Genomic DNA, 56,574 nt, shown 5'->3' on the forward strand with positions numbered 1-56,574 from the left:
GCCGACACCAATCATGACGGCACGATCAGCCCCGACGAGCATAAGGCCGCGATGGAAAAGATGCGCGGGATGATGAAGGATATGAAGGACAAGCACGACTGAGCGGACATCCGCCCCGGGCCTGACCCGGGGCAGACGTGATCAGCGCGGCAATCCCGCCTCCGCCGCCGCCATATAGTCCCGGGTGATCGGGAGCGTATCGCGGCGGCGGATATACTGGATCTGATAGTTGCACAGATTGCCGTGGACGAACGCCGCGCGGGCGCCGGCCAGGTAGAAAGTCCACAGCCGGAAGAAGCGCTCGTCATAGAGTTCGACCAGCGCATCATGCGCGGCGACCGTGCGATCGTACCAGATATCGAGCGTCTTCGCGTAATGCAGCCGGAGCGTTTCAATATCGGCCGCGATCATCCTCGATTTCTCGCTGGCGGTGATGATTTCGGACAGCGCCGGATTATAGCCGCCCGGAAAGATATATTTGAGCGTGAAGGCGTCGGTGCGGCCCGGCACGCCCATCCGGCCGATCGTGTGGAGCAGCATCACGCCATCATCGGCGAGCAATTCGCGGCACCGCGCAAAGAAGGTCGCATAATGCGGCGGGCCGACATGTTCGAACATGCCGACCGAGACGATCCGGTCATAGACGCCGGTGACCGCGCGATAATCGATCAGTTCGAACGTCACGCGATCGGCGACGCCGGCCTCCTGCGCGCGCCGCCGCGCGACTTTCAGCTGTTCTTCGGACAAGGTGATGCCGAGCACGTCGACATCGGCGACCCGGTTCAGATAGAGCGCCATGCCGCCCCAGCCGCAGCCGATATCGAGCACGCGCTGCCCCGGCTTCAGATGGAGCTTGGCGGCGATATGCGCCTTCTTGTCGGCCTGCGCCTGCTCGAGCCCGACGTCAGGGCCGCTGAAATAGGCGCAGCTATATTGGCGATCGGTATCGAGGAAGAGATCGTAGAGCCGGTCGTTCAGATCATAATGATGGGCGACGTTGCGCTTCGACTGGCGCTCCCAGTTGAGGCTGCTGCCGGTCGAGCGGATCAGGTTCATCGCGTGATTGGCGAAGGTGCCGCGCAGCTTGGACGCACCATCCTCCCACCGCCCATTGGCCCGGATCAGGTTGATGACATCGCGTATATCGCCTTGTTCGATCAGCAGCCGGCCGTCGATATAGGCTTCGGCAGCGTGAAGGTGGGGATTGCGCGCGATGAAGTTCGGCGCGCTTTTGTCGGTGAAGCGGATCGCGACCGGGTTGATGGCGGGATCAGGCGTGCCGTAGGTCCGGGTCTGGCCATTGGCGTAGGTGATCGTCATCTCGCCGCGGCGCATCAACCGGCCGGCGAACTTATTGAATAACCACATTCTCATCCGCTCCGTTGTGAGAGCGCATAAGAATGGAAAAGGCTCCCACCGCAAGCAGAATGCGCCGGGGCCGAAATGGTTTCAGCCCAGCGCGGCCTGTTTTTCCTCGGCCAGCCGATCGAGTTCGGCGCGGCTTTTCTTCTCGGCCGCCGACTTGAGCTGGCCGCAGGCGGCCATGATGTCGCGGCCGCGCGGGGTGCGCACCGGCGCCGAGATGCCGGCCTTGAAGATGATATCCGAAAAGCGCGCGATCCGATCGGGATCGGACGTGTCGTAATCGGCGCCCGGCCACGGATTGAACGGGATCAAATTGACCTTGGCCGGCAATTTATACTTGCGGATCAGCCGGACGAGCTCGTGCGCCTGCTCATCGGTATCGTTCTTGTCCTTGAGCATCACATATTCGAAGGTGATGCGGCGGGCATTGTTGGCACCGGGATAATCGGCGCAGGCCTGCAGCAATTCCTCGATGCCATATTTGCGGTTGAGCGGGACGATCTCGTCGCGCACGTCCTTGGTCACCGCGTGGAGCGACACCGCGAGGTTGACGCCGATCTCCTCGCCCGCGCGCGCCATCATCGGCACCACGCCCGAGGTGCTGAGCGTGATCCGGCGCTTCGAGAGCGCAAGGCCGTCACCATCCATCACCAGCTTCAGCGCATCGCGGACATTGTCGAAATTGTAGAGCGGCTCGCCCATGCCCATCAGCACGATGTTGGTGAGCATCCGGCCTTCGGGCTGCGACGGCCATTCGCCGAGCGAATCGCGCGCCAGCATCACCTGGCCGACGATTTCCGCGGGCACGAGATTGCGCACCAGCCGCATCGTGCCGGTGTAACAGAAGCGGCAGTTGAGCGTGCAGCCGACCTGGCTCGATACGCACAGGGTTCCGCGATCGGCGTCCGGGATGAACACCATCTCATAATCCTGGCCGTCATCGGTGCGCAGCAGCCATTTGCGGGTGCCGTCGCTCGATACCTGCGCCTCGACGATCTCCGGCCGCGATACGACAAAGCGCTGGGCGAGCCAGAGCCGCATGTCCTTGGCGATATCGGTCATCAACGCGAAATCGGTCGCGCCGCGATTGTAGATCCAGTGAAACAGCTGCTTCGCGCGCAGCTTCGCCTGCTTCGGCTCGAGCTGCGCGGTCTCCAGCGCCATGCGCAGATCGTTCCGGGACAGGCCGAGCAGATCGATCCGGCCGTCGGCGCGCGGCACGAAGCTGCGCGGCACGGGCACAGGATCGATGTGGCCGGGAATCGGCATGGACATGGGCTGCGGATGATTCATCGCCGCCCCATAGCGATTGTTCGCCACTTTTTCTACTGCAGCGCGCCTTTGCGCTTTTCGATCTGGACGTTACGCCCCTTCTGCCGCCAATATCCGGCCGATGCGCCCGATCGACCTCCTGCGAAGTTATGGATCACACCCCGAGCCGACGACCGCCGCGTGCAACCGCATCGCGTTGCTGGTGGCCGGCAATCAGCCGCTTTATCCACTCTATCTGTGGTGGATCGTGGGCGGGGACTGGCCGGTTTCGTGCTGGACTTTCCTCTCCACGCCGTTGTTCGCGGGCGTACCGGCGATGGCGCGGCGCCATAAGCTGGCCGGCCGGGCGCTGCTGCCGATCGCCGGGCTGTTCAACGGCATCGTCAGCGCAAAGGCGTTCGGCGAGGCCTCCGGCGTCGAACTGTTCCTGATCGTCTGCGCGCTGATCACCCTGCTCGCCTTCCGCGACGCCCCGCGCCTGATGATCGCGCTGCTGGGGGCGATCGCGCTGACGGCGTTGCTGCATGGCCATTATGGCGCGCCGCTGGGGGCGTTTACGCCGGAGCAATATGCACCGTTTCGGCGGCTGAACCTGTATAGCGTAGCCGCGCTGTCGGTGTTCGTGGTGTGGAGCTTGTTGCCGTTGTGGAGACGCATGGCGCGGCGGTGACCGCCGCCGGATGCGATGATCACCGCTCCCCCGAGCCATTCTCAACGAATGCGACCACCAGCACGCGATTGTAGCGGCATTCAAATGGCAAGCTGATCTTGCACGCGTCCGGCTGCAATCCGCAGTCGGACATCGGATGGGTTGCAACGCGGAAAGTAGTGCGAAATATAATCGATAATGAACAAGAATATCATTCTCGTACATGGCGCGTTCCACACGGGCGACTGCTGGTTCATGCTCAAGCCCCTGTTGGAGGAGCGCGGCTTCACGGTCCGCACGCCCACGCTGCGTGGACAGCAGGGCAATCCCTGCCACCCGCTTCTCGTGACCATGGGCGGTTATGCCCGCGATATCGTCGCCTGCGCGCGCGAAATGGACGGGCCTTCGCTACTGCTTGGCCATTCGCTCGCGGGATTCGCCATATCACTGGCGGCAGAGAAGCAGCAGACACTTTTTACCCGACTAATCTATCTGACCGCGGCGGTACCAAAGCTCGGCAGCTCGTCTCTGCGGGATGCGGCGCCGCCCGACAAAAGCCCTTCGGACATGAAGATTCGCCTTACTGCATCGATCCCGCCGGAGGTCGCCAAAGCCGAGTTCTATAATTGCTGCACGAAGGATGTTCAGGAAGAGGCCGCGGCAATGCTTTCGCCGCAACCAATCCTGCCGCTACTGGGCAAGGTGAGATCTACCGCCGCGAACCTCGGCACCGTCGAGAAACATTCGATCCTGTGCAGCCAAGACCGGATGATGCCAATCGACTACGCACTGGCGAACGCCAATCAAAAATTTCATTCCGTGCAGACGCTCGATACCGATCACTCGCCATTCCTGTCCCAACCGCCGGCGCTGGTGGAGGCCATCGAACGGATCGCGGCAGCCGGCTCGATTTGATAGACGGCGACGATCGGGATGATGACGACGCATTAGCGGGCTGAGCCGCCCGCGGGCACACGTTCGTCAGGAAAATCGCTCTGGCGCCTGGCGCCCGCCAAGATCGGATTGGTTCAACCTAGCCGGAGGCTCACAAGCGGTCCGAATTCGGAATCAGACTATTTGTGCCATGTCTTCGTTGTCTCAACGAGAGAAACGGCCGACCGGTATCCACTGCTCGGCAAGTGGCTCGAAATTTGATCTATTTTGGTTGCTTCTTCCTTAGATTCCTTGACGGCTGACGCGAGAACCGCTGTCCTCTCGCCGGGCATATATTCCGATGAAGAAAAGGGAGGGCTTCTGATGCGGCCAGGCAACGGCTTCGCTATGTTCGTGGTAGCGATCATATCTTCGGGCCCAGGGTTCGCGGCTTGCACGCCCCCTCGGTACGCCACCCAATTGGCAGAAGCTGCCGGGGAGTTGAGGCTCGAAGCACAATCCACCCTGTTGCGGGGCCTGGCCAATTCGCTACGCTCAGCACTGGGGGATGACAATTCGGTTGCCAAAGCCTCGATTGGCGGGCGCTATGCAATCGCCGCGGCGGGCGGGCTGGCGTCTTCCGCTTATTCTGAAACGCTCGATGACTATTTTTGCGTTCTGGGCGAAAAGCTGGGAGCGGATGCCACCAAAAAGGCTCTGCTCAACAAGGAGCGGCTGGCCATGCGAGCTACGTTGCTCAAATATTTCGATGCAGGCCGCTGGCAACCCGAAAACACCGAGGCACGCGACAAGATCACCGACGCCTTGATTGCGGAAACTTCCGCTCCGCCCCTGTTCAATATGGCTGAGATCGATGCGGCGCTGCCGGATTATAATTTCGATACGTTGAAAATCAGCGAGATTTTCGGCGGCGTGAAGGTCGGCGACCTTGTTGGCGTGGGTGCCTGCGGGGGGTTGGTCTATCGATCGATCCGCCAGATCGATCCCAGTGTTCTTGCCGACCTCCAGCTGGTCCCGGTCGTTATTTCCAAATGGCTCGCCGGCGATCGCGCCAGCGCCAAGCTCGACATGTGGACCTTCGTGAGTTCCCAAATGAGCAAGCAGCTTACCACCGCTTCAAATATCGAAAAGCTGACCATCGATAAACCTCTGATCAGTTGCATCGATAACGCGGCGCAGGCGGCCGAGCAAAAAATGGAGGAAAAAAAGGCCGACGGCTCCGCTCATGCGGTGCTCACGCTTCAGCCCTCGTCCGTCAAGTCGTGATGCGAACCGCGACGGCTGCTCTCGGCCTGATCTCGATCCTGCTGGCAGGCTGCACGACTGGCAGCAGGGTTGCTTCGACTGCCCCCGAGGCGGAAAAACGTCTGCGCAAGCGGCAATGCGACACGCTGGAAGCTTCGTTTAGACCCAGCCGCGACCGGGAAGGGCATATCGACCTGTTCGGCGTCTCGATCGGCGGACGGTCCGCGACCGAAAACCGCAACAGCGCTACCGATGACTATCTCTTCGCACTGAATCGTATGCTGCTTTCTTGCAGGGAATGGCAGCGTTACCAGGTCTCGCCGCAGGAATTTCGGGCCGCGCAGGCCGAGTTGGCGCGCGCGGCGCAAGGCCCGCTGAAAGATGCCGCCGCACAACAATTGCTGCGCGATATCGCCAACGCATTCGAGGAAGCGAAACAAGGGCGCGATGCCAGCCAGGACGAGGTCACAAAACGCTTGACCGAAATTCGCAGCGCGCTCGACCGGCCACCGGTTGATCCCTCGAACTGGACCGACACATTCCAGGCGTTCGATGCGCGGTTCGACCGGGTCGACGAACGTGTCGCAAATGTGGAGAAGCTTCTGGCCGCCAACGCGCCGGGAGATCGTTGTCGTGCCCACAAGCGATGGACCCTGCTGTTCGACAAGGGATCGCCTGTCGCCAATCCGGACCGTTTAGCTGCGGTCACGAGCGAGGTTAGGACAGCGCTGTCTTTATCTCCTCAGGCTCGGATCGCGATCGTCGGCTTTGCTGACGGAAGCGGAAATGAAGCTGCCAATCTGATACTGGCCCGCAATCGCGCGGCCCAAGTCGGCCGGGGGCTGCTGGCGGCCGGCATCGCCGTGGACATCGAGGCGGCCGAGGGCGTGACCCGGCGGCTCGGCGCCAATCCCGCGAGCAACCGGGCCGTGATAGTCTCGCTTTCCTGCTGAAACGCGTTCTCTTACCTTGGCGCCTCTTCAAGCCTTGGCGAATCTTGGCGCTTCGGCGTTGATGGTCGGCAGCGGGGCAATAACCTTGCGCAGGGTCCGCTCGGGGCCATCGCGTTCAACATTGCCGCGGGCATGCTGCATCGTGAGGTTGTCGAAAACCAGAAGGTCGCCCTTCTGCCACCGATGTTCGTAAACCATCTCCGGCGCGTAGAGGTGATCGAATAGCCTGAGCAGAAGCGCCTCGCTTTGATCGTCAGGCAGTTCGACGATGTTGTGGGTCATTTGCTCGCTGACGTAGAGCAGGGGCTTTCCCGTGCGCGGGTGGATTTTCGGGATCGGCGTGATCGTCGACTGTTCGACCGAGCGCTGCGGCCTGAGCAGATCGTCGCCGCCCCGATGATAGACCTGGCCTGTCTGGTGGCGCGCATGCTTGCCCTCGACCTGTCGGCGCAGATCGTCCGGGAGCACCCGCCAGCCATATTCGCTGCTCGTCAGCGATGTCGTGGCCGATCCCGGCGCGACATCGAGCGCATAGAGCGACAGCACCTGGAACGGCTGTTCGAACCACATCATGTCGGCATGGAACATCAGCCGGCCGCTGGGCGCGAGTCCATCTTCCTCCTTGTTCGAGATATGCCGTTCCTTGCGGTTTTCGGTCGCGCCCGGGCTGCCATCGCCGATCAGCATCCGGCAGATGCGATCCTGCCGGGCGAAATCGAGATCGAGGCCCCGGAAAAGCAGGGCCCCGCGTTCGTCAAAGGCCTTTCTGAGGGCAAGGCGATCGTCCCCGCTCCAATCGGCCGAAGGATCGAAATCGCCGATCTCCGCACCGAAAGGCCCGGGGAGGTTTCGTATCTCAACCGTCCTGGGCGCAATTTTCAACGACATGCATCTCTCCATCATGCACGCATCCTGCCATGGCAGTCCGGGCGCATCTTTGATGGAAATCAATGCGCGGGTGTTCTAATTTCCGGATGCCTGCCGAACTTGCGCCAGATCAATGCTTCGCGGCCGCGATCGGCAGGGAGTGTGGCCCGATCGAGAGGAAGGTTTATGAACATTCACGCAGTATCGAAAGGTGCCTGCCCCGCGCAAGCCGGGCGCGACGATCGCAAGACCGCCAAATCCATGGAGACGGGCCTGACGGTCTTTCCCGGAGCGAAAGTCTCCAACAGCTTCCAGTTCGGCCGTGAGGTGCTGCGTTCGCCGGAGATGCGACAGGCATCCAGCAGTTCCGACGAACAGGATATGAGCAATCCTTCCGAAATCTCGTTCTTCTTCCTGCATGGGGAGGAGCATAAGAAAAGACGCGCCTCGGTGGCCGGCTATTTCGCGCCCAAGGCGATCGTCAATCGATATCATCCGCTGATGCACGCCACGATGGATCGGATCATTGCCGATTTCCAGGCCAAGGGATCGGCCGTTCTCGACGAGATGAGCCTGCAACTGGCATCCGACGTCACGATGGAAATCGTAGGGCTGACCAACAGCGATCGCCAGGCGCTGACCCGGCGTATCAAGACGATCATGGGGGCCAATGACAGCTTCGACAAGCGCCGCTGGTACCGCTTCCTCCACGACAAGCTGCTGGGCTGGTATCACCATGCCGTCAGGGCGCGGCGGATGTTGGAACTGTACAACACGGACATCCTGCCGGCCGCCGAAGCCCGTCGCGCGCATCCGGGCGACGATGTCATGTCCTACATGGTCCAGAACAATTATTCGCGAAAGGGCATGCTCGTCGAAGTGATGACCTATGCCGGCGCGGGCGTTTCGACCACGCGGGAGTTCATGGTGCTGGCGACGTGGCAGCTGTGCGATCACCCGGAGTTGAAGGAACGCTTCCTGGCCGGCACCGAGGAAGAGCAGTTCGCGATCATCGAGGAAATCCTGCGGCTCGATCCCATCGCCGGATATCTGTACCGCCGCCCGGTGAGCGACATCCCCGAAAGCGCGGAAGGCCCGATCCCGAAAGGACAGTTGCTGGCGGTCGATATCCGCGGGGTCAATTCCGATGAAAGCGTGGTCGGCGAATGTCCGTACCAGATCGACCCCGACCGCGCGAAGCGCAGCAAGGTTGCGGGTTCGTGGCTGAGCTTTGGGGATGGGCCGCATCGCTGCCCCGGTTCGCAGGTCGCGCTGCATGAAAGCCGGATCTTCCTCGATCGGCTGCTGCGCGTGCCCGGCTTCAAGCTGGCAAGGCCGCCGAAGATCGGCTGGAGCATGTCGACCCAGGGATATGAATTGCGCGACGCGATCGTGACCTGCGATCGCGCGTGACGACGTATCGGAAGGCCAACTGGCGGCGGCGATCGTCGGCGCCGGTTGGCCTTTGCCGATTGATATCGTATTGGGCGCAAGGCCTTAATGCCGCCGCGATCGCCGGCTGACAGATAAGGCAATCGGGAATTCGGAAAGAATGCAGGTGCCCGCCAGGCGCCATGCGCAGCCGTGCGAGCAGCGGACAGTGAGGGGTATCCGATCCGCCCCAGCGCATGGGCTCGATTCATTCCGTTAATGAGAATCATTTGCATTAGCAAAGAGGCTGTGTAATTCGGCTCCAAACCCATGGAGTCACCATTGATGCTTGAATTGCCCCTGCTTCTGCTTGCCCTCACCGCCACCGACAGCGAGGCCGCCGATAGTACGGCGCGCGACGAAATCGTCGTCACCGGCACCGTGGACGATAGTAGCGCGCCGGGCGACTATGCCGCGCGCGCCAGCCGCGCGGCGACGCGGCTGGCGCTCAGCCCGCGCGAGACCCCCCAATCGGTGAGCATCGTCACCCGCGCGCAGATCGACGATTTCGCGTTGCGCGACGTCAATGCCGTGCTGGCCACGGCGACCGGGATCAACGTCCAGCAGGTGGAGACCGATCGTACTTATTATTCGGCGCGCGGCTTCGACATCACCAATTTCCAGATCGACGGCATCGGCCAGCCTTTCGTCTATGGCTTGCAGAACGGATCGCTCGACACCGCGACCTATGAGCGGGTGGAGGTGCTGCGCGGCGCCAACGGGCTGCTTTCGGCAACCGGCAACCCATCCGCCACGATCAATTTCGTGCGCAAGCGGCCGGGCAAGCAACTCGCCGCATCGGCCAGCCTGCTCTACGGTTCGTTCGATCAGGTAAGGCTCGATGGCGACGTCTCGGCACCGCTGACCCGGAACGGTTCGGTGCGGGCGCGGGTCGTCGGCGCCTATCAGGACAGCGATTCCTACCTCGATCGCTATCATGGCCGCCGCGGCATCCTGTACGGCATCGTCGAGGCGGATATCGGCCCCGCCACGACGGTTTCGGCCGGCTATCAATATCAGAAGCACCTGACGACCGGCGGGCTATGGGGTGCGCTGCCGCTCTATGACGCGAACGGCAATCCGACCCATTATGCGCGATCGACGAGCACGTCGGCAGCGTGGAGCCGCTGGGCCATCGAGGACCAGCAGATCTTCGGCGATCTGAGCCATGATTTCGGCGGCGGCTGGAGCGGCAAGGCAAGCGTGCTGCGCCACATGATCGACGAGCAGGACCGGCTGTTCTACGTCTATGGCAATCCCGATCCCGCAACCGGGGACGGCCTGTTCAGCTACCCGGGCGCCTTTCGCGGCCCGACCCGCGAGCTGACGCTCGATGCTTATGTATCGGGCCCGGTCTCGCTGTTCGGCCGCACCCACGAACTGGTGTTCGGGCTCAACCGCGGCACCTCCCACCTCAAGCAATATTCGAGCTATCCGGCCGGGATCGGCACGCCGCTGCCCGGCACCAGCGCGTTCGACGGCAATTACGCCTTTCCCGCCTTCCCCGATTTCACGCTCAGCGCCGATTTCCGGACGCGCCAGGATTCGGCCTATGGCCTCGCCCGCATCAATCCGGCGGATGGGATCAAGCTGATGGTCGGCGCCAACGTCACCCATGTGAAAGGCGAAGGCATATCGTACGGCGTCGCCCGGGATTATGCGCTGACCCGCGCGCTGCCGTTCGTCGGCGTCACCGCCGATCTGGGCCCGACGATCAGCGCCTATGCGAGCTTCGCGACCATCTTCAATCCGCAATCCGAAATCGACGCCAGCCTGAAGGTGCTGCCGCCGATCGAGGGCGATTCGATCGAAGGTGGGCTGAAGGGCGAATGGTTCGGCGGGCGGCTCAACGCCAGCGCCGCCATCTTCCGCGTCCGCCAGCGCAACACCGCCGAAGCCGCCGGCTTCGACCTCTCCGCCGGGAAAACGATCTACACGACCGTCGATGCGACATCGAAAGGCATCGAATTCGACATCGCCGGCACGATCGCGCCGGGACTTCAGCTCAGCGGCGGCTACACCTTGTTGCGGATCGAGGGGCCGGACGGCGAGAAGGTGCGCACCTATGTGCCCCGTAATACGGCGCGGCTGAACGCGACCTACAGCCCGGCGGCGATCCCGAAGCTGAAGCTTGGCGCGGCCGTGCAATATCAAAGCGGTATCCGCCGCGTGCAGAACAGCGGCGCGACGGTGATCAGCCGCCAGCCGGCTTATGCGCTCGTCGACCTGATGGCGTCCTACCAGCTCGCGCGGGCATGGTCGGTCGCGCTCAACCTGCGCAACGTGACGAACCATACATATCTGACCAGCCTCTATTGGGATCAGGCCTATTATGGCCCGCCCCGCGCCGCGACGGTCACGCTGGGCTGGCGTTACTGATGATGATGGCTGCAGGGCTGTTACCGCCGATCGGCGTGATGCTGCTGCGCCTCGGCTGGGGCGGGCGTCGTGCGATCATCGGCGCCGGCTGGATCGCGATCCTGGCCGGGATCGGTCTGCTCGGGCGTGCGAACGGCGCCTGGGGCATCGCGATCGGATCGGTGCTCGCGATGGCCGCCGCGGCGGCGTTGCTGGGCTGGGCCGCGTGGACGACACCGGTCCGGCCGGCGCGGACGGAGCGAGCGTCCCGGATGGTTGTGGTCGGCCCGAGGCGGCGGTTCGCCGGCCGCCTCGCCACCTTCGTCATCGTCGGGCCGGCCGGTTTCGCCGCGGCGCAGATCCTCGCGCTCGGGCTCCACGCAGCCGCCCGCGGCGCGGGCCAGGCCGAAGCCGACGCGACCGCGCTGGCGCTGCTGCTCCAGCCGGCCATATGGGCGGTGCTGATGACCGTGCAATTGCTGTGCGCGCGGCGCCGCACGATGATCACAGTCGCAGCGGTGACGGCGGCAGCGGGCGGCCTTTTATGGGGGCTCGCATGAAAGTGGGCATGATCGAAGCGCCGCACACGATCGTCCGGCGCGCGCTGGGCGGCCATGCCGCGATCGGCCTGATTGCCGGCGGGCTGCTCTATCTCGTCTCGCTGTCCGGCGCCTTGCTCGTCGTCCGCGACCATTGGACGCGCTGGGAGCAGCCCGATGTCGCGGAAATGCAGGCGATCGCGCCCGACGCCGTACAGCGCGCGATCGGCGCCGTGATGGCGCGCGATGCCGGCCGGCCACCGACATCGCATCTCAGCGTGCGCCTGCCCGGCGCCACCTTCCCGCGCACGATCGTCGCCACCGATCATGGCGAGGTCTATATCGGCCCTGACGGCCGGATCATCGCGCCGGCCGCACATCGCTGGACCGATTTCGTCGCCAATCTCCACATCTATCTGCACCTGCCCTCGACGATCGGGTTGGTGCTGGTCGGCATGCTGGGCGCGATGCTCGCCAGCCTGCTGGTCAGCGGCGTGATCGCGCATCCGCGAATCCTCCGCGATGCCTTCCGACTCCGCGCCCGCGCCGGCCGTCAGCTTGCCCGGGCCGACTGGCATAACCGGCTCGGCGTCTGGACCTTGCCGTTCGGGGTCGCGATCGCGCTGACCGGGGCGTTCATCGGCCTCGCGACGGTCGGCGCCGGCCTGATCGCGAGGAGCGCCTATGGCGGTGACGTGGCGCGGGTCTATGCGCCGATTTTCGGCAGAGAGACGCCGCCCGACAAAAGGGCCGCGCCGCTGCCCGATGTCGCCGCCGCGCTCCGGACCCTGGCAGCCGCCTTCCCCGATCGTACGCCCACCTATGTGCTGCTCCATGATCCGGGCACCGCCGGCCAGCGCATACAAATCCTGGCGCGGCCGGAGCGGCGGCTGATCTATGGCGAGAATCACGATTTCGACGCGCGCGGACGGCTGACCGGCGTGGTCGGGCTGTCCGACGGCAAGGCGGGCCAGCAAATGGCGGCGTCGGTCTATGGCATTCATTTCGGCGATTATGGCGGCATCCCGATCCGCCTGGCTTATATCGCGGGCGGGCTGGCGCTGTGCGCGATCACCGGGACCGGGATCGCGCTCTGGCTGGAAAAGCGCCGCAACCGCGGGCGGCCCGGCCCGCGCCTCGAAGCGATGTGGACGATGCTGTTGTGGGGGGCGCCAATGCTGACCGTCGCTATGGCATGGGCGGGCGGCGCGGGGCTGCCGCCCGCGATGATGGCCGGCACCTTCTGGACGGGCCTGGCGATCGCCATGATCGCCGCGGCGGCCTTTCCGGGCCGGTTCGCGTCCCATGCCCTGCGGCGGTGGCTGGCGATCATGCTGTTCGCGGCCGCGCTGCTGCATGTCGTCCGCCATATCGACGCGCCGCCGGCGCTGACCGTGATCGACGCCATCCTCGCCGGCATCGCATTCGTCCTGCTGGCGATCGACGCCCCGGCTGGCGTCGTTACCGCCGCGCGCAGCCGAGCGCGGCCGCGTCGATCGCCGTAGCCGCACCCTTCAGCAGATAGCCGTCCGATCGATCGCGGCCGTCCGCCGACACCCAGGCGACGCGGAACGACGCCCCGCCGCGCATCGCGGCGATGATCGCGGCGTCAGCCTGCGGGTTGGGCGCCCAGGCATCGACGCTGGCGGCCGCTAGCGGAAAGCTGCGATCGCCGAAGATCAGCCGGATCGGCGTGTTGCGGGTTCTCGGTTCGCGCAGGCGGAAATGGACCTGGCCGTTGATATGCTGCGCGGGCCAGATGGCGATCGCGGCGAAACTCTGCCAGCGGCTGCCGCGCCGGCCGCCTTCGGGGGTGGTGATCGCATAACAATGGAGCGGGGCGGGATCGCGAAACGCGCCCCAATCGGAAAAAATTCCGAGACTGACGCGATCGGCCGGGGCCGCCGCAATGAGGGCGAACGCGCAAAGCGACCAGCAAATATGGGGTCTTCCAGCCATGCCCCCCGATGCCCTTACCGTGGCAAAAATACAACAATTTCCTCTGTTTATGTGAGGTTCATGCAAGTGATCCGCTTATCGGGCACTAGGCCTTTCCCGTCTCCACCCCCCCATGTTTTCGGGAGACGATATCATGATGGAGTATATTTATGCGTAGCATCGTTGTCGCCGCCTTGTTGGCAGCTACCGCAGCGTCCCCGGCCCTCGCGCAAGACAAGGCACCGTTCAGCGGCGCCCATGTCGAAGGCCTCGCCGGCTGGGATCGCGTCCAGGCGAACAACAGCCATGACGATGGCGTCAATTATGGCGTCGCCGGAGGTTACGACTTTGCCGGCAGCGGGAATACCCGCTTCGGCATCGAGGGCGAAGTCGCCGATTCGAACACCAGGGATTGCGTCGGATCGACCACCGTCGCCAATCCGCGCCTGTGCGTGAAGACCGACCGCGATCTATATATCGGTGGCCGGGTCGGCACCGTCGTCGGTGGCGGCAAGGCCATGCTCTATGCGAAGGCGGGCTATACCAATGCCCGCGCCAAGCTGACCGAGGATGCCGGGACGGGCCAGACCACGCTCGACCATAAGGATCTCAACGGAGCGCGCGTCGGCGTCGGCGCCGAATATGCGCTGGCATCGAACAGCTACATCAAGACCGAATATCGCTATTCCAATTATCAGGACGGCGTGAGCCGCAACCAGGTGGTCGCGGGCTTCGGTATGCGCTTCTAAAAGCCCAGTAATGCGCCTTTCGGCGCATCCGGTGCCGGCCCGCTCCCCCACCCGGCCACCCAACGGCAGTATCTTATGGGTGGTCTGGTGGGGGAGCGGGCCGGCACCGCCTGAAAATGCGCTCTTCCGCGCATTTTTCAAAAACTATCGCGAGAAGGGTCGGCCGCAACGCCGGCCCTTCTTTTATCCCCAGTCTTTTGCGCTTTGGTACTGGCGAGCCGATAAAGCCGCGCTATAACGCTTTACCATTTTTGGACGAGGGTTTCGGGGCACGCAATGAAGGCAACCATCGAACGGGCGACACTGCTGAAGAGCCTGAGCCACGTACAATCGGTGGTCGAGCGCCGGAACACGATACCGATTCTCTCGAATGTGCTCCTCGAAGCCACCGAGGACGGTACGCTGAAGCTGATGGCGACCGACCTCGATCTGCAGATCGTGGAAGTGGTGGCGGCCGCGATCGACCAGCCGGGCGCGATCACCGTGTCCGCGCACACATTGTTCGATATCGCCCGCAAATTGCCCGAGGGCAGCCAGGTCCAGTTGTCGGCCGCCGACGGCAAGATGCTGGTCGTAGCCGGGCGTGCCCGCTTCAACCTGCAGACCCTGCCGAAGGACGACTTCCCGATGATCGCCGAGGGCGATCTGCCGACGAAGTTCGAACTGCCGGCCGAAACGCTCAAGCAGATCATCGACAAAACGCGCTTCGCGATCTCGACCGAGGAAACGCGCTATTATCTGAATGGCATCTTCCTGCACGTGCAGGATGACGGCCAGCCGGTGCTGAAAGCCGCGGCCACCGACGGCCATCGCCTCGCGCGCGTCACCGTGGCGCGCCCGGACGGCGCCGAAGGCATGCCCGACATCATCATCCCGCGCAAATGCGTGGGCGAATTGCGCAAGCTGCTCGACGAGGTCGACGGCAGCGTGGAAGTCTCGCTTTCATCGACCAAGGTCCGCTTCGGGCTCGGCACCGCGATCCTGACATCGAAGCTGATCGACGGCACCTTCCCCGATTACAGCCGCGTGATCCCGACCGGCAACGACAAGCTGCTGAAGCTCGATCCGAAGGCGTTCATGCAAGGCGTCGACCGCGTCGCGACGATCGCATCCGAAAAGACCCGCGCGGTGAAGATGGCGCTCGAACGCGACAAGATCACCTTGTCGGTCACGAGCCCCGAAAACGGCACGGCCGCCGAAGAAGTCTCCGGTGAATATACGTCGCCGGGTTTCGAAATCGGCTTCAACGCCCGCTATCTGATGGACATTCTTGGCCAGATCGATGGCGACACGGTCGAGGTCCATCTCGCCGATGCGGCGGCACCGACGCTGATTCGCGAGAATGACAAGGCGGCCGCGCTTTACGTGCTGATGCCGATGCGGGTGTGATCGGAACCGCCCGTCACTTCGCATCTCGTCACTTCGTATAAGGTACGAATTTCCCCAGCCCGCACGCGCCGAATTCCATCGGCGTCGTCATATCGACGACGCGGACGATATCGAGATCGCACAATTGGTCGATCGAAAGGCGGGTCACCAGCGTCCGATCGGGCCGCAAGGCCGTGCATTGGCCATGATCGAGCCGGTTGACGTACCAGCGTTTGCTCGATTCCTTGTAGATGACCGCCGTCGCGTCGACGATCGTGCTCGACCGGATGTTGCCGAGCCGCAAACAGGAAACCGGCGCTCCGGCCGTACGGCCTTCAAGCGCCTTTTGCGCTTTGGCGGATAATGGTGTGTCCGCCTTGTCAGCGGCGCCCGCAGGAACCGCAGCAAGCGCCAACCCAATCGCGCAGAATCCGAGTCGCACGGCCGACATCCTCGCTCTCCCCGATTTCTTTATGAATGCGATCATACACGATCGCGACGCCCTGATCAGCCCCGGAACGAATCCTTGACCGCGCGGCGCGCGGCAAGTTCGGCGACATCGGTTGCGCGCATGAAGGGATTGGTCGCGCGTTCGAGCGCGATCGTGGTTGGCACCGTCGCCATGCCGGCCGCCCGTGCAGCGTCGACGTCGCGCATACGCGCGACAAGCGCATCGTTGCCGGGCTCGGCCACCAAAGCGTAACGGCCGTTGCTCTGGGTATATTCATGCGCGCAATAGACGCGGGTTTCGGGCGGAAGCTGTGCCAGCCGCCGCATATTATCGAACATCTGCGCCGCCGTCCCCTCGAACAACCGGCCGCAGCCCATCGCGAACAAGGTGTCGCCCACGAACACCACATCCTCGGACGGCAGATGAAAAGCGATATGGCCGGCGGTATGGGCCGGCACGTCGATCACGGTCGCCGCAACGCCGCCGATATGGACGACATCGCCCTCGCGCACCGTCCGGTCGAGCGTGGGGATCTTGCCCGCCTCGGCGGCCGGGCCGGTGATCGTGCAGCCGGTGGCCGCCTTGATCGCGGCATTGCCGCCGATATGATCGCCATGCCAATGGGTGTTCCAGATCTGGCTGATCGTCCAGCCTTTCGCATCCGCCGCGGCCAGCACCGGATCGGCCACCGCCGGATCGACAACCACCGTTTCACCCGATTCCGGATCGTGCATCAGCCACACATAATTGTCGCTGAGCACCGGCACCCGGAGGATTTCGACAGCCATTTACCAGACGCCCGTATTGGGCATCGAAACCCAGGGCTCGGCCGGATCAAGATGCCCCTCCTGCAGCAGCTCGATCGAGATATTGTCCGGAGTACGCACAAAGGCCATGTGGCCGTCGCGGGGCGGGCGATTGATCGTGACGCCGGCGTCCATCAGCCGCTGGCAGGTTTCGTAGATATTTTCGACCCGATAAGCGAGATGGCCGAAATTGCGGCCACCGTCATAGCCGGCCTCGCCCCAATTATGGGTAAGTTCGACCTGCGCATCCTCATCGCCCGGCGCCGCCAGGAAGATCAGGGTGTAACGACCCTTCTCATTGGTCTGCCGGCGCGTTTCGCGCAGGCCCAACAGCTCGAAGAAGCGGATGGTTGCCTCCGGATCGGAGACGCGGATCATCGTGTGCAGATATTTCATGATCGCCAATGTAGTGTGCCGCGGGTGGCAATAAAAGCGGTTCAGGGTTTGCCCGCTTCCTCCCCGCCCTTCAGCGCGAGCGCCGCCGCCCGCCCGGCATCCCCATCGGGATCGCTCTGCGCGGCGCGGGTCCAGGCAGCCTTCGCATCCGCCATCTGGCCGGTGGCCGCCGCGAGATTGCCAGCTTCATAAGCAACGGCGGGATCGTTCGGCGCGAGCCGGGTCGCCTCGCGAATCGCCGCGAAGGCCGCGGGCATATCCTTTTGCTTGCGCGCCAGATTGGCGGTCAGCAGCCACCCCAGCGGATCGCGGGGCACGAGTTTGGTCGCCGCGGTCAGATCGACGCGCGCGCCGGGCAGATCATTGGCGGCGACACCCGCGCGCGCGCGATCGAGATGCACCTCGCCCTGCATCTCCGTCGACAGTCCCGGAAGCGCCAGCGCGCGATCGAAGGCATTGCGCGCCCGAATCGGCTCGTCACCGGCGAGCGCGGCATTGCCGCCCTGCATCCACAATATCGGTGCGATCGTCAGCTTCTGCAGTTCGGCATCGCGCGCCGCCTGCTCGAATGCCTCGGTGGCCGGCGCCCATTTCGCCTGGCCTGCGAGCGCGAGGCCAAGGCACTGCCGCGCCAATACGCCGCCGCCGGCCGTCCGCCAGACATTGGCCTCGGCCTCGGCTTTGGCCGGATCGGTCTTGACGAGCTTTGCGCAGGTGGCCTCGTGATCCACGGCCATGTCGGGGACATAGGGTTTGCTGGTGCGGTGGGCGACGACATCGGCTTCGTGGCCCGCCGGGGTGGCATCGCTGAGCAGGGCCGCTAGGAGAATAAGCATCATGGCTCCAGCAATTGGCCGACCGTCGCGATCAGCAAGGCGATATCCGCGTCACGCGACAATCGATGATCGCCATCCTTGACAAGGATCGTCTGCACATCGGCTGAACGAAGCGCCCGCGACAGCCGCAGCGCAACCGAAACCGGCACCGTTTCGTCCAATTGCCCCTGCAGCAGCCGCACCGGGCAATCGAGCGCGATCTCGCCATCGAGCAGCAGATTGGCCTGCCCCGACAGCCAGAAGCCCAATGTCGTCACATAGGGATCGTCGCCATAGTCGGACGGCTCATCGATCCGGCCATTCGCTTTGAGAAAGTCGATGACGTCGTCCGAAAAGCCCCAGGACGTGAAATCAGGCGCCGCCGCGATCCCGAGGATCGCCTTCACCCGATCGCCGAGCCGGAGCGCCGCCAGAACGGCCAGCCACCCGCCCATCGACGAGCCGACGAGGATCAGCGGCCCCACGGGCACGAACGCATCGATCGCGTCGAGCACGTCATCCAGCCACATATCGATCGTGCCATCGTCGAACGCGCCCTCGCTGGCGCCGCAGCCGGTATAATCGAGCCGCAACATCGGCCGGCCCTCGCGCGCCGCCCACGCATCGAGCGCGGTCGCCTTGCCGCCGGTCATGTCCGAATTGTAGCCGGATAGGAAGACGATCGCCGGCCCACGGCCGGGACGGTATCGGTACGCGAGCGCGGGCTTGTCGGGGCGGGTGAGGAAGGCGGTCATAGGACGTGTGATAGCGCCGAAGCGGATGTGGACGGAAGGGGGCGATCGAGGATCGCGTCGCGTGGCTATACAATACTCTTGAGTGGCTAGCCCTCGCGTCCCTTTTCAGCTATATATCGCCGCGAGGAACGTCCCATGTCACGCACCATCTCGACCCAGTTCAACGTCCGATCCAGCTTTGCGCGGCAGCGCGCACACGAACTCGCACGCCAGACCGGAATGACCGCCACCCAGATCGTCGAGGAGGCGTTGCGAGCTTATGTTCCGCCGAAGACGGCGCCCGTAGGGCGGTTGGTACGACGGGGATCGATCCTCGTACTGCCAGGCAGTGGACGAACGATCACTCTCGAGGGGGCAAATGCAGCGCTGGAGGCGGTGCGGAACCGCGATGGCGAGGATTAACGCGCTGCTCGACAGCAACGTGCTGATCGCCATGCTCGTCGAGGACCATGCCCATCACGCTCCCTCGCTGGGCCTGTTGGAAATCGATGGACCGCCGCGCTTTGCCGTCGCAGCGCACAGTTGGGCAGAGACGTACAGTACCTTGACGCGCAAAGGCGGGCCGATGCCGTTCGGCTTCACGGCCGAGGAAGCGTGGGCAGCGATCGCCGGCGTCCGTGCGATGACCGAGCTCGCCGGCCTGACGCCGCAGCAGACTATCGAGACGATCCGCAGCTACGCCCGAGACAGCGGTATTGGCCCGCGGCTCTATGACCGGCTGATCGGCGAGGCTGCGGTAGCGCAGGGCTGCGACGTCATCGTCACCTGGAACGTTACGCATATGCGCGGGCTATTTCCGAACCTGCGCGTGGAGACGCCGGGCGAGTTCGCCATCAGATCAGCCTGACGGACCAAGGCAGGCGGGTGAATAAGGCAGCCCCTATGGCAGGCATTGCCTGCAAAAGGTCGCCTTCCCCGCGAAAGCCGGGACCCATAGGCCCTGTCCAGGAGGCTGAATGCTGAGCGGCGGGGATATATCCGTCTGCGTTGCGGCTATGGGTTCCGGCCTTCGCCGGGAAGACGAGGTGGGGAGCTATCGCATGCACTCACCCCGATTGCCCTGTTGAGCCGACCAATCTGGCTTGACTCGATCTGCCCACGCCACCAAGGCTCGCCACCCTCAATCCACCCGACAGAACAGGCTTTTCCCGTGTCCGACGCTGACCTTATCACGATCACGCTTCCCGATGGCTCGGTTCGCGATGTCGTGACGGGGACTACGCCCATGCAGATCGCCGCGGCGATCGGGCCGGGGCTGGCCAAGGCGGCGATCGCGGCGCGGGTCGATGGCGAGTTGCGCGATCTCGATCGGCCGATCGAGGCGAGTGCGCATCTCGCGCTGGTCACGGCGCGCGATGAGGCCGATGCGCTCGATCTCGCGCGGCACGATTTCGCGCACGTGCTGGCCGAGGCGGTGCAGAGCCTGTTTCCGGGGACGCAGATCACTTTTGGCCCGTCGACCGACGACGGCTTCTATTACGACTTCGCGCCGAAGGACCGCCCGTTCACCGAGGAGGATCTGCCCGCGATCGAGGCCGAGATGCGCCGGATCATCGCCGCCAACAAGCCGCTCACGCGCGAAGTGTGGGCGCGCGAGGATCTGATCGCGCGCTGGCGCGAGCAGGGCGAGACGTTCAAGGCCGAATGGGCCGCCGAACTGCCCGGCGACGAGGATCTTACGGTCTATCGTTCCGGCAATGACTGGTTCGATATGTGCCGCGGCCCGCATCTGCCGTCGACGGGCAAGCTCGATCCGCAGGCATTCAAGCTCACGCGCGTATCGGGCGCCTATTGGCGCGGCGACCAGAGCAAGGCGATGCTCAGCCGCATCTATGGCACCGGCTGGCTCAACAAGAAGCAGCTCGACGCGCATCTGACCCGGCTCGAGGAAGCCGCCAAGCGCGATCACCGCAAGATCGGCCAGGAGATGGACCTGTTCCACCTCCAGTCCGAAGCGCATGGTTCGGTGTTCTGGCATCCCAACGGCTACATGATCTGGCGCCAGCTCGAGGCCTATATGCGCCGCCAGATCGATCGCGGCGGCTATGTCGAGGTCAAGACGCCGCAGATCATGGACGCGAAGCAGTGGGAGGCATCGGGCCACTGGGGCAAATATCGCGAAAATATGTTCGTGGTGCCCGACGAGATCCCGAACACCGAGGATGAGGGCGCGGTGATCTCGGCCGATGCCGACATGATGGCGCTCAAGCCGATGAACTGCCCGGCGCATGTGCTGATCTTCCGCCAGGGCATCAAGAGCTATCGCGACCTGCCGATGCGCATGGCCGAAATGGGCTGCTGCCACCGCAACGAGCCGCACGGCGCGCTGCACGGCATCATGCGGGTGCGCCAGTTCACGCAGGACGACGGCCATATCTTCTGCCGCGAGGACCAGATCGTCGAGGAAGTGCGCATCTTCTGCGAATTGCTCGATACCGTGTACCGGCATCTCGGCTTCGAACATTATGCGATCAAACTCGCACTGCGCCCCGAGAAGCGGTTCGGCACCGACGAGATGTGGGACAAGGCCGAAGCCGACCTGCGCAACGCCGTGATTGCCACGGGCCGGGCGACCGCGGATTATGGCTGGGAGGAACTGCCCGGCGAAGGCGCCTTCTATTCGCCCAAGCTCGAATTCCATCTGACCGACGCGATCGGGCGGACGTGGCAGTGCGGGACGATCCAACTCGACTACGTCCTGCCCGAACGGCTCGACGCGAGCTATGTCGGCGAGGATGGCGAGCGGCACCGGCCGGTGATGCTCCACCGCGCGATCCTCGGCACATTCGAACGCTTCATCGGCATATTGATCGAGCATCATGCCGGCCGCTTCCCGCTCTGGCTCGCGCCGGTGCAGGCGGTGGTGGCGACGATCGTATCCGATGCCGACGATTACGCTGCGGACGTGGTCGCGAAGCTGGCGGCGGCCGGGCTGCGCGTCGAAAGCGACACCCGCAACGAGAAGATCAACTACAAGGTCCGCGAACATTCGCTGGCCAAGGTGCCGGCATTGCTGGTGGTCGGCAAGCGCGAGGCCGAGGAAGGCACTGTCGCGATCCGGCGGCTCGGCGAGCAGCAGCAGAAGGTGATGAGCATCGACGAGGCGATTGCGGCGCTGGTGGCCGAGGCCACGCCGCCGGATCTGATGTGAGGAAGCGCTTCTAATTCCCCCCCGAGCTTGCTCGGGGGGGAATTAAGCAGACTCGACCGCTTGAAAAACAGCCCTTCCCCTATCTTTCAAATTGATGCGTGAACGCTTATATCGCGCGCTGGAATAGAAACTACAGGAGCCACCGCTATACGTCCGCCCATGATCCGGCGTCCTCTGGGACAGCCGCCAATGCCACTCAATGGTCCCCGCTATAATGAGTTCATCGTTTCGCCCAAGGTTCGGGTGATCGATGAGAATGGCGAAAATCTGGGTGTGTTGTATACGCGCGAGGCGATGGAGCAGGCTGCTGCCGTCGGTCTCGACCTGGTCGAAGTGTCGCCGAATGCCGATCCGCCGGTCGCGAAGTTCCTCGACGTCGGCAAGTTCAAATATGAGGCCCAGAAAAAGGCCAACCTCGCCCGCAAGAGCCAGAAGACGCAGGAGATCAAGGAGATCAAGATGCGTCCGAACATCGACGATCATGATTATGATACGAAGATGAAGAAGATCAACGAGTTCATCGACGACGGCGACAAGGTGAAGGTCACCCTGCGTTTCCGCGGCCGCGAGCTCGCCCATGGCCAGCTCGGCATGCAGGTGCTCCAGCGCGTCCAGGCTGACATGGCCGAAACCGCCAAGGTCGAGCAGTTCCCGCGCATGGAAGGCCGCCAGATGCTGATGGTGCTGGCGCCGAAGTGACCTTCTAATTCCTCCCCGAGCTTGCTCGGGGAGGTGGCAGCGCGAAGCGCTGACGGAGGGGCATACCGAAGGGTTCCGCAAGCCCCACCACCACCCGCTGCGCGGGCGGTCCCCCTCCCCGTTCCGGGGAGGAATTTAGCCGACAGGCGGCTCCCACAGTTCGATGACGTTGCCCTCGGGATCCTGAATCCGCGCGAATCGGCCGGTTTCGGGCGCGTCCCATTCGGCGCGGGTTTCGACGGCGACCTCGGCTGCCTGCAAAGACGCGATCAGATCGTCGATGCTCGACACGCGCAAGTTGAGCATGAACTGGCGATCGGCCGGGAAATAATCGGTCGTGTGCTTGAACGGCGCGAACACCACCGGGCCGCCAAGCGTCTGCCACGACCATTCATCCGGCTCGCCCGCGCCCGCTGCGCTGCATCCCGCGCCGACGCCGAGCCGATCGCGATACCACGCGTTCAATGCTTCGGGATCTCGCGCCCGAAAGAACAGCCCACCGATTCCCAAAACGCCCATGATAACGACCTCCGGGGTCGCGTCAGGCGGCGACCTTCTTGGTAATTGTGCCAGCCGCGGCGTCCAGCAGCAAGCGTTCCAGCGTCTTGAGGCGCGACGGGCTGCTGATCTTATCGCCGGTCAGATCGGTGACATAGAAGACGTCGACAGCGCGCTCGCCATAGGTCGCGATATGCGCCGAATGGATCGTCACCCGCGCCTGGAACTGGGCATTGGCCAAAGCGTGCAGCAGCGCCGGCCGGTCGCGCGCGTTGACCTCCACCACCGTGTAGCGATTCGAGGCACGGTTATCGATCAGCACGTTCGGCTCGATCGTGAACGCATCGGCACGCGGGCGCGAGAGCGGTCGCGCCGCGAGCTTGTCCGCCATGCGCGATCGATTCGCCAGCGCATCCTCGATCGTGATCGCCAGCCGCCGCATCCGATCATCATCGTCGAACGGTTGGCCGAATGGATCCTGGATCAGCAGATTGTCGATCGCCATGCCGTCGCGGCTGGTGTGGATGCGCGCATCGATGATGCTGCCGCCGGCCAGATGGATCGCGCCGGCTATCCGGTAGAACAGGCCCGGATGATCGCCAGCATAGATGGTGATCAGCGTCGCCCCGCGATCGGCATCGGGCGCCGCGACGATCGACAGCGACTTCGATGCCTCGTCCGCCGATGCGATCAGCCGCGCATTCGCCTCAAGGATATCGATCCCTTCGGCCACCCAATAGCTTTCGGGCAGGCGCGCCGCATAGGCCGCGAAACGCGCCTCGTCCCAGCCCAACCGCTCCGCCAGCATCCGCTGCTTGACCGCGACCTTTTCGCGGCGGCCGGTCTGTTTGTGGCCCAGCCGCAAGACTTCCTCGGCCGATTCGTACAGGTTGATCAGCAACTGGCGCTTCCAGCTGTTCCACACGCCGGGGCCGACTGCGCGGATATCGACGATCGTCAGGCACAGCAGCAGGCGCAATCGTTCCGGGCTCTGCACCTTTTCGGCAAAATCGAGAACTGTCTTGAAATCGGAAAGGTCGCGCTTGAACGCCGTATCGGACATGACGAGATGGTACCGCACCAGCCATGCCACGGTTTCGGTTTCGGCCGGGGTCATCCCGAAGCGCGGGCACAGCTTCTCGGCCACCTCGGCGCCCAGCACGCTATGATCGCCGCCGCGCCCCTTGGCGATATCGTGCAGCAATATCGACACATAGAGCACGCGGCGCGACACCATCAGCGCCATCACCTGGGTGGCGACCGGATGATCGTCCCGGAGCTCGCCCCGTTCGATCCGCGACATCAGCCCGATCGCGCGGATCGAATGTTCATCCACCGTATAATGGTGGTACATATCGAACTGCATCTGCGCCACGACCCGGCCGAAATCGGGTACGAAACGGCCGAACACGCCCGCTTCGTTCATCCAGCGCAGCACCGTTTCGGGATTGTTGCGCGACGTCAGCACATCCATGAACAGCGTATTGGCACGCGGATCGCGCCGCACCTGATTGTCGATCAACTTCGCGTCGCGCCCCGCCGCGCGCATCGCCAGCGGATGGATTTCGAGCGCATACTTGTCGGCGAGCGCAAACATCTGGACCAGCCGCACCGGATCCTCGGCGAAGAAATTATCCGACGGGATCGCCAGACGCCCGCGATCGAGGATGAAACCATCGAGCTTGGTCGGCTTACGACGGCGCAGCGTGGGCAGGCCGAAGCGGCGGCCCTTGCTGGCAAACGTCTCGTCCAGATGGGCAAGGAAGATCGCGGTCAGATCGCCGACCTGTTTCGCGGTCAGGAAATAAAATTGCATGAAGCGCTCGACCGACGATCGGCCCGGCCGATCGGCATAGCGCATCCGGCGCGCAATCTCGGGCTGGACGTCGAAGGTCAGCCGCTCCTCGGCCCGGCCGGTGACGATATGCAGGTGGCAGCGCACGGCCCACAGGAAATTCTCGGCCTTCTGGAACTGCCGCAATTCGGCTTTGGTCAGCAGCCCCTTTTCGACCAGTTCGGCGACCGATCGCACCTGATAGGCATATTTGCCGATCCAGAAGAGCGTGTGGAGATCGCGCAAACCGCCCTTGCCCTCCTTCAGATTGGGCTCGACCACATAGCGGCTGTCGCCCATCTTCCGGTGGCGCTCGTTGCGCTCGGCGAGCTTTTCGGTGACGAAGGCGCGCGCCGTGCCCGAGACGACGTCGCGATCGAACTGCTTCGCTGCCTGATCGTAAAGCGCCTCGTCACCCCAGACGAAGCGGCCTTCGAGCAAAGCGGTGCGGATCGTCAGGTCGCTCTTCGCCATGCGCACCATCTCGTCGAGCGAGCGGCTCGAATGGCCGACCTTCAGCCCGAGATCCCACATCGAATAGAGCATCGATTCGATGACCTGCTCGCTCCAGCTCGTCTGCCGCCAGGGCGTGAGGAAGGCGATGTCGACATCGGAAAACAGCGCCATCTCGCCACGGCCATAGCCGCCGACGGCCATCACCGTCATCCGTTCGCCGGCACTGGGATTGCTGTTGCGATAGAGCCGCTCGACCGTGAAATCGAAGATCAGGCGGACGATCTGATCTGTCAGGAAGGCATAAGCCGCGGCCGTTTCATGCCCGCGCGATGGCGCCGCCTGAAGCCGCCGGGCGATCTCCGCCCGTCCTTCTTCGAGCGCCGCTTTGAGAATTAAGGTGGCAGCCTGGCGCAGCGGTGCCGCATCATAATTGCCGGGCATCAACGCCGCGAGCGCATCGGCGATCGCACGCCGATCAATGATCGCCCGACGCTGGGGCAGTGCTTCGAAACGGGTGGCCATGTGCGCGCCATAAGCGCGAATCGGTTAAAGAGCTAGGTAGAGGCATTACACGGCGGGTCGGGAGCCCTGACGCGGACGTCCTATTGCCAAATGACGACCGGGCGGAGCACCTTACCCCTTTGGGAGCCCGACCATGACGATTACGATCACAGCCTTTGAGAAATCCCCCGATCGCGGTCGGGGGCTCGCGCGCGACATGAGCGTCCGCTGGGCGCTTGAGGAAGCGGGGCTGGATTATGACGTTCGCCTGCTGTCTTTCGGCGCGATGAAGGAGCCTCCACATCTGGCGCACCAGCCTTTCGGGCAGATTCCGACATATGCGGAAGGCGATCTCGTGCTGTTCGAATCGGGGGCGATCGTCCTCCATATCGCCGAGCACCATGGCGGCCTGCTGCCTGACGATGCGAAAGCGCGTGCGCGTGCAATCACATGGATGTTCGCCGCGGTCAGCACGATGGAGCCGCCGATCGTCCATCGCGAAAGCGCGATATTGACCGAACGCGACGAGAGCTGGCACGAGCACCGCCTGCCTACACTCGAGAATCGCATCCGCGATCGGCTGGACCAGCTTTCGCATCGGCTTGGGGGTGCCGACTGGCTCGATGGCGCGTTCAGCGCTGGCGATCTGATGATGATATCGGTGCTGCGCAGGTTGAAAAGCTCGGCGTTGCTCGACGAATATCCGAACCTCTCATTATATGTCGCCCGCGGCGAAGCCCGGCCCGCTTTTCAGCGCGCGTTCGACGCGCAACTGGCGCTATTCACCGCCGCGTCGGCCGGCTGAATTCTGATCAGCGGGAGATCGCCAGCTTCGTCGCCAGAGCGACGAAGACCGTGCCGGTTACGCGATCCATCGTACGCACCACCGCCCGCCGCGTCAGGATCCGCCGCAGCGGCAGCGTCGCGCCGATCAGCAGGGCGAACCAGAGCAATCCCATGGCGACATGCAGGCCGGCCAGCGAGAGCATCGTCCCGGCAGCTGGATAAGCGGCCGGCACGAATTGCGGCAGGAAGCCAATATAGAATATGCCGATCTTCGGGTTGAGCAGATTGGTGGCCAGCCCGCGCCGCAACCATATGAGGCCCCCGGTCGACGCTCCTTGGGTATCGTCGATATCGAGGCGATTGCGCGGGCGCAGGATCAGACGGGCCCCGATCCATGCCAGATAAGCGGCCCCCATCCAGCGAACGACCGTGAACAGGGCTGGCGACGCGGCCATCAGCGCCCCGAGACCGAGCGCCACGCCTATGCCCCAGACCAGACAGCCCACCCCGATCCCGATCGCCGCCAGCATTGCCCGGCGCGGCCCCTCGACGGCCGCGGTGCGCAGCACCATCACCGTATCCGCACCCGGCGTGACCGTGAGCAATCCGGCTGCGATCAGGAAGGCGAGCAGGGATTGGGTTGCGGTCATCGGTCGATCTCCAAGAGTGAAGACATCACGATGCGCCCACCCCAATCGTCTTCCCGCGTAAGCGGGAACCCACGGTTACGGGCGGCGGGAGGCGAAAGGTGCCGCCGTCCATGGGTCCCCGCTTCCGCGGGGATGACGATGAGGAGAGCTGAACGCTAGGCCGACGCAGCCTATGATATGTCATCATATCGGGCTATCTCCGCTCTCCGCGGCCAGCCGCTTGAGTCGATAGACGATGTCCAGCGCTTCGCGCGGGCTCAGCGCATCGGCGTCGATGCCATCGAGTTCGCTGCGCAGCGCATCGACGGCCGCCTCCTGTGCTGCTGCTGCGGCTGCAGCAAAAAGCGGCAGGTCGTCGAGTCCCGCCGCGAGGCCACCCGTTGCCGCACGCCCCGCCTCGAGCCGCTTGAGCACGTCGCGCGCGCGCGCTAGCACGGGTGGCGGCAGGCCGGCGAGCTTGGCGACGGCGATACCATAGCTGCGATCGGCGGGGCCATCGGCAAGCTCGTGGAGCAGCACCAGCTCGCCCTTATATTCTCTCGCCCGCACATGGTGGAGCGAGAGCGCGTCGAGCCGTTCGGCGAGCCGGGTCAGCTCATGATAATGGGTCGCGAACAGGCAGCGGCAGCGGTTCATGTCGTGGACCGCCTCGACCACCGCCCAGGCGATGGCGAGGCCATCATAGGTCGACGTGCCGCGTCCGACCTCGTCGAGGATCACGAAGCTGCGCTCGGTGGCCTGCGCAAGGATCGCGGCGGTTTCGACCATTTCGACCATGAAGGTCGATCGCCCGCGCGCGAGATTGTCGGAAGCGCCGACCCGGCTGAACAGCCGATCGACGATGCCGAGCCGGGCGCTCTCGGCGGGCACCGGGCTGCCGGCCTGCGCGAGGATCGCGATCGCCGCGTTCTGTCGCAGGAAGGTCGACTTGCCGCCCATATTGGGGCCCGTCACGAGCCACAGCCGGCGATCCTCCGACAGGCAGCAGTCATTGGCGACGAAGCGCCCACCCTGCATGGCGACAGCCGACTCGACCACCGGATGACGGCCGCCGCGCACGTCGAAGCAATTGTGGCTTTCGAAGTGCGGACGGGTCCAGCCACCCTCGGCCGCGCGCTCGGCCAAAGCGGAGGCGACATCGAGCCGGGCCAGCGCATCCGCGGTCGCTGCAATCTGGGCAGTCCGCGCGAGGGCCGCGGCGATCAATTCCTCGAGATGCGCGGATTCGGCTGCCAGCGCATGCGCGCCCGACTGGCCGACCATCATCGCCTGTTCGTGCAGATCGGGCGCGTTGAAGCGGACAACACCAGCCAAGGTCTGGCGATGGGTGAAGCCCGAATCGACCGCCATCAGCGGATCGGCATGTTTCGCCTGCACCTCGATGTGATAGCCGAGCACGCCATTGTGGCGGATGCGCAGCGAGGCGATGCCGGTCTGCGCACGATAGCGCGCCTCGAGCGCGGCGATAGCACGCCGGCCTTCGCCTCCTTGCCCGCGCAATTCGTCGAGCGCCGCATCATAGCCCTCGGCGATATAGCCGCCCTGCGCGGTATCGATCGGCGGTGCCGCGACGATCGCTCGCCTGAGCAGATCGACGAGCGGCTCATGGCCGAGAAAGTCAGGGAGCAAGGATTGCAGCAAGGTAGGCGCAGGATCGATCCGCTGCAGCACATCGCGCAGCATCTGCGCCTGTGCCAGCCCGTCGCGCAATTGGCCGAGATCGCGCGGGCTGCCGCGGCCGGCCACCAGCCGCCCGAGCGCGCGGCCGATGTCCGGCAAAGCCCGGAGCGTGCCTCGCAGGCGATCGCGCAGGGCACCGTCCTCCGCGAACAGGCCGACCAGATCGAGCCGCCGCTCGATGCCCGTGCGATCGGTGAGCGGCGCCGAAAGATCCGCCGCCAGCAGGCGCGCGCCCGCGCCCGTCACCGTGCGATCGACCGAATCGAGCAGGCTGCCCTTGCGGCCGCCCGCCTGCGCCTGGGTGATCTCGAGGCTTTCGCGGGTCGCTGCATCGATCATCATATGATCGCTGACCTCGCGGCGACGCGGCGGCTGCAGGAAGGGCAGGCTGCCCTGCCCGGCGCGATCGAGATAAGCGATCAGCGCGCCCGCCGCGGCCAGCTCGGCCCGGCCGAAATGGCCGAAGCCGTCGAGCGTCGAGACGCCGAACAACGCTTTCAGCCGCATCTCACCCGCGATGCTGTCGAAATGCGCGCGCGGCCAGGGCTGGGCGCCAGCCGGTGCCTCGTCGAGATCCTCCGCACAGACCAGTTCGGCCGGATCGAGCCGGGCGATCTCGGCGTCGAACGCGGAGGGCGCCAGCGCGACGATCTCGAACCGGCCGGTGGAGATGTCGGCTGCGGCGAGGCCGAGCCGGCGATCGACGCCCTGCCCCGTCGCGCCGACCGCCACCAGCCAGTTGGCCGCCCGCGCATCGAGCAGAGCCTCCTCGGTCAGCGTGCCCGCGGTCACGACCCGCACGATCGCGCGGCCGACCAAAGCCTTCGACCCCATCCGCTTGCGCGCCTCGGCAGGGCTTTCGGTCTGTTCGGCGATCGCGACCCTGTGGCCCGCCTTGATCAGCCGGGCGAGATAAGCCTCGGCCGAGTGCACCGGCACGCCGCACATCGGAATCGGCGCACCATCATGTTCGCCCCGCGCCGTGAGCGCGATATCTAGCGACGCCGAGGCGATCTTCGCATCGTCGAAGAACATCTCGAAAAAGTCGCCCATGCGGTAGAAAAGCAGGCAATCCTCCGCCGCAGCCTTCAGCGCTAGATATTGCGCCATCATCGGCGTGGGGGCAGCCTCTTTCGCAGCCGTATCGTTTTTTGCGCTTCGAACCATAATGGGCTGATAGCGGCTTGTCGCGGCCTCAGCCATGCCCCAAAAGACACCGAGTCACATCACGTATTGACGCGCCGCACACGGCGTCTCGGGGGAGAGCACAATGAGCGACAATAAGGTGCAGTTTTCCGATCGGGAGGCGTTGTTCTTCCACTCCACCGGGCGCCCCGGCAAGATCGAGATCATCGCTTCGAAGCCGATGGCGACCCAGCGCGACCTGAGCCTGGCTTATTCGCCGGGTGTCGCCGTGCCGGTGCGCGCGATCGCCGAAGATCCCGAAACCGCTTATGATTATACCGCCAAGGGCAATCTCGTCGCCGTCATCACCAACGGCACCGCGATCCTCGGCCTCGGCAACCTCGGCGCGCTGGCCGCGAAGCCGGTGATGGAGGGCAAGGCCGTCCTGTTCAAGCGGTTCGCCGACGTCGATTCGATCGACATCGAACTCGACACCGAGGATCCCGATGCCTTCATCGCCGCGGTCAAGCTGATGGAGCCGAGCTTCGGCGGCATCAATCTGGAGGATATCAAGGCCCCCGAATGCTTCATCATCGAGCAGGCGCTCAAGGAAGTGATGAAGATTCCGGTGATGCATGACGATCAGCACGGCACCGCGATCATCGCCGCCGCCGGCCTGATCAATGCCGCCTTTCTCACCAATCGCGACCTGAAGGACATGTCGGTCGTGGTGAACGGCGCCGGCGCGGCCGCGATTGCCTGCACCGAATTGATCAAGGCGGTTGGCGTGCCGCACGACAATGTGCTGCTGTGCGATTCCAAGGGCGTGGTCTATCAGGGCCGCACCGCGGGCATGAACCAGTGGAAGTCGGCGCATGCCGCCAAAACCGATAGACGGACGCTGGCCGATGCGATGAAGGGTGCCGACGTGTTCCTCGGCCTCTCGGTCAAAGGCGCGCTGACGCCGGAGATGGTCAAGACGATGGCCCCGCATCCGATCATCTTCGCGATGGCCAATCCCGATCCCGAGATCACCCCGCCCGAAGCCAAGGCCGTGCGCCCCGACGCGATCGTCGCGACCGGCCGTTCAGACTATCCGAACCAGGTCAACAATGTGCTCGGCTTCCCGTTCATCTTCCGCGGTGCGCTCGACGTGCGCGCGACCGGCATCAACCAGGAGATGAAGATCGCCGCCGCCCGTGCGCTGGCCGAACTCGCCCGCGAGCAGGTTCCCGAGGAAGTCGCCGCCGCTTATGGCGGTGAGGCACCGCGTTTCGGGCGCGATTATATCATCCCGGCACCGTTCGATCCGCGGCTGATGGAAATCGTGCCCGCCGCCGTCGCGCAGGCGGCGATGGACAGCGGCGTCGCCCGCAAGCCTCTGCTCGACATGGGCGCCTATCGCGACAGCCTGAAGGCCCGCCTCAATCCGACGACGTCGGTGCTGACGATGGCCTATGAAACGGCGCGCGCGCATCCCAAACGCGTTGTGTTCGCCGAGGCCGAGGAAGAGGTAGTGCTGCGCGCGGCCATCCAGTTCAAGAATGGCGGCTATGGTACGCCGCTACTGGTTGGCCGCGATGACGTGCCCGACAAATTGCGCGAACTGGGTGTCGATGATCCCGAGACATATGAGCTGCACAACAGCCGCGTCTCGCCGCTGGTGCCGAAGATGGTCGACTATCTCTACGAGCGGCTCCGCCGCCGCGGCTATCTGCGCCGCGAAGTCGAGGTAATGGTCAACCAGGATCGCAACATCTTCGGCGCGCTGCTGCTCGCGCTGGGCGAGGCCGACGTGATGGTGACCGGCGTCACCCGCACCTACAGCCACACCTTCCGCCAGATCCGCCGCGTGATCGATCCGGTCGAGGGGCATCGCCCGTGCGGCATCCACCTGTTCGTCGGCCAGAGCCACACGACGTTCATCGCCGACACCACCGTCACCGAACGCCCAAGCGCCGAGGAACTGGCCGACATTGCCGAGCAGACCGCGGCCGTCGCCCGCCGCATGGGGCATGAACCACGCGTCGCGTTCATGTCCTATTCGACGTTCGGCAACCCCCCGGGCAGTTATCTCGAACTGGTCCGCGCGGCCGTCGCGATTCTCGACAAGCGCGGCGCCAGCTTCGAATATGAAGGCGAAATGGCGCCCGATGCCGCGCTCAACCCGTCGGTCATGGCAATGTACCCGTTCTGCCGCCTTTCCGGCCCGGCCAATGTGCTGATCATGCCCGGCCTGCAATCGGCCAACATCTCGGCCAAGCTGCTGCGTGAGCTCGGCCGCGGCACGATGATCGGACCGATGCTGGTCGGCCTCGAAAAGCCGATTCAGATTGCCACGATGTCGGCGACCGCATCCGAACTGCTGACGCTGGCGGTTCTTTCGGCGAGCGGCATCGCCAAGTAATGGCGAGGGGGCCGGACCGGCCCCCTCGACCGCCCGCGCGGAGAAATCGTGGACAGCACCATATGGTCATGTTATATGACCAGTCATTAAATATGACCATATGGTGCCCCATGCGTATCGAAATCTACGGCGCGACCGAATTCAAGACGAACTGCCTCAGCATCCTCGATCGGCTCGCGCATAACGATGTCGACAAGGTGACCATCACCAAGCGCGGGAAGGTCGTCGCAATCCTGACGCCGCCGCCCTGCGACGCGCAGGCTGTCAACGATATCCATGGATTCATGCGGACTTCGGTCTCGATACCGGACGACCTCGATCTGACCGCGCCTGTCCTTGACGAACCCGTTCTGGCTGAGCGCGGCATCCTCCACCAATGACGGCAGGCACCGCCGTCGATGGCGCACGGGCCGTCCTGCTCGACACATGCGCGCTGATATGGCTCGCCAATGGCGACGCCCTGCAGCCGCAAGCCTTGTCGGCCATCATCTCGGCGGGCTCGGCCGACGGCATCTTCGTGTCACCCGCCTCGGCGTGGGAAATCGGCATGCTCAGCCGGCCGCGGCAAGGCCGGTCCGGTGCCGTATCATTCCTGCCCGATCCGCAAAGCTGGTTCGCGCGCTTCGTTGCCGGCCCGGGCATCAGAATCGCCCCGCTGTTGCCGGAGATCATGATCGCCGCGTCGTTCCTGCCCGAACCGATTCATGGGGATCCGGGTGACCGGCTGATTCTCGCCACGGCGCGTCATCATCAGATGCCGGTGGTTACGCGCGACCGGAAGATAATCGACTATGCTTCGGCCGGCCACGCGCGCGTTATCGCCTGCTGAGTCCTTCAGTCCGCAATCGAGACATGGATCCACGGCAGCCGCATCTCTTCATGCTCATGGGCTTGTGGCCGGAATCGCCCCGGATCGTCGAAAACGCCGATATGCAGATGGATCATGCCGGGCAGATTGGCGCCCTGATAGGACATCGTCGATCCGCACACGCCGCAGAAGCCGCGCCAGACACCCGGCGATGATGCGTAACGGGTGAAGGCTTCGCCGCTGATCGCGACCCGATCGGCCCGATAGTCGGCGAACACCGTGCACGGCGCGCCGCTATGCCTGCGGCAGCTCGCACAATGGCAGGCCGCGACGCCCTCCGGCTCTCCCGAAGCGACAAGCCGCACACCACCGCACAGGCAGGCTCCCGTGAATTGCGTCATCCTGATCCTTTCAGCGATGCGCATTTTCCGCAATATCGGCCTTCATCGCCGCCACCAGCGCATCGACGGTCGCGGGTTCGGCCGGCAGCGCCAGCCGGCCCGGCGCGACAGCGAATATATCGACATGATCGAGCCGGAACCGGCCGCCGACATCGATCGGCGTGCCCAGCGCGAAGATTTCCCGCGTCTCGCCGATCAGCTCGGGGATGGCCGGCCCCATCATCACCGCGGCCGGCACAAGTGCGGCATTCATGAATTGTTCGAGCACCCGCCCCACCGGCACCAGCGCGGCATCCTTGCTTATCACATAATCGGCGGCCTTGTCGGGGTCGGCGCTATCGAGCCCGCGGACATGGTAAAGGCGCCCCGCATAGCCGCCCACATTCTGCTCGGCCCCGGCCTCGATACGCAGGTGCGCGGGCAATGCCGATGCCGCCACAGGGTTTTTGAGCAGATCGTGAAAGATCGGCGGAACCACGCGATCGACCGCCGCGCCGACATCCTCGATCCGTGCCACCATCGGCACGCCCTGCTGCCCGCCGACGATGTAGAAATGGCCGCCGAGCAACAGCCCGTAATCGCTGCTATCGGCCTCGCCGATCCGCGCATCACCATTGTCGGCGACCTCGATCACGAGCTGGCCCGATTTCGCCGCATCGAAATAGACCGCGCGCAAGCCGGCCTCCGCTTGCCCGGCGAAAGCCAGAACGGCCAGCGCCCCCAATCCGATCTTGATCATCCTGCGCATCGATCGCCTCTCCTGCCGACAGCGCGCCTGTGGAGCACGGCCGGTCCTTTCCCTCAACCGGAAAATCCCCCAAGGAAACGGCCATGGCCATCACCCGCCTCTCGCTCACCGATTTTCGGTGCTACGCCTCAGCGCTGATCGCGCCCGGGCCGGGCTTCGTAGTGCTGACAGGCGAGAATGGCGCGGGCAAGACCAACGTGCTCGAGGCAATCTCGCTGCTCAGCGCGGGGCGGGGCCTGCGCCGCGCGGCATTGACGGAGATGGCGCGCAGTGACGGACCGGGCGGCTTTTCGATTGCGGCCCGGCTAGCCGCCGCGGGTGGGGACGTCGACCTGGGCACCGGCACCACCCCCGGCGCACCCGAGCGCCGCATCGTGCGGATCAACGGCACGGGTAGCGGCGCATCGGCGCTGGGCGAATGGCTGTCGCTATTATGGCTGACGCCGGCGATGGACCGGCTATTCGTCGAGGGGACCGAAGGGCGCCGGGCGTTTCTCGACAGGCTCGTGCTGGCAATCGACCCGGCGCATGCCGTCCATGCCGGCCGCTACGAGGCGGCCATGCGCGCGCGCAACAAATTGCTGCGCGAGGACGAAAGGCCCGATCCGGCCTGGCTCGCCGCGATCGAGGCGCGGATGGCCGAGCATGGCCCGGCCATGGCCGCCGCGCGGGCCGACGTGGTCGACGCGCTCAATGCACGCATCGCGGGCCAGAGCGACGGGCCGTTCGCACGCGCCGCCATGGCGATCGAGGGTTGGGCCGCCACCGATTCGGCGATCTTTGCCGCCGCCCTGCGCCAGTCGCGCCCGCGCGATGCAGCGGCGGGCCGGACGCTGGCCGGCCCCCATCGGCAGGATCTCGTGGTAACCCATATAGCCAAACAGCAACCCGCCGCCCGCGCATCGACCGGCGAACAGAAGGCGCTGCTGGTCGGGATCGTGCTCGCGCATGCCGACCTGGTCGCGGCACGCAGCGGACGGCGGCCGATCCTGCTGATGGACGAGGTCGCCGCGCATCTCGATCCCGTGCGCCGCGCCGCCTTGTTCGACCGGCTGGCAGGAAGCGGCGGGCAGATCTGGCTGACGGGCACCGAGCCGGCCTTGTTCGACGGGTTGGGACATGACGCGACCTGGCTGCACGTGCGCGCGGGACAGATCGAGGGGTAGGCAAGACCGTCATCCCAGCGAAGGCTGGGATCTCGCTTTCTTCTTTACGTTGCCAAAAAGGAGCGAGATCCCAGCTTTCGCTGGGATGACGTGGTGAGATAGCGAGTTGGGCCCGCCCCAAACCGGTTTTGTTTGGGTTTTCCGATTGTCGTCGCTATAGAATCGGCATGACTGACGAACCCCAGAACAACGCCTACGACGCCGATTCCATCAAGGTCCTCAAAGGGCTGGACGCGGTCCGCAAACGCCCCGGAATGTATATCGGCGATACCGACGACGGATCAGGCCTCCACCACATGGTCTTCGAAGTTTCGGACAACGCCATCGACGAGGCGCTGGCCGGCCATTGCGATCGCATCACCATCACCCTGAACCCCGACGGATCGGTATCGGTCGAGGATAATGGACGCGGCATTCCGACCGGTATCCATACCGAAGAGGGCGTGTCCGCCGCCGAAGTGATCATGACCCAGCTCCACGCGGGCGGGAAATTCGACAACACATCGGATACCAACGCCTATAAGGTTTCCGGCGGCCTCCATGGCGTGGGCGTATCGGTGGTCAACGCGCTCAGCGACTTCCTCGATCTCACGATCTGGCGCGATGATCAGGAGCATTATATGCGCTTCAAGCGCGGCGATGCCGTTGCGCCGCTGAAGATCGTCGGGCCCGCCAATGGCAAGAAGGGTACCAAGGTGACCTTCATGCCATCGGCCGAGACGTTCAAGATCCTCGAATTCGATTTCGACAAGCTCGAGCACCGCTTCCGCGAACTCGCTTTCCTCAATTCGGGCGTGCGGCTGTTCCTGGTCGATGGCCGCCATGCCGAGCCGCGCGAGATCGAACTGTTCTACGAGGGCGGCATTGCGGCATTCGTCAAATATCTCGACCGTACCAAAGTGCCGTTGATGCCCGAGCCGGTGGCGATCCATGGCCAGCGCGACGATGTCGGCATCGACGTCGCGCTCGAATGGAATGACAGCTATTATGAGCAGGTTCTCTGCTTCACCAACAATATCCCGCAACGCGACGGCGGCACCCATCTCGCCGCGTTCCGCGCCGCGCTGACCCGCACGCTCAATAACTATGCCGAGAAATCGGGCGCGCTGAAGAAGGAAAAGGTCAGCCTCACCGGCGACGACATGCGCGAGGGGCTGACCGCGATCGTATCGGTCAAGCTGCCCGATCCCAAGTTCGGCAGCCAGACCAAGGACAAGCTCGTCTCGTCCGAGGTCCGCCAGCCGCTCGAAAGCCTGATGGCCGACAAGCTGCAGGAATGGCTTGAGGAGAATCCCGCCCACGCCAAGTCGATCGTCCTCAAGATCATCGACGCCGCCGCCGCGCGCGAGGCCGCCCGCAAGGCGCGCGAACTGACCCGGCGGAAGGGCGTGATGGACATCGCCTCGCTGCCCGGCAAGCTCGCCGACTGCCAGGAGCGCGATCCCAGCAAGTGCGAACTGTTCCTGGTCGAGGGTGATTCGGCCGGCGGCTCGGCCAAGCAGGGGCGCAACCGGGTCAATCAGGCGATCCTGCCGCTGAAGGGCAAGATCCTGAACGTCGAGCGCGCGCGCTTCGATCGGATGCTCTCCTCCAAGGAGGTCGGCACTTTGATCCAGGCGATGGGCACCGGCATCGGCCGCGACGATTTCAACCTCGAAAAGCTGCGTTATCACAAGATCGTGATCATGACCGACGCCGATGTCGACGGCGCGCATATCCGCACCTTGCTCCTCACCTTCTTCTATCGGCACATGAAGCCGATCATCGATGCCGGCCATCTCTATATCGCGCAGCCGCCGCTCTATAAGGTCGCGAAGGGCCGGTCCGAAGTCTATCTGAAGGACGATGCCGCGCTCGACGAATATCTGGTGACGGCAGGCCTCGGCCTGATGATCCTCGAGGCCCCCGGTGGCGCGCGTTCGGGCGACGATCTGCGCACTTTGGTCGAACATGCGCGACGGATGCGATCGCTGATGCGGTTCGTGCCCAAGCGCTACGATGCGATGATCATCGAGGCATTGTCGCTGACTGGCGCGCTCGATCCCGAGGCCGACGACGAAGGCCATCGTGCATCGGTGGCGCGCGTTGCCGAATGGCTGGGCCGCACCGATCCGGAGGCCATATGGTCAGGCGACCTCTCGGAGGAAGGCGGCTATCACCTCAAGCGGCTGTGGCGCGGCGTGACCGATCACCACATCATCGATCCGGCCTTCATCCGCTCCGCCGAGGCGCGCAAACTGCACAGCCTGGCGAGCGAACAGGCCGAGTCGTTCGCGCGCACCGCCCGTCTCGTTCCGCTCCGCCAGTCGGCCGCGGCGGCAGCCGAGAGCGACGACGAGCCCGCGATCGACACGCGCGGCACCGCCGTCAACGGGCCGTTCGACCTGCTGGAGGCGATCCTCGCCGCCGGCCGCAAGGGCATGTCGGTGCAGCGCTACAAGGGTCTTGGCGAAATGAACGCCGAGCAATTGTGGGAAACCACGCTCGACCCGGTCAATCGCGCGATGCTGCAGGTCGAGGTGCAGCAGGCCGATGTCGCCGACGAGATCTTCACCCGATTGATGGGCGACATCGTCGAACCGCGCCGCGAGTTCATCCAGGACAATGCGCTGTCGGTGGCGAATTTGGACGTCTGATCGATCGGTGCACGATCAAGGCTTTGAGAGCCAATTGCGCTTGCCGTCGGGCACGGCAATCGAATGAACACGATGGCTCCCTAGTACCGCCGTCCATGGGTCCCGCTTTCGCGGGGATGACGATACAGGGGAGATCTCAGCTTAATAAAATTCGCTACCTCAATAGAATAGCTCTTATCTAAGCGGCCAAGAGAACAAGTCCGGGATGACGAACTTTTGTGGGCAACGCCACTACAGAGGATCTCTTCCGGAGGAGCTTTGCCTTATTCGCCCGATTGCGGTTGCCATCGGGCGCGCTCCATCGCCAGGGTGCCGACAATCTGCTATGGTCGGTCATCGCCGGATGGACTCACTGAGCATCCCGGCGACTGAGAGACCGCCGTGCTCCCGCTGACCGGGAGATTGCCGTATCGATACCCTTGCAGATGATGTCGCCATTGAGCCGATCGGCCGCCACGAAGCCACGGATGGCGCGCGCCGCTGGTGGGAGCGGGGCACCATCTATCAGGTCTATCCGCGATCGTTCCAGGACAGCAACGGCGACGGCATCGGCGATCTTAGCGGGATTGAAAGCCGGCTCGATTATCTCGTCGGCCTTGGCATTGATGCCATCTGGCTCTCCCCGATTTTTCCATCCCCGATGGCCGACTTCGGCTATGATGTTGCCGATTATTGCGACATCGATCCCATGTTCGGCACGCTCGCCGATTTCGATCGGCTGCTCGCCGCCGCCCACGCGCGCGGGCTCAAACTGCTGCTCGATTTCGTCCCCAACCACAGTTCCGACCGGCACCGCTGGTTCACCGAAAGCCGGTCGTCCCGCGATAATCCGAAGCGCGATTGGTATATCTGGCGCGATGCCGCAGCCGATGGCGGGCCGCCGAACAACTGGATCAGCGACTTCGGCGGATCGGCGTGGGAATATGATCCCGCCACCGGGCAATATTATTACCATGCCTTCCTGAAGGAGCAGCCGGACCTCAACTGGCGCAACCCCGATCTGCGCGCGGCGATGATCGATGTCCTTCAGTTCTGGCTCGACCGCGGGGTCGATGGGTTCCGGATCGACGTGCTGTGGCACATATTGAAGGCGGCAGATTTTCCGGACAACCCGCTCAACCCCGCCTATCGCCCCGCCATGGGCGAGATGCACAGCGTTATGCAGTTGCATTCGACCGATCAGCCCGAAGTGCACGAGATCGTCGCCGAAATGCGCGATCTTGCCGATAGCTATGGCCGCGGCGGTGAAAGGGTGCTGATCGGCGAGATCTGCCTGCCGCTCGACAAACTGGTGCGTTATTATGGCGTGGGGGCGCCGGGCGTACACCTGCCCTTCAATTTCCACCTGATCGATGCGCCGTGGCAGGCGCGCGCGCTGGCGACATTCATCGATGCCTATGAAGCGGCACTGCCGCCAGGCGGCTGGCCGAACTGGGTGCTGGGCAGCCATGATGCCCGCCGCGTCGCCGCGCGGCTGGGCGAAGCGCAGGCGCGCGTCGCGGCGATGCTGCTGCTGACGCTGCGCGGGACACCCACGCTCTATCAAGGCGACGAGATCGGCATCGGCGAGGTCGCCATCCCCGCCGGGCAGCTCGTCGATCCGCGCGAATTGCGCGAGCCGGGCCTGGGTCTGGGCCGCGATCCGTCTCGAACGCCGATGGCCTGGGACCGATCGGACAATGGCGGATTCACGACCGGCGTGCCCTGGCTGCCGCTGCACAGCGATTGGCGGCAGCGCAATGTTGCCGCCGAACAGGGCGATCCGCAATCGCTCGTCAATTTCTATCATCGGCTACTGACGATGCGGCGCGCGTCGGAGGCGCTGTCGATCGGGCAATATGTGGCGGTCGAGGCGGTCGGCGACATCCTCGCTTATGAGCGCCGTCATGACGATGAGCGCCTGCTGATCATACTCAACCTCGGCGATCGCGAGCAGGCGCTGCCGGCCCAGGTTCACGGCGCCACGCCGCTGCTGTGCACGCTGACCGCGCGGGGCGATGGCCGAAGCATGCGACCCAATGAGGGCGCAATCTTTGCACTGCCCTCCGACCGAGGACATTGAAGTGCGTATAGCCATGCTGAGCTCTATCTCGTGGCGCACGCCGCCGCACGGATACGGGCCCTGGGAACAGGTAACGAGCCATCTTACCGAGGCGCTCGTGGCCAAGGGCGTCGATGTGACCCTGTTCGCGACACAGGATTCGATGACTTCCGGCCATCTCGCCGGGCCCGTGGCGCGGGGATATTCGGAGGATCGCGACATCGATGCGAAGACATGGGAGCTGCTTCATGTCGCGCATCTGTTCGAACGCGCCGATGAATTCGACATCATCCACAATCATGCCGATATCGTCCCGCTCGCCTTCTCGCGGCTGGTCGATACCCCCGTCGTCACGACGATCCATGGCTTTTCGTCGGAACGAATTCTGCCGATCTTCCGAAGCTATGACGATCGGGTCGCCTATGTCGCGATCAGCGACGCCGATCGCCATCCCGACCTGACCTATGCGGCGACGATTCACCATGGCATCAATATCGACGACTTTCCGTTCGATCCCGTGGGTGGCCCCAATTTGCTGTTTTTCGGCCGCATCCATCCCGACAAGGGGGCCAGCGACGCGATCCGCGCAGCCATGGCGACCGGCCATCGACTAGAAATGGCCGGGATCATCCAGGACCATGACTATCATCAGCGCGAAGTGGCGCCCTTCATCGACGGCGATCGGATCGTTCATGTCGGCGTCGTCGGCGGCTCTCATCGCGCAGCCTTGCTCGGAAGGTCGCGCGCGCTCCTGCATCTCATCGGCTTCGACGAGCCATTCGGCCTGTCGGTCGTCGAAGCGATGGCCTGCGGCACACCCGTCATTGCCTATCGACGCGGATCGATGGCCGAACTGATCGACGATGGCGTCACGGGATTTCTCGTCGACAGCTTTGACGAAGCCATTGCCGCGATCGGCCGTATCGGCGAAATCGACCGGGCAGCGTGTCGCAAGGCGGCGACCGCGCGGTTCGGCGTGGAGCGCATGGCCGAGAATTACATCGCCTTATACGAGGATCTGATTCGCAAGGCGCCGCGGCGCACGCCAAAATCGCATCCGGCCGAAACCAACTCGGCGGTCGATACCCGCCAGCCGCCAGCCTACGCAGCAGGCGCCTGGGGAAAAAGCGGATCGGTCACAGGCAAGGATGGCCATGTGCGAAGCTTCGACATCGCTTTCTCATGGATGGACAAAGGTCTGGTGGAAGCGTTGGAGAAGATGGCACCGATCCCGGATCGGCAGGCATTTTACGACCTGTATTGCCTCAGCCATGTTGCCACATATCATCAGGCCTTCAAGCCGCGCATCTACGCACGGAGCATGGCCGGTTGCGACGCGGCGGAGGTCGATCGCGAGCAAAAAGAGATCCGAATCGGTTGAACAGGCTTGGTGGTGCCCCAGATTTGGGGGCGCCCGCGGCGGCGCTCGATCATGCGAGCAAGGCCGGCCGCGGGCAGGTTGCGGAGCGGGGGGGGGGGGGGGGGGGGGGGGGGGGGGGGGGGGGGGGGGGGGGGGGGGGGGGGGGGGGGGGGGCGATGCTCCGCAACCCTGACTGAAGAAATTATCGTGCGAGCATCGCCACGGCGGAGATCTGGTTCTGGCTATAGCCAAATTCGGTCAGGCGATTGGAAAGATCCGACACATCGGCGCGACCGCGCACGCGGCACACGAAACGGCGCAGCGTTTCAAGTTGCGGATCGGCCAGCGGCATCTTCGGGGCGGCGCCGCTCGCCCGGCGGACGAAGCGGCCAAGCCATGAACGGCTGAGGCCATCCGTGCATCCGAGCTCGCCCGCCTCGCGCATCGCGAGCGATACGACCTTCCATTCGAGCGCCGAAAGCGTCGGTACAGCTTTGCGGTTCTGGCTGCTGGTCTGGGCTAGGCTTGCCACGTCGTCCTCCATATTTCGATGGTCTTATCTCTTCACCCGAAAAGCTTCGCTGTGATTTCGGCCACATGTCGGCCTTGAAATTTTGCGCCTTCGATCTCGGTTTCGCTCGGCTGGCGCGATCCATCGCCATTGGCGATCGTGGTTGCGCCATAAGGGCTGCCACCGACGACCTCGTCATTCCGCATCTGGCCCTGAAAGCTGTAGGGCAGGCCGACGATCGTCATGCCGAAGTGCAGCAAGTTGGTGATGATCGAGAACAACGTCACTTCCTGGCCGCCATGCTGGGTGGCGCTGGAGGTGAAAGCGGCGCCGACCTTGCCGTTCAGCGCACCGCGCGCCCACAGGGCGCCAGCCTGATCCAGAAATGCCGCCATCTGCGATGACATCCGGCCGAAACGGGTGCCCGTGCCGACAATGATCGCATCATAATTTTCGAGATCGGCAACCGTGGCGATCGGCGCCTTCTGATCGAGCTTGAAATGGTTGCGGACGGCACTTTCTTCGGGAACCGTCTCGGGAACGCGCTTGACGTCGACGATCGCGCCCGTGCTGCGGGCGCCCTCGGCGATGGCTTCTGCCATCGTTTCGATATGGCCGTAGGTGGAATAATAGAGCACCAGGATCTTTGCCATGTCGGCCTCCGTAATGGGTTGCACCCGCTCGGGCGCTTCGGAGCCTGTTTACCCTTGCGGGCGGACTAATAAATGGAGATGATCGAAACTCATCGTTTCCGATTGGGGCACAATGGCGCATCTTCCCGATTTCGAGGCCTGGGCCATTTTCGCGAAGGTCGCCGAGCGCGGATCCTTTTCGGCCGCCGCCACCGACCTGGCGCTTTCGAAGGCGACTGTGTCCAAGGCGATATCGCGGCTCGAGCAACGGCTGGCAACGCCGCTCTTCCATCGCAGTTCGCGGAAATTGTCACTCACCGAAAGCGGGGTAATGGCGCAGGAACGCGCCGGCCGCATCCTGGCCGATGGCGAGGCGATCGAGGAAGCGATCTCGGAGCGCGGATCCGAGCCGCGCGGGCTGGTGCGGCTGGCGGCGCCGATGTCTTTCGGCATCGCGCATCTGCGCCCTTTGTTGCCGCTGTTCTGCAGCACCTACCCCCATATATCGATCGATCTCCACCTGAGCGACGCGCGCGTCGACCTGATCGAACAGGGGTTCGATATTGCGCTCCGGATCGGTTCGCTCGAGGATTCGGCGCTGAAGGCGCGGCGGTTGTTTCCGGTGCGGCTGCCGCTGCTCGGCGCGCCGGCTTTGTTCGATCGGCTCGGTCGACCGAGCCATCCGCGCGACCTCGAACAATATCCGGCGCTCACCTATTCGCATGTTCGCCAGCCGGGCCGGTGGCATTTCCACCATACCGAACATGGCGATCTCAGCGTTGAGGTCAGCGGGCCGATCCGATCGAACAATGGCGACGTGATGCTCGATGCGCTGATCGCCGGCACCGGTATCTGCCCGCTGCCGGATTTCCTGGCGTGGCAGGCGCTGGCCGACGGCCGGCTGGAGGAGGTGCTGCGCGACTGGGCACCGCGATCCAACGCGCTGCATCTGGTAACACCGCCGACGGCGCTGCGGCCGGCGCGCGTGCGGGTGCTGATCGACTTTCTGGCCGCCGCCTTTCTGAAGCCGCCCTGGTCAACCACGGGCTGAAAATCTCCGTGCCAGTGGCCCGGGAACATCGCGTTTTTGCCGGTCGCGATTTCCGGGTCGCCAGATGATTTCATCCTGCTCGAAATCCCTCTAAGGGGAACCGATCATACCCAACCGGATTTCGATACTTATGACCGACACGCCTCCCGACCGCCTCTCGATCAACCCCTCCAGCCCCTTTTTCGACGGCACGCTGCTCGAGCGCGGGGTCGGCATTCGCTTCAAGGGGATCGAAAAGAACAATGTCGAGGAATATTGCGTGAGCGAAGGCTGGGTGCGCGTTGCCGCCGGCAATACGCGCGACCGCAAGGGCAATCCGCTGACGATCAAGCTCAGCGGCCCGGTCGAAGCCTATTTCCGCGACATAGCGGCGGATGCTGACGCCAGCGACGCCTGACACCGATGTCGACGCCGTTTCGCATCGCGTCCGCGGGCCTGTCGGCGGAAATTTCCGCGATCGGCGCCGAATTGCAGCGGCTGACCACCAGCGACGGCCGCGAACTGTTGTGGGATGGCGATCCGGCCTTCTGGTCTGGCCGCGCGCCGATCCTGTTTCCGATCGTCGGCACGGTTCGCGACGACCACTATCGCTGCGGCGGACACAGCTACGCACTGCCGCGTCACGGCTTTGCGCGCCGGCGCGCGTTCACGCTGAACGAGCAGCGTGGCGACAGCGTGACGTTGCGGCTCGAATCGGATGATGAGACACGTGCGCTCTGGCCGTTCGCATTCTGCCTCGACATGATCTTCGCGATCGATGGAAACAGGCTCATGATGACGGGGCGGGTGACCAATCGCAGCGATCAGCCGATGCCGACCTCGTTCGGCTTTCATCCGGCGTTGCGCTGGCCGCTGCCCGATGGCGGCGAACGCGCGGACCATGTGATTCTGTTCGATCACCCCGAACCGGGGCCCGTGCGTCGCCTCGATTCGGCTGGCCTGCTCGATCCCGCGCCGCGGCCCTCGCCGGTCGACGGGAATCGCCTCGCGCTGTCGGACGATCTGTTCGTGGAAGACGCGTTGATCTTCGAATCGATGGACAGCCGGCGGCTCGTCTATGGCGTACCGGGGGCCGGGCAGATCGCGGTCGACTATCCCGACATGCCATCACTGGGCCTGTGGACCAAGCCGGGGGCCGGCTATCTCTGCATCGAGCCGTGGCAGGGCTATTCCGATCCGGCCGGCTTCGAAGGCGATATCGCCGACAAGCCGGGTGTCGTGCCGATCGCCCCGGGGGCGACCCGCGATTTCATGATCGGAATCACCGCGCTCGATTGAGCGCCCCCGATGCTAAAAATGCCAGACATCCCCAAAATGGTCACGCCCGGCGCTCCAAGGGATCGGAGCGCCGGGCGTGTGGCACAGCTTCTGCTGCCTGTGTGGCCTTGTTCTCGCGGCGGAAACGAAACAGCGAGACATTGGCGAAATTGTCGGAGCAACACGAAGCACTGATACGCAAAGCAACTAATACTAACGCTGTGCAACGCTGCACAGGTCATACGGCCGCATCCCCACGTCCGAAGTGACGGACATCACAATGCGCAGAAATATGCGAAAAATTTGCCACGCTATGTGGTTAAGCTCACACTAACCGCATTTAATGTGGACGGCTGGGTGCTTGACCCGGCGCGCCGGTGCCCACACATTGCGCGCATGGACAAACTCGATCTCCCCGAACAGGAATGGCGCAAGCGGCTGACGCCCGAGCAATATCATGTGCTGCGCGAGGCGGGCACAGAGCGCGCCTTCACCGGCAAATATTGGAACAATCACGACGACGGCGTCTATCGCTGCGCGGGCTGCGGCATCGAACTGTTCGAAAGCGATGCCAAGTTCGATTCGGGCTGCGGCTGGCCGAGCTTCACCGCGCCCGCCAAGGACGAGACGATCGTCGAACATCGCGATGTGAGCTATGGCATGGTACGGACCGAAGTGCGCTGCGCGAAGTGCGACGGCCATCTGGGCCATGTCTTTCCCGACGGCCCTGGCCCCAATGGCCTGCGCTATTGCATCAATTCGGCATCGATCGACTTCAAGGGAGAGTAGGAAGCGAGGTCCGTCGCCGACAAGGAGGGTGATGCCAACGGGCTTGCGGTCAACTGTTTAGCGACGCGGTGTGGCCGCCGTTCCCCAGCCATCATAGCGGACTCCAAAAGCCGACTCTAATTGCAACGCCTCTTTGGTCAGGGCGGTTAACACAGGCAACTCAGTAGTTTGATCGCGTTGGAGATCGAGCGCCGTACTGCCATCGTCCTGCGCGATCGTTTGGATTATCCGCCAGCCCATTCCAGGGGCAGCCTGCCTCAGTCTTTCTATACTGCCGGCGGCACCGACAAAGCGCACGTCCACCGGGCGCACGTTCGTCGGTTCATCACCGTTGTTGCGTAGCGAGCGGATTACGTCGCCATCAGCAGCTAACTCAGCGGCCAATCGATCGGGATCAACCTTTTCCTGCGCCAAACTAGCGACTCCGCTCAGCAGGAAAATAGCGAACGACATGCCGACATACTATCCCAGCACAGTCCGCGATGTCGATTGCTGCTTCGCGTCGCGGCCGGCCCCTATTCATCGCAGCGAAAAGTCCCCTCCTGTACGAATCGCGCGACAATCAGGGGGGCGTGGCAATGATGCTTGGCAGCAGCGGGCTTAAGCGGTAACTCCGGCGCCCACGCGATGACCGCCTCTTCATCTTCCGCAGGATCGACACGCTCATGGGCTGGCTGAAGGCCGTTGCCAAATATTCGCTGTTCGCCGGGCTCGCCGGGCTCGGCGCGCTGATCATCGCGGTGATGATCGCGATGGCATCGCTGCCCGGCTTCAACGAGCTGAAATCGAGCCCGAATGGCCAGATGGTGCGCGTGCGCGCCGCCGACGGATCGGTGATCGTGTCGCTCGGGCCGAGCTATGGCGACTGGCTATCGGGCAACCAGATCCCCGATACGATGAAGAAGGCGATGGTCGCGGTCGAGGATCGGCGCTTCTACATGCATCCCGGTGTCGACCCGATCGGGATGGCACGATCGGTGTGGGTCGCCGCACGCAACCGCGGCACCGGCAAGCGCCTGCAAGGCGCCTCAACGATCACCCAGCAGCTTGCGCGCAACATCTTCCTGACCAACGCCTACAGCTTCGGCCGCAAGTTCCGCGAGGTGATCCTGGCGCTCGCGATGGAACGCAAGTTCAGCAAGGAACAGATACTCGAACTCTATCTGAACCGCGTCTATTTCGGCGGCGGCGCCTACGGCATCGATGCAGCGAGCCGCAAATTTTTCGGCCATTCGGGCAACAATCTGAAGCTCAGCGAGGCTGCGATCATCGCCGGTCTGGTGAAGGCGCCGTCGCATTATTCGCCGACCGCCGACGCCCAGGCTGCGGTCGATCGCGCCGCCGTCGTGCTCGAGGTGATGCAGGATGCCGGGGCGATTACCGAGAAAGAGGCGAAGGAGGCCGATCTCAAGGGCGTCCATCTTGCGACCGAAACCGATCAGAACGCCGTCCGCTATTTCACCGACTGGGCGCTCGCGCAGCTCGACGACCTGATCGACGAAACCGTCGAACCGATCGACGTATGGACGACGATCGACCCGGCGATGCAGCATGCCGCGGATCAGGCGATCCGGGCCAATGCGCCCGATGGCGCGCAAGGCGCGCTGGTGTCGCTCGATCGCGATGGCGCCGTCCGCGCGATGGTGGGCGGGCGCGATTATGTATCGTCGATCTACAATCGCGCGACCCAGGCCGAGCGGCAGCCCGGATCGGCATTCAAGCTGTTCGTCTATCTGACCGCGCTTGAGCAAGGCGTTAAGCCCGATTCGCCCGTGGTCGACGAACCCGTCGAAATCGAAGGCTGGAGCCCGCGCAACAGCAACCGCAAATTTGCGGGCGCGATCGACGTGCGCACCGCCTTCGCTTTCTCGATCAACACGGTCGCCGCCAAGCTGGGCGCGCAGGTCGGCTTCTCGGCGGTTGCCGACATGGCGCACCGCTTCGGGATCAGCAGCCCGCTCAATACGCATCCGTCGATGGTGCTCGGCACGTCCGACGTGCGCCTGATCGACATGACGCGCGCCTTCGCCGCGATATCGCGCAAGGGCGTCGCGGTGGTGCCTTATGGCATCGTCAAGGTGACGACCGCCAAGGGCCAGGTACTCTACACCCACCCCAACGACGATTCGCGCGTGCTGGTGGCACCGTGGGTTGCAGCGGAAATGACCGACCTGCTGCAGACCGCGGTCAACACCGGCACCGCACGCGCCGCGCAGATCGGTCGCCCGGTCGCCGGCAAGACCGGCACGACATCATCGAACAAGGATGGCTGGTTCCTCGGATTTTCGAGCGGGATCACCACCGGGGTGTGGATGGGCCGCGACGATGCCAAGACGATCGGCGGCCTGCAGGGCGGCCGTGCTCCGGCGCGCGCTTTCGCCGATTATATGAAGGTTGCGGTAGCGAAGCGGCCGGTCGAGCCGTTCGAGACCCAGGTCACCTTGCCCGAATGGCAGCTCGAGCCCGACGAGGAGACCTATTTCGGTGCCCCGGACGAAGGCGCGGCCACCCCGCCCGAGGGATCGCCGATGGACAAGGTGCTCGACGAGGCCGGTGTTCCGCCCGAAACCGCGGCGCAGCCAGCCCCGACGACACCGGTCCCGGCGCCCCCCGTGCGCAAGCCCGCGACCGAACTGGCGCCCAATTATCTCGACGAAGTGATCGGCAAGCCCAAGCCGCCCGCGCGTCAGGGATCGCGGCCCAACCAGTAGAGCGCCGAGCCGTGGGCGCGCAGCCAGGCCCGCTCGGCCAAAGGATCGCGCCCGAGCAGCCGGCGCACGGCCGCATGGAAATCCGGGCTGTGATCCATGTGGAGGCGATGCGCGACCTCATGCGCCACGGTGGATTCGAGAACGGCCGGCGGCGCGAGGATCAGCCGCCAGCTGTAGCGGATATCGCCGGTCGACGAGCAGCTACCCCAGCGCGCCCGCGGATCGGCGACCGATATCCGCCCGACGCTGACATTGGCGCGCGCCGCGAATTCGCGGGTTTCGGCCTCCAGCCGCTCGATCGCCTGCTTCTTCAGCCAGCGCACGATGCGGTGGCCCATCATGTCCGGCGGGCCCGCGACGAGCAGGCGCTCACCATCGCGCCGCACGCCGCGCACCGCAGCGATCTCGACCCGCAGGGTCTCACCCGCCACGTCCAGGGTCACGCCTTCACAGATCGGCTGCGGGTTCGGCAGCGCCGACAGCGCCTTTTCCACCCAGGCGCGCTGGCCCTCGACCCAGCGCAAGGCATCGCGGATCGAAGCGCGTTTCGGCAGAATGAGGCGCACGCCGCCGTCACGCGGATCGACGCTCAGCCGCATGCGCCGCGCCTGGGCCATCCGCCGAACGACCAGCTCGCGGCTGCGGCCGCCGCCCTCGAACGTCAGGACCGGTTCCGGCGCCTTATTAAATATCGCGATCGACAAGATGATGCTCGAGATCGCCGACGTCGTTCTCCGAGACCGTCCAGCCCCGCACCGACTGACCGGCGCGATGGACCGATTCGGGATCGCCACTGACCAGCGGATGCCAGTCGGCCAGCGGCTTGCCTTCATCGAGCAGCCGATAGGCGCAGGTTTGCGGCAGCCAATCGAGTTCGCGCAGCGCCCTTGGCGTCAGGCGCACGCATTCGGGCACGAAGATCTTGCGACGCTTATAATCGCCGCACCGGCCGCTGTGCCGATCGAGCAATTTGCAGGCGACGTTGGTGGGATGGAGTTCACCCGTCTCGTCATCCTCCAGCTTGTGGAGGCAGCATTTGCCGCAGCCATCGCACAGCGATTCCCACTCGGCGCGGGTCATCTCGTCGAGGCCCTTGACCTCCCAGAAGGGTATAAGCTCGCTCATCGCACCCAGCGTTCGAGTTCGGCGGCGATCACGTCGGCTTCCTTGTCCTGCGGGATCAAGGCGATCGGATCGCCGGTGGGGCCGAACAAGACCGTCTGGCGGCTATGATCCATCAGATAGCCGGCGGCCCCAGCCGGAGCGTCCTGCTTCTTATAATAGATCGCATATTCCTTCGCGACCGCCGCGATCTCGGCATCGCTGCCGGTCAGGCCGATCAGCCGCGGATGAAAAGCCCGCACGAATTGCTTGAGCGCCGCCGGCGTATCGCGCGCGGGATCGACCGAAATGAAGATCGGCTGGACTTTCGCAGCGAGCGCCGGCGCCTTCTGCTCAAACTGTTTGAAGCCTTTCATCAGATGCTGGACATCGGTGGGGCAGGCATCGGGGCAAAATGTGTAGCCGAAATAGATCATCCGGTACCGGCCCGCGAAATCGCGGTCGCTGACCTTTTTGCCATCCTGATCGGTGAGCGTGAACGGGCCGCCGATCCGCGTGCCCTGCAGCGGCGCTTCCTCGGTCGGTCGGCTGCAGCCCGACAATGTCGACGCACCGACCAACAAAGCGAGCGCGGCTATCGACGAAAGAAAGGGATTGTTCATGGTGTGGCCAGCCATGCTTTGCTATGCGCGCCCTTGCAAGCGCAGTTGGGATCAGGGGCAAGATCAATATGGGCCGACGCCTTAAAGTTACGAATCTTTTCGCCATGGCCCGACCAGCCATCATCGCCCTCACCCTCATGGTGGCAGCGGCCCCTGCCGCGGCGCAGTTCTCGGAGAGCTACACGTTTCTGAAAGGGGTTCGCGACGCCGACGGCGCCGCCGTCACCAAGTCGCTTCAGAATCCCGGATCGACGATGATCAACACGCGCGATTATACGACCGGCGAAGCGGCCCTGCATATCGTCGTCAAGCGACGCGACATGACGTGGCTGTCCTTCCTGCTCGCCAAGGGCGCCAATCCCGACATTCGCGACAATGACGGCAACAGCGCGCTGGTCCTCGCCACCCAATTGGGCTTTGCCGATGGCGTTCAGCTGTTGCTGCGCGTGAACGCGGCGGTCGACCAGCCGAATGCGCGCGGCGAAACGCCGCTGATCATCGCCACGCAGCAGCGCAATATCCCGATCGTGAAAATATTGATCGCCGGCGGCGCCGACCCCAAGAAGCCCGATCGCATCGCGGGCAAATCGGCGCATGACTATGCCGCGGAAGATACCCGCAGTGCCGCCGTACTGAAGATCCTCGACGAGGCGCCAGCGGTGAAGCCCAAACCGAAGATGTCCGGCCCCGTCCTGCATTAAGGTGGTGCAGAACTGAGGCCGGCACCCATATGCGCTAACATAAGCCCTCTCCCGCTTGCGGGAGAGGGTTGGGTGAGGGTCTTCTTTCTTCTGCTTGCCCACCGGTTCGGTGAAAATGCCGAAGAGAAGGTAAAAAAAGCCCTCATCCAAACCTTCTCCCGAAAGCGGGAGAAGGCTTAAGAAGGCCCTATACTGCGCCTATGGGAGCAGCCCCCTCCTTTGCGCGCCGCAGCCGGCCGCGATCACGCCTCCCGAAGCGGCGGCAGTACGATCAGGCACAGAAGGCCTGCGAGATTCAGTGCGAGGGCCGCCGCCGCGAGCGGCAGCAGACCCCGTTCGATAAAGCCCGCAACGGTCGCCGTGCCGGCGGCCGTGACCGCCATTATCGCGAGGACGACCAGCGCGCTGCCACGCGCATCGTCGCCCCGCGACGCCAGCACCGCGCGATAGAAGCCGGGCGGCCCGCGCAGGCCGAGACCGGTATTCAGCGGCACGAACAACATTGCCACCACCAGCGGCGACCTACCGCCGGCCAGCGCATAGATCAGCAACCCCGCGGCGCCGAACGTGGCGATCACGGTTCCCCACCCGATCAGCCGCTCCGCCCCGAACCGGGCCGCAAGCGAGCCGGTTATGTTCGCGGCCACAATGAACGTGGTGATGCCGGCGATCTGCATGATGATGAAATCGGACAGGGTTCCGCCGAGGCTCCGCACGAACACCGCCGGCGCCCCGAACACGAACACCAGCAACCCGCCCAGCACGAATGCCTGGCTCAGCGCATAACGCAGGAAGACGGGATCGCGCAGGATCGCCCCATAGCTGCCGCTGCGGCGGCGACTGGTCTGCGGGATCAGCGGCATCGCGATATTCGCGATCGCGAGCAGCAGCGCGATCACGCCGATCAGTTCGAACGACAGCCGCCAGCCACCGATCGACAGCAGCCACACCCCCATGATCGGTGCCAGCGCCGGCGCCAGCGCCTCGATGCTGCCGAGCGCGCCAACCGCATGGACGGCCTTCGCGTCGTCAAACATCGCGCGGATGATCGCGGGGGCGAACACCGCCGGCCCGGCGGCGGCAGCCCCTTGCAGCGCGCGCAGCCCGATCAGGCTCCAGATCGTCGGCGCCAGCACGCAGGCGAAGGCCGTCACCGCGTGGAGCAGCAGCGAGGCGATCAGCAGATGGCGGGTCGCGAATCGGTCGCCGAGCGCGCCGAAGGCGAGCAACCCGATGCTGGTGCCGCCGACATAGGCCGCCAGCACGAGCTGCGCCTCGGCCGGATCGCCGCCCAGCGCTTCGGGCAGTGTGGGGATGGCGGGCAGCACGAGATCGGTGCCCATCAGGCCGAGAACGGTCGCCACCACGACAAGCGCAAGCACCGGCAACGGCCGATTTACGACAAAGTCCTTTTCCGTTTCCATTCCGCAATCGCCCCAGTTGGCCGGCCCCGACCGACCCCTAAGCTAGCCAACGCGCGCTTTACAGCCACTGTGACCGAAATGTTAACGGGCATGGACGAGGGCGTGACGAGACGTTAGGCTCGGTAAAACACTTAATCGGTTCGGACGGGAAAGCGCCCATCGCTTGCCCGGAACGACGGTCACTACGGCGTGGAGAGGACACGGCGGCAAGGGGATCGGAATCGATGACGTGAGTTTGCGTCCAGTTTTTCGCAGCAGCGCCCTCGCGCTCAGCGCCGCTATCGCCGTCTTCTCCGTCGGTGCCCGTTCCGAGCAGGATGTTACACAACTTCCCGCCGCGGCGCGGCCGGCCTCCCCCAACGGTCCGCCGGCGATGCTCGACGAATTTTGCTCGCGCTGCCACAATGACGACGACAAGGTGGCGGATCTGTCGATCGAGGATCTGCGCGGCGCCGACCTGCTGCACGGCGCGCATGCCGACGCGTGGGAGAAGATTCTCCGCCGCACCACGCAGGTCGAGATGCCGCCGCGCAACAAGCCGCAACCCGATCCGGCGATGCGGGCCGCCTTCGTCGAGTGGCTCCGGACCTCGCTCGATGGCTATGCAAAGGCGCATCCCGATCCCGGCCGCGCGACGATCCGCCGGTTGAACCGGGTTGAATATGCCAATGCGGTCCGCGATCTGCTGGCGCTCAGGATCGATGTCAGCCGGGAGCTGCCGCAGGACAATTCGGGCTACGGCTTCGATAATATCGCCGACGTGCTGAGCGTTTCGCCAACCCTGATGGACCGTTATGTCGCGGTGGCAGGCAAGATCGCGCGCACGGCCACCGGCCTGACATCACCGCGCGAATTCGTGACCTCCTATGAGCTGCCGAAGGACGGATCGGTGATGAATTCGGGCCGGCCGGCCTATAATGAGCGGGCAAGCGACGATCTGCCGCTCGGCTCGCGCGGCGGCGGCGCGTTTACCTATTATGCCCGCTACGACGCCGTCTATGAGATCGCCGGCTGGCTCAATGCCAACACCAATAACGAGACCGACCGGCTCAAGGAGGACCGGGTCAGCGTGCGGGTGCCGCTCAAGGCCGGCGCGCACGTGATCGGCCTGTCATTTCGACGCCGGATCGCGCCCGACGAAAGCATCCAGACGCTTCGCAACGATCTCGACAAGGTGCCGCTGCCAACGGCGGCGCCGGTGATGCTGCCGCTCGACGTATCGGTCGATGGCGTGCGCGTGCAGCAGCTCGCCGTTCCATCCTACCGGATGTCGCCGCGCTACTCGCAGCAGAATTTCCCGCGCGACGTGCTCCAGGTCGACGTGACGGGGCCCTTCTCTCCGTCCGGCATCACCGATACGCCCAGCCGCAAGCGCATCTTCCTGTGCAAGCCGGCACGCGCCTCCGCGGAAACCGCCTGCGCGACCCATATCGTCGCCGCGCTGGCCCGCAGCGCCTATCGCCGCCCTGTCACCGATGCCGACGTGGCTCCGCTGATGCGGATCTACGCCGCCGAGCGCGCCGCGTCCGATTTCGATCATGGTATCGAGGCCGCGGTCGAGGCGATCCTGGTCTCGCCGCACTTCCTGTTCATGATTGAGCAGGATCCGAAGGGCAGCGCGCCGGGCAGCGTCCACCGCGTCAGCGACCTCGAGCTGGCGACCCGCCTGTCCTTCTTCCTGTGGAGCAGCATCCCCGACGAGACCCTGCTGAAGGTCGCGGAAAAAGGCCGGCTGCACGATCCGGCCGTGCTGAACGCGCAGATCGGCCGGATGCTCGCCGATCCGCGCGCCGATGCGCTGACGAAGAATTTCGCCGGGCAATGGCTCTATCTGCGCAACCTCGACCAGCAGCGGCCCGACATCGCGGTTTTCCCGAATTTCGATGCGCGCCTGCGTGCCGCGATGGCGCGAGAGACCGAGATGTTTTTCAATTATGTGCTGCAGGCCAATCGCAGCGTGCTGGATTTCATCGCCGCCAACTACACTTTCCTCAACCAGCGGCTCGCCGAACATTATGGCATAGAAGGCGTCAACGGCACCGCGTTTCGCCGCGTCAGCCTCGATCCGGCGTCGCATCGCGGCGGGCTGCTGGGGCAGGCGAGCATCCTGACCGTGACATCCTATGGCAACCACACGTCGGTGGTGAAGCGCGGCAAGTGGATTCTCGACAATATGCTGGCGGCCCCGCCGCCGCCGCCGCCGCCGGACGTGCCCGCGCTGCAGGCGTCGCATGACGGGCGGCTGCTGACCGCCCGCGAGCAATTGGAGCTGCACCGGACGAACCCGGTTTGCGCGTCATGCCATGTGAAGATGGACCCGCTCGGTTTCTCGCTCGAGAATTTCGATGCGATCGGCGGATTCCGGCAGAAGGACGTCGGCCAGCCGATCGATGTATCGGCGGTGATGCCCGACGGGACGAAATTCGCCGGGCTGAGCGGGCTCCAGCAGATATTGATGGCGCGCAAGGACGAATTCACCGCCGCTTTTACCGAACGGCTGCTGACCTATGCGCTCGCCCGCGGCATCGGCGCGCGCGACATGCCCGCGGTCCGCGCCATCTCGCACGCCGCCGCAGCCGACAGCTACCGCATCCAGACGATCATCCGGGGCATCGCGACAAGCGATCCCTTCACGTTGCGAAAGACACCCGAGAAATGAGGCGCAGTGAGCAATTCCTCCCCGAGATTGTCTCGGGGAGGGGGACCATCCGCAGGATGGTGGAGGGCTTTGCGGGCGCTTCGCATGTCGCGCCGGCCCCTCCACCGCTCTTCGAGCGGTCCCCATCTCCGTTCCGGGGAGGAATTTCGCGTGACGCGTTCTCCAACCATTCGAGGCCCACGATATGAGGATCCTCCGCACGCCCCTCAGCCGCCGCACGATGCTGCGCGGGTTCGGTACGACGATCGCCCTGCCGTTCCTCGAAGCGATGATGCCCTCCGCGCAGGCGGCGGACATCGCTGCGCGGCCAAAGCGGCTGCAGATCTTCTATTCACCCAACGGGATGATGATGGAGAGCTTCCGCCCCCCGACGCAGGGCAAGGGTATCGCGCTGCCGCCGACGCTGGAACCGCTCGCGCCGCACCGAGACCAGATCGTCGTCGTCAGCGGTCTCGGCCATCCGATGGCCGCGGCGATGGGCGATCGGCCGGCGGGCCATGGCCGATCTTGCCCGGCCTTCCTGACCGGCACGCATGTCCGGCAGACCGAGGGCACCGACATACGCTGCGCGATTTCGGTCGATCAGGTCTATGCCAGGCATGTCGGCGACGCGACCCAGCTCAGTTCGATGGAGCTCGGCATCGATCAGGCGAGCCTGCTCGGCAGCTGCGATATCGGCTATAGCTGCGCCTACACCAACGGCATTTCGTGGCGCAGCCCGACCGTACCATTGCCCGTCACCGCCAATCCGCGCGACGTGTTCGAACGGCTGTTCGGCGACGGCGACGCGTTGGATGAGGCGGGCCGGCGCGCGCAGTTGCGGCGCCAGTCGAGCATCCTCGACTTCGTGATGGACGATACCGCCCGTCTGTCCGGCCAGCTTGGCACGGAGGACCGCCGCAAGCTCGAGGAATATCTCGAGGCGACGCGCGATATCGAAAAGCGCATCCAGAAGGCTGCGACCTCCAGCGCCGGCCAGCAGGCGGCCAGCCTCGAACGGCCCGCCGGCATCCCTGATTCGTTCGACGAGCATGTCCGCATGATGATCGATCTGCAGGTGCTCGCGATGCAGGCGGATATCACGCGGATCGGCAGCTTCATGATCGGCCGCGAACTCAGCAACCGCACCTATCCCGAGATCGGCGTGCCGGATTCGCACCATATGCTGAGCCATCATGGCCACAATCCGGAGAAGATCGTGAAGCTCGCCCGGATCAACCGGCACCATATGGAATATTTCGCTTATTATCTGGAGCGGATGAAGGCGGTGAAGGATGGCGAGGGATCGCTGCTCGATCGTACGCTGGTGCTGCGCGG

The 56,574-nt window shown here is 64.4% G+C and carries 53 protein-coding genes (2 of these 53 cut by a window edge); 31 read left to right on the plus strand and 22 right to left on the minus strand.

What is annotated here, in order from left to right:
- Nucleotides 1–102: the 3' portion of an EF-hand domain-containing protein gene (locus BLS13_RS02950; RefSeq protein WP_093449687.1), read on the plus strand. 612 nt of this gene lie to the left of the window's left edge; only the last 102 of its 714 coding nucleotides appear in the window; the start codon falls outside the window, past its left edge; its stop codon occupies nt 100–102.
- A gap of 39 nt (nt 103–141) precedes the next feature.
- Here BLS13_RS02950 and BLS13_RS02955 read toward each other — a convergent pair whose 3' ends face one another.
- Both BLS13_RS02955 and rlmN read right to left on the minus strand, forming a co-directional pair.
- Nucleotides 142–1,368: an SAM-dependent methyltransferase gene (locus BLS13_RS02955; protein ID WP_093449688.1), complete on the minus strand. Its 1,227-nt coding sequence runs from the start codon at nt 1,366–1,368 to the stop codon at nt 142–144.
- Nucleotides 1,369–1,449: 81 nt separating this feature from the next.
- Nucleotides 1,450–2,658 (minus strand): dual-specificity RNA methyltransferase RlmN, encoded by a 1,209-nt coding sequence (rlmN, locus tag BLS13_RS02960; RefSeq protein WP_093450131.1) that lies wholly within the window; start codon nt 2,656–2,658, stop codon nt 1,450–1,452.
- 100 nt (nt 2,659–2,758) lie between these two features.
- Here rlmN and BLS13_RS02965 point away from each other — a divergent pair, with 100 nt between their 5' ends.
- The 4 genes from BLS13_RS02965 to BLS13_RS02980 all read left to right on the plus strand — a co-directional run bounded on the left by BLS13_RS02965 (nt 2,759) and on the right by BLS13_RS02980 (nt 6,378).
- The gene (locus tag BLS13_RS02965) at nt 2,759–3,307 is read left to right on the plus strand and encodes a hypothetical protein (RefSeq protein WP_093449690.1); all 549 of its coding nucleotides are present in this window, start codon (nt 2,759–2,761) and stop codon (nt 3,305–3,307) included.
- Nucleotides 3,308–3,484: 177 nt separating this feature from the next.
- Nucleotides 3,485–4,201 (plus strand): alpha/beta fold hydrolase, encoded by a 717-nt coding sequence (locus BLS13_RS02970; RefSeq protein ID WP_093449691.1) that lies wholly within the window; start codon nt 3,485–3,487, stop codon nt 4,199–4,201.
- 246 nt (nt 4,202–4,447) lie between these two features.
- The gene (locus BLS13_RS02975) at nt 4,448–5,446 is read left to right on the plus strand and encodes a hypothetical protein (protein WP_143011852.1); all 999 of its coding nucleotides are present in this window, start codon (nt 4,448–4,450) and stop codon (nt 5,444–5,446) included.
- A complete protein-coding gene (locus BLS13_RS02980; RefSeq protein ID WP_093449694.1) occupies nt 5,446–6,378 on the plus strand; it encodes an OmpA family protein in 933 nt (310 codons plus the stop codon). Before BLS13_RS02975 ends, BLS13_RS02980 begins: the two co-directional genes overlap by 1 nt.
- 27 nt (nt 6,379–6,405) lie before the next feature.
- Here BLS13_RS02980 and BLS13_RS02985 read toward each other — a convergent pair whose 3' ends face one another.
- Nucleotides 6,406–7,266 carry a TauD/TfdA dioxygenase family protein gene (locus BLS13_RS02985; RefSeq protein WP_176943404.1) on the minus strand — a complete coding sequence of 287 codons (861 nt, stop codon included), beginning with the start codon at nt 7,264–7,266 and terminating at the stop codon, nt 6,406–6,408.
- Nucleotides 7,267–7,431: 165 nt separating this feature from the next.
- Between BLS13_RS02985 and BLS13_RS02990 the strand changes: the two genes are divergently transcribed.
- The 4 genes from BLS13_RS02990 to BLS13_RS03005 all read left to right on the plus strand — a co-directional run bounded on the left by BLS13_RS02990 (nt 7,432) and on the right by BLS13_RS03005 (nt 13,078).
- Nucleotides 7,432–8,658, plus strand: coding sequence for a cytochrome P450 (locus BLS13_RS02990; protein ID WP_093449697.1), 1,227 nt, complete (start codon nt 7,432–7,434; stop codon nt 8,656–8,658).
- A 303-nt stretch (nt 8,659–8,961) separates the two neighbouring features.
- Nucleotides 8,962–11,055: a TonB-dependent siderophore receptor gene (locus tag BLS13_RS02995; protein ID WP_176943405.1), complete on the plus strand. Its 2,094-nt coding sequence runs from the start codon at nt 8,962–8,964 to the stop codon at nt 11,053–11,055.
- Nucleotides 11,055–11,594, plus strand: coding sequence for a hypothetical protein (locus BLS13_RS03000; protein WP_093449700.1), 540 nt, complete (start codon nt 11,055–11,057; stop codon nt 11,592–11,594). The genes BLS13_RS02995 and BLS13_RS03000 overlap by 1 nt, the downstream gene beginning before the upstream one ends.
- On the plus strand, nt 11,591–13,078 hold the full coding sequence (locus BLS13_RS03005) for a PepSY-associated TM helix domain-containing protein (RefSeq protein ID WP_256325683.1): 1,488 nt from the start codon (nt 11,591–11,593) through the stop codon (nt 13,076–13,078). Before BLS13_RS03000 ends, BLS13_RS03005 begins: the two co-directional genes overlap by 4 nt.
- On the opposite strand, the gene BLS13_RS03010 is transcribed toward BLS13_RS03005, so the two are convergent.
- Nucleotides 13,035–13,532: a hypothetical protein gene (locus BLS13_RS03010; protein WP_093449703.1), complete on the minus strand. Its 498-nt coding sequence runs from the start codon at nt 13,530–13,532 to the stop codon at nt 13,035–13,037. The two genes, BLS13_RS03005 and BLS13_RS03010, sit on opposite strands and share 44 nt — an antisense overlap.
- A 149-nt stretch (nt 13,533–13,681) precedes the next feature.
- On the opposite strand from BLS13_RS03010, the gene BLS13_RS03015 reads away from it, so the two are divergent.
- Complete coding sequence (locus tag BLS13_RS03015; protein WP_093449705.1) at nt 13,682–14,260, plus strand: outer membrane protein; 579 nt, start codon at nt 13,682–13,684, stop codon at nt 14,258–14,260.
- A gap of 276 nt (nt 14,261–14,536) precedes the next feature.
- Entirely contained in the window at nt 14,537–15,649 is a 1,113-nt protein-coding gene (dnaN, locus tag BLS13_RS03020; RefSeq protein ID WP_037525034.1) for a DNA polymerase III subunit beta, read from the plus strand.
- A gap of 28 nt (nt 15,650–15,677) precedes the next feature.
- Here the strand turns inward: dnaN and BLS13_RS03025 are convergent, their stop codons facing one another.
- From BLS13_RS03025 to BLS13_RS03045, 5 genes are all read right to left on the minus strand, one after another.
- Nucleotides 15,678–16,070: a hypothetical protein gene (locus BLS13_RS03025; RefSeq protein ID WP_256325684.1), complete on the minus strand. Its 393-nt coding sequence runs from the start codon at nt 16,068–16,070 to the stop codon at nt 15,678–15,680.
- A gap of 65 nt (nt 16,071–16,135) precedes the next feature.
- Nucleotides 16,136–16,867 carry a hydroxyacylglutathione hydrolase gene (gloB, locus tag BLS13_RS03030; RefSeq protein ID WP_093449706.1) on the minus strand — a complete coding sequence of 244 codons (732 nt, stop codon included), beginning with the start codon at nt 16,865–16,867 and terminating at the stop codon, nt 16,136–16,138.
- Complete coding sequence (locus tag BLS13_RS03035; protein WP_176943432.1) at nt 16,868–17,281, minus strand: VOC family protein; 414 nt, start codon at nt 17,279–17,281, stop codon at nt 16,868–16,870.
- Between the two features lie 41 nt (nt 17,282–17,322).
- The gene (locus BLS13_RS03040) at nt 17,323–18,117 is read right to left on the minus strand and encodes a tetratricopeptide repeat protein (RefSeq protein ID WP_218123224.1); all 795 of its coding nucleotides are present in this window, start codon (nt 18,115–18,117) and stop codon (nt 17,323–17,325) included.
- Nucleotides 18,117–18,851: an alpha/beta hydrolase gene (locus BLS13_RS03045; RefSeq protein ID WP_093449709.1), complete on the minus strand. Its 735-nt coding sequence runs from the start codon at nt 18,849–18,851 to the stop codon at nt 18,117–18,119. The genes BLS13_RS03040 and BLS13_RS03045 overlap by 1 nt, the downstream gene beginning before the upstream one ends.
- Before the next feature lie 135 nt (nt 18,852–18,986).
- Between BLS13_RS03045 and BLS13_RS03050 the strand changes: the two genes are divergently transcribed.
- The 4 genes from BLS13_RS03050 (at nt 18,987) to infC (ending at nt 22,701) form a co-directional block, all read left to right on the plus strand.
- Nucleotides 18,987–19,253 (plus strand): hypothetical protein, encoded by a 267-nt coding sequence (locus BLS13_RS03050; protein ID WP_093449711.1) that lies wholly within the window; start codon nt 18,987–18,989, stop codon nt 19,251–19,253.
- A complete protein-coding gene (locus BLS13_RS03055) occupies nt 19,240–19,698 on the plus strand; it encodes a type II toxin-antitoxin system VapC family toxin (protein WP_176943406.1) in 459 nt (152 codons plus the stop codon). The genes BLS13_RS03050 and BLS13_RS03055 overlap by 14 nt, the downstream gene beginning before the upstream one ends.
- Before the next feature lie 303 nt (nt 19,699–20,001).
- The gene (gene thrS, locus BLS13_RS03060; RefSeq protein ID WP_093449714.1) at nt 20,002–22,002 is read left to right on the plus strand and encodes a threonine--tRNA ligase; all 2,001 of its coding nucleotides are present in this window, start codon (nt 20,002–20,004) and stop codon (nt 22,000–22,002) included.
- Nucleotides 22,003–22,191: 189 nt separating this feature from the next.
- Complete coding sequence (gene infC, locus BLS13_RS03065; protein WP_256325685.1) at nt 22,192–22,701, plus strand: translation initiation factor IF-3; 510 nt, start codon at nt 22,192–22,194, stop codon at nt 22,699–22,701.
- A gap of 135 nt (nt 22,702–22,836) precedes the next feature.
- Here infC and BLS13_RS03070 read toward each other — a convergent pair whose 3' ends face one another.
- Complete coding sequence (locus BLS13_RS03070) at nt 22,837–23,220, minus strand: VOC family protein (protein WP_176943407.1); 384 nt, start codon at nt 23,218–23,220, stop codon at nt 22,837–22,839.
- Between the two features lie 22 nt (nt 23,221–23,242).
- Nucleotides 23,243–26,011: a [protein-PII] uridylyltransferase gene (locus BLS13_RS03075; protein ID WP_093449717.1), complete on the minus strand. Its 2,769-nt coding sequence runs from the start codon at nt 26,009–26,011 to the stop codon at nt 23,243–23,245.
- Nucleotides 26,012–26,144: 133 nt separating this feature from the next.
- Between BLS13_RS03075 and BLS13_RS03080 the strand changes: the two genes are divergently transcribed.
- Nucleotides 26,145–26,795: a glutathione S-transferase family protein gene (locus BLS13_RS03080; RefSeq protein WP_093449719.1), complete on the plus strand. Its 651-nt coding sequence runs from the start codon at nt 26,145–26,147 to the stop codon at nt 26,793–26,795.
- A gap of 7 nt (nt 26,796–26,802) precedes the next feature.
- Here the strand turns inward: BLS13_RS03080 and BLS13_RS03085 are convergent, their stop codons facing one another.
- Nucleotides 26,803–27,426: a LysE family translocator gene (locus BLS13_RS03085; protein WP_093449720.1), complete on the minus strand. Its 624-nt coding sequence runs from the start codon at nt 27,424–27,426 to the stop codon at nt 26,803–26,805.
- A 183-nt stretch (nt 27,427–27,609) separates the two neighbouring features.
- Nucleotides 27,610–30,273 (minus strand): DNA mismatch repair protein MutS, encoded by a 2,664-nt coding sequence (mutS, locus tag BLS13_RS03090; RefSeq protein ID WP_093450135.1) that lies wholly within the window; start codon nt 30,271–30,273, stop codon nt 27,610–27,612.
- A gap of 103 nt (nt 30,274–30,376) precedes the next feature.
- Between mutS and BLS13_RS03095 the strand changes: the two genes are divergently transcribed.
- The 3 genes from BLS13_RS03095 (at nt 30,377) to BLS13_RS03105 (ending at nt 33,467) form a co-directional block, all read left to right on the plus strand.
- Nucleotides 30,377–32,638, plus strand: a complete 2,262-nt coding sequence (locus BLS13_RS03095; protein ID WP_093449722.1) for an NADP-dependent malic enzyme — start codon at nt 30,377–30,379, stop codon at nt 32,636–32,638.
- A gap of 110 nt (nt 32,639–32,748) precedes the next feature.
- Nucleotides 32,749–33,018 (plus strand): type II toxin-antitoxin system Phd/YefM family antitoxin, encoded by a 270-nt coding sequence (locus tag BLS13_RS03100; RefSeq protein WP_093449724.1) that lies wholly within the window; start codon nt 32,749–32,751, stop codon nt 33,016–33,018.
- Nucleotides 33,015–33,467 carry a type II toxin-antitoxin system VapC family toxin gene (locus tag BLS13_RS03105; protein ID WP_093449726.1) on the plus strand — a complete coding sequence of 151 codons (453 nt, stop codon included), beginning with the start codon at nt 33,015–33,017 and terminating at the stop codon, nt 33,465–33,467. Before BLS13_RS03100 ends, BLS13_RS03105 begins: the two co-directional genes overlap by 4 nt.
- A gap of 5 nt (nt 33,468–33,472) precedes the next feature.
- Here BLS13_RS03105 and BLS13_RS03110 read toward each other — a convergent pair whose 3' ends face one another.
- Nucleotides 33,473–33,847, minus strand: coding sequence for a GFA family protein (locus tag BLS13_RS03110; protein WP_176943408.1), 375 nt, complete (start codon nt 33,845–33,847; stop codon nt 33,473–33,475).
- 10 nt (nt 33,848–33,857) lie between these two features.
- Nucleotides 33,858–34,595 carry a hypothetical protein gene (locus BLS13_RS03115; RefSeq protein WP_093449730.1) on the minus strand — a complete coding sequence of 246 codons (738 nt, stop codon included), beginning with the start codon at nt 34,593–34,595 and terminating at the stop codon, nt 33,858–33,860.
- An 83-nt stretch (nt 34,596–34,678) separates the two neighbouring features.
- Here BLS13_RS03115 and recF point away from each other — a divergent pair, with 83 nt between their 5' ends.
- The 4 genes from recF to BLS13_RS03135 all read left to right on the plus strand — a co-directional run bounded on the left by recF (nt 34,679) and on the right by BLS13_RS03135 (nt 41,819).
- Nucleotides 34,679–35,761: a DNA replication/repair protein RecF gene (gene recF / locus BLS13_RS03120; protein WP_093449731.1), complete on the plus strand. Its 1,083-nt coding sequence runs from the start codon at nt 34,679–34,681 to the stop codon at nt 35,759–35,761.
- 167 nt (nt 35,762–35,928) lie between these two features.
- Nucleotides 35,929–38,397 (plus strand): DNA topoisomerase (ATP-hydrolyzing) subunit B, encoded by a 2,469-nt coding sequence (gene gyrB / locus BLS13_RS03125; protein ID WP_093449733.1) that lies wholly within the window; start codon nt 35,929–35,931, stop codon nt 38,395–38,397.
- Between the two features lie 445 nt (nt 38,398–38,842).
- Complete coding sequence (locus tag BLS13_RS03130; protein WP_093449734.1) at nt 38,843–40,459, plus strand: alpha-amylase family glycosyl hydrolase; 1,617 nt, start codon at nt 38,843–38,845, stop codon at nt 40,457–40,459.
- Between the two features lie 13 nt (nt 40,460–40,472).
- Complete coding sequence (locus tag BLS13_RS03135) at nt 40,473–41,819, plus strand: glycosyltransferase family 4 protein (RefSeq protein ID WP_176943409.1); 1,347 nt, start codon at nt 40,473–40,475, stop codon at nt 41,817–41,819.
- A 181-nt stretch (nt 41,820–42,000) separates the two neighbouring features.
- Here the strand turns inward: BLS13_RS03135 and BLS13_RS03140 are convergent, their stop codons facing one another.
- Nucleotides 42,001–42,330: a hypothetical protein gene (locus BLS13_RS03140; protein ID WP_256325686.1), complete on the minus strand. Its 330-nt coding sequence runs from the start codon at nt 42,328–42,330 to the stop codon at nt 42,001–42,003.
- A gap of 32 nt (nt 42,331–42,362) precedes the next feature.
- The gene (gene wrbA / locus BLS13_RS03145; protein ID WP_093449739.1) at nt 42,363–42,962 is read right to left on the minus strand and encodes an NAD(P)H:quinone oxidoreductase; all 600 of its coding nucleotides are present in this window, start codon (nt 42,960–42,962) and stop codon (nt 42,363–42,365) included.
- Nucleotides 42,963–43,074: 112 nt separating this feature from the next.
- On the opposite strand from wrbA, the gene BLS13_RS03150 reads away from it, so the two are divergent.
- The 4 genes from BLS13_RS03150 (at nt 43,075) to msrB (ending at nt 46,038) form a co-directional block, all read left to right on the plus strand.
- Nucleotides 43,075–43,992: a LysR family transcriptional regulator gene (locus BLS13_RS03150; protein ID WP_093449740.1), complete on the plus strand. Its 918-nt coding sequence runs from the start codon at nt 43,075–43,077 to the stop codon at nt 43,990–43,992.
- Between the two features lie 130 nt (nt 43,993–44,122).
- A complete protein-coding gene (locus BLS13_RS03155; RefSeq protein ID WP_093449742.1) occupies nt 44,123–44,389 on the plus strand; it encodes a DUF3297 family protein in 267 nt (88 codons plus the stop codon).
- Between the two features lie 5 nt (nt 44,390–44,394).
- On the plus strand, nt 44,395–45,270 hold the full coding sequence (locus BLS13_RS03160) for an aldose 1-epimerase family protein (protein WP_093449743.1): 876 nt from the start codon (nt 44,395–44,397) through the stop codon (nt 45,268–45,270).
- Between the two features lie 375 nt (nt 45,271–45,645).
- Nucleotides 45,646–46,038 carry a peptide-methionine (R)-S-oxide reductase MsrB gene (gene msrB, locus BLS13_RS03165; RefSeq protein ID WP_093449745.1) on the plus strand — a complete coding sequence of 131 codons (393 nt, stop codon included), beginning with the start codon at nt 45,646–45,648 and terminating at the stop codon, nt 46,036–46,038.
- Nucleotides 46,039–46,095: 57 nt separating this feature from the next.
- Here the strand turns inward: msrB and BLS13_RS03170 are convergent, their stop codons facing one another.
- On the minus strand, nt 46,096–46,491 hold the full coding sequence (locus BLS13_RS03170) for a ribonuclease E inhibitor RraB (protein ID WP_093449746.1): 396 nt from the start codon (nt 46,489–46,491) through the stop codon (nt 46,096–46,098).
- Between the two features lie 212 nt (nt 46,492–46,703).
- On the opposite strand from BLS13_RS03170, the gene BLS13_RS03175 reads away from it, so the two are divergent.
- Entirely contained in the window at nt 46,704–48,749 is a 2,046-nt protein-coding gene (locus BLS13_RS03175; protein ID WP_093449748.1) for a transglycosylase domain-containing protein, read from the plus strand.
- Here BLS13_RS03175 and BLS13_RS03180 read toward each other — a convergent pair.
- From BLS13_RS03180 to BLS13_RS03190, 3 genes are read right to left on the minus strand one after another with little or no spacing between them, the layout of a single operon-like run.
- On the minus strand, nt 48,725–49,453 hold the full coding sequence (locus BLS13_RS03180; protein WP_256325687.1) for a M48 family metallopeptidase: 729 nt from the start codon (nt 49,451–49,453) through the stop codon (nt 48,725–48,727). The genes BLS13_RS03175 and BLS13_RS03180 overlap by 25 nt on opposite strands.
- Entirely contained in the window at nt 49,434–49,874 is a 441-nt protein-coding gene (locus tag BLS13_RS03185) for a YcgN family cysteine cluster protein (protein WP_176943410.1), read from the minus strand. Before BLS13_RS03185 ends, BLS13_RS03180 begins: the two co-directional genes overlap by 20 nt.
- Complete coding sequence (locus tag BLS13_RS03190; protein ID WP_093449749.1) at nt 49,871–50,488, minus strand: SCO family protein; 618 nt, start codon at nt 50,486–50,488, stop codon at nt 49,871–49,873. The genes BLS13_RS03185 and BLS13_RS03190 overlap by 4 nt, the downstream gene beginning before the upstream one ends.
- Nucleotides 50,489–50,577: 89 nt before the next feature.
- On the opposite strand from BLS13_RS03190, the gene BLS13_RS03195 reads away from it, so the two are divergent.
- Nucleotides 50,578–51,174 carry an ankyrin repeat domain-containing protein gene (locus tag BLS13_RS03195; protein ID WP_093450139.1) on the plus strand — a complete coding sequence of 199 codons (597 nt, stop codon included), beginning with the start codon at nt 50,578–50,580 and terminating at the stop codon, nt 51,172–51,174.
- A gap of 242 nt (nt 51,175–51,416) precedes the next feature.
- Here BLS13_RS03195 and BLS13_RS03200 read toward each other — a convergent pair whose 3' ends face one another.
- Nucleotides 51,417–52,598 (minus strand): MFS transporter, encoded by a 1,182-nt coding sequence (locus tag BLS13_RS03200; RefSeq protein WP_093449750.1) that lies wholly within the window; start codon nt 52,596–52,598, stop codon nt 51,417–51,419.
- A gap of 229 nt (nt 52,599–52,827) precedes the next feature.
- On the opposite strand from BLS13_RS03200, the gene BLS13_RS03205 reads away from it, so the two are divergent.
- Together BLS13_RS03205 and BLS13_RS03210 are read left to right on the plus strand one after the other, a co-directional pair.
- Nucleotides 52,828–55,257, plus strand: a complete 2,430-nt coding sequence (locus tag BLS13_RS03205) for a DUF1592 domain-containing protein (RefSeq protein WP_176943411.1) — start codon at nt 52,828–52,830, stop codon at nt 55,255–55,257.
- Nucleotides 55,258–55,441: 184 nt separating this feature from the next.
- On the plus strand, nt 55,442–56,574 hold the 5' portion of the coding sequence (locus BLS13_RS03210) for a DUF1552 domain-containing protein (RefSeq protein WP_093449753.1). 208 nt of this gene lie beyond the right edge of the window; only the first 1,133 of its 1,341 coding nucleotides appear in the window; its start codon is at nt 55,442–55,444; its stop codon lies off the right edge, out of view.

It is taken from the genome of Sphingomonas sp. YR710 (assembly GCF_900101455.1).
GTDB lineage: Bacteria > Pseudomonadota > Alphaproteobacteria > Sphingomonadales > Sphingomonadaceae > Rhizorhabdus.

Excerpts from the sequence above, each read along its gene's own strand:
- BLS13_RS03040 (WP_218123224.1), bottom strand. The coding sequence starts at position 18,117 with ATGCTTATTCTCCTAGCGGCCCTGCTCAGCGATGCCACCCCGGCGGGC.
- BLS13_RS03175 (WP_093449748.1), top strand. The coding sequence starts at position 46,704 with ATGGGCTGGCTGAAGGCCGTTGCCAAATATTCGCTGTTCGCCGGGCTC.
- BLS13_RS03170 (WP_093449746.1), bottom strand. The coding sequence starts at position 46,491 with ATGTCGTTCGCTATTTTCCTGCTGAGCGGAGTCGCTAGTTTGGCGCAG.
- BLS13_RS02955 (WP_093449688.1), bottom strand. The coding sequence starts at position 1,368 with ATGTGGTTATTCAATAAGTTCGCCGGCCGGTTGATGCGCCGCGGCGAG.
- BLS13_RS03150 (WP_093449740.1), top strand. The coding sequence starts at position 43,075 with ATGGCGCATCTTCCCGATTTCGAGGCCTGGGCCATTTTCGCGAAGGTC.
- gyrB (WP_093449733.1), top strand. The coding sequence starts at position 35,929 with ATGACTGACGAACCCCAGAACAACGCCTACGACGCCGATTCCATCAAG.
- BLS13_RS03075 (WP_093449717.1), bottom strand. The coding sequence starts at position 26,011 with ATGGCCACCCGTTTCGAAGCACTGCCCCAGCGTCGGGCGATCATTGAT.
- BLS13_RS03190 (WP_093449749.1), bottom strand. The coding sequence starts at position 50,488 with ATGGCTGGCCACACCATGAACAATCCCTTTCTTTCGTCGATAGCCGCG.
- BLS13_RS03185 (WP_176943410.1), bottom strand. The coding sequence starts at position 49,874 with ATGAGCGAGCTTATACCCTTCTGGGAGGTCAAGGGCCTCGACGAGATG.
- BLS13_RS03045 (WP_093449709.1), bottom strand. The coding sequence starts at position 18,851 with ATGACCGCCTTCCTCACCCGCCCCGACAAGCCCGCGCTCGCGTACCGA.
- infC (WP_256325685.1), top strand. The coding sequence starts at position 22,192 with ATGCCACTCAATGGTCCCCGCTATAATGAGTTCATCGTTTCGCCCAAG.
- BLS13_RS03105 (WP_093449726.1), top strand. The coding sequence starts at position 33,015 with ATGACGGCAGGCACCGCCGTCGATGGCGCACGGGCCGTCCTGCTCGAC.
- BLS13_RS03110 (WP_176943408.1), bottom strand. The coding sequence starts at position 33,847 with ATGACGCAATTCACGGGAGCCTGCCTGTGCGGTGGTGTGCGGCTTGTC.
- BLS13_RS03070 (WP_176943407.1), bottom strand. The coding sequence starts at position 23,220 with ATGGGCGTTTTGGGAATCGGTGGGCTGTTCTTTCGGGCGCGAGATCCC.
- BLS13_RS03100 (WP_093449724.1), top strand. The coding sequence starts at position 32,749 with ATGCGTATCGAAATCTACGGCGCGACCGAATTCAAGACGAACTGCCTC.
- BLS13_RS02965 (WP_093449690.1), top strand. The coding sequence starts at position 2,759 with ATGCGCCCGATCGACCTCCTGCGAAGTTATGGATCACACCCCGAGCCG.
- BLS13_RS03080 (WP_093449719.1), top strand. The coding sequence starts at position 26,145 with ATGACGATTACGATCACAGCCTTTGAGAAATCCCCCGATCGCGGTCGG.
- BLS13_RS03005 (WP_256325683.1), top strand. The coding sequence starts at position 11,591 with ATGAAAGTGGGCATGATCGAAGCGCCGCACACGATCGTCCGGCGCGCG.
- BLS13_RS03010 (WP_093449703.1), bottom strand. The coding sequence starts at position 13,532 with ATGGCTGGAAGACCCCATATTTGCTGGTCGCTTTGCGCGTTCGCCCTC.
- BLS13_RS03050 (WP_093449711.1), top strand. The coding sequence starts at position 18,987 with ATGTCACGCACCATCTCGACCCAGTTCAACGTCCGATCCAGCTTTGCG.
- BLS13_RS03115 (WP_093449730.1), bottom strand. The coding sequence starts at position 34,595 with ATGCGCAGGATGATCAAGATCGGATTGGGGGCGCTGGCCGTTCTGGCT.
- BLS13_RS03015 (WP_093449705.1), top strand. The coding sequence starts at position 13,682 with ATGCGTAGCATCGTTGTCGCCGCCTTGTTGGCAGCTACCGCAGCGTCC.
- rlmN (WP_093450131.1), bottom strand. The coding sequence starts at position 2,658 with ATGAATCATCCGCAGCCCATGTCCATGCCGATTCCCGGCCACATCGAT.
- BLS13_RS03135 (WP_176943409.1), top strand. The coding sequence starts at position 40,473 with ATGCTGAGCTCTATCTCGTGGCGCACGCCGCCGCACGGATACGGGCCC.
- wrbA (WP_093449739.1), bottom strand. The coding sequence starts at position 42,962 with ATGGCAAAGATCCTGGTGCTCTATTATTCCACCTACGGCCATATCGAA.
- BLS13_RS02985 (WP_176943404.1), bottom strand. The coding sequence starts at position 7,266 with ATGTCGTTGAAAATTGCGCCCAGGACGGTTGAGATACGAAACCTCCCC.
- BLS13_RS02980 (WP_093449694.1), top strand. The coding sequence starts at position 5,446 with ATGCGAACCGCGACGGCTGCTCTCGGCCTGATCTCGATCCTGCTGGCA.
- BLS13_RS02995 (WP_176943405.1), top strand. The coding sequence starts at position 8,962 with ATGCTTGAATTGCCCCTGCTTCTGCTTGCCCTCACCGCCACCGACAGC.
- BLS13_RS03055 (WP_176943406.1), top strand. The coding sequence starts at position 19,240 with ATGGCGAGGATTAACGCGCTGCTCGACAGCAACGTGCTGATCGCCATG.
- gloB (WP_093449706.1), bottom strand. The coding sequence starts at position 16,867 with ATGGCTGTCGAAATCCTCCGGGTGCCGGTGCTCAGCGACAATTATGTG.
- recF (WP_093449731.1), top strand. The coding sequence starts at position 34,679 with ATGGCCATCACCCGCCTCTCGCTCACCGATTTTCGGTGCTACGCCTCA.
- BLS13_RS03000 (WP_093449700.1), top strand. The coding sequence starts at position 11,055 with ATGATGATGGCTGCAGGGCTGTTACCGCCGATCGGCGTGATGCTGCTG.
- BLS13_RS03155 (WP_093449742.1), top strand. The coding sequence starts at position 44,123 with ATGACCGACACGCCTCCCGACCGCCTCTCGATCAACCCCTCCAGCCCC.
- mutS (WP_093450135.1), bottom strand. The coding sequence starts at position 30,273 with ATGGTTCGAAGCGCAAAAAACGATACGGCTGCGAAAGAGGCTGCCCCC.
- BLS13_RS03195 (WP_093450139.1), top strand. The coding sequence starts at position 50,578 with ATGGCCCGACCAGCCATCATCGCCCTCACCCTCATGGTGGCAGCGGCC.
- BLS13_RS03085 (WP_093449720.1), bottom strand. The coding sequence starts at position 27,426 with ATGACCGCAACCCAATCCCTGCTCGCCTTCCTGATCGCAGCCGGATTG.
- BLS13_RS03095 (WP_093449722.1), top strand. The coding sequence starts at position 30,377 with ATGAGCGACAATAAGGTGCAGTTTTCCGATCGGGAGGCGTTGTTCTTC.
- BLS13_RS02990 (WP_093449697.1), top strand. The coding sequence starts at position 7,432 with ATGAACATTCACGCAGTATCGAAAGGTGCCTGCCCCGCGCAAGCCGGG.
- BLS13_RS03200 (WP_093449750.1), bottom strand. The coding sequence starts at position 52,598 with ATGGAAACGGAAAAGGACTTTGTCGTAAATCGGCCGTTGCCGGTGCTT.
- dnaN (WP_037525034.1), top strand. The coding sequence starts at position 14,537 with ATGAAGGCAACCATCGAACGGGCGACACTGCTGAAGAGCCTGAGCCAC.
- msrB (WP_093449745.1), top strand. The coding sequence starts at position 45,646 with ATGGACAAACTCGATCTCCCCGAACAGGAATGGCGCAAGCGGCTGACG.
- BLS13_RS03160 (WP_093449743.1), top strand. The coding sequence starts at position 44,395 with ATGTCGACGCCGTTTCGCATCGCGTCCGCGGGCCTGTCGGCGGAAATT.
- BLS13_RS03035 (WP_176943432.1), bottom strand. The coding sequence starts at position 17,281 with ATGAAATATCTGCACACGATGATCCGCGTCTCCGATCCGGAGGCAACC.
- BLS13_RS02970 (WP_093449691.1), top strand. The coding sequence starts at position 3,485 with ATGAACAAGAATATCATTCTCGTACATGGCGCGTTCCACACGGGCGAC.